This is a genomic window from Catalinimonas alkaloidigena (assembly GCF_029504655.1).
Lineage (GTDB): Bacteria > Bacteroidota > Bacteroidia > Cytophagales > Cyclobacteriaceae > Catalinimonas > Catalinimonas alkaloidigena.
Window position 1 is genome coordinate 7,270,687 of sequence record NZ_JAQFIL010000001.1, and the last position, 57,671, is coordinate 7,328,357.

Consider the following 57,671-nt stretch of genomic DNA (forward strand, 5'->3'; position numbering starts at 1 on the left):
TGGGAGCGATGCGGAAGTGTATATTAACGGGATGTCAGGAAAACAGCAAATACTTTTTTCGGTCAAAGCGATCGGCGAAGCCTGAGGAGATCAGTGCCGAGATACCGGCACTAAATGCGTAAACGGATGCCACTAAGCCAAACCGGGCGGTGCTGAGGGAAAAAGCATTGAGCAGGGTACTGCTCAGGGCAGACAATAGCATAAAATCCGGCACTACCGTAAATAATAGGCCACCCAGTCCCAGCAGCACCAGGCGCTGATATGCAGTAAAGGGTACTATAGCGGTGGTACTCATGCTTGACTATACTTTTGCCTGTGCCTTCACCCAGGCACGGGGAGTGAGGCCGGTGGATTTTTTGAAATAATCATTAAACACCGATTTTGAATTGAAGCCGCTCTCGTAGGCCAGTCCCAGCAGGGTCAGGTGGTGGTTATCAGGGGCCAGGGCTTTCTGCTTGAAGATCTCCAGGCGGTACTGGTTGATAAACTCATTAAAGTTTTTGCCCACATGCCGGTTGAGCAGCCAGCTTAGCTTGTTAGGATGAAGGTTCACGGCTTCGGCCAGGGACCGTAGACTCAGGCTTTGATCGGTGACATTAGCTTCATCCATGAGTAGCTGACTGATCGCCTCGGTGACCTCCACAATTTCTTCGGACGATAATTTGGCGGCTCCACCTTCCTGCAACTGGTGGGAGCGCGGGTCAGCTTTGAGGGCTCTCTGCTCGTGGAAATGCATGCTTTTGTAAATCCGCTGAAAAGCGGCATCCTGCCGTATGTTGTTCCATATCCAGAAGTGCTTCAAAGAAACCATCATCACCGATCGGGCTTCCAACCCTTTTTCCAGCCACGCCACTGCTTTTTCGGGCATGTTGAGCAGGCTGTACAGGGCAGCCGGGTCACAGGGATCAAGGTGCTGCATCTGTTCAATTTCCTCCACCACACCTGCATGTTCCTGCTGCAAAATCTTCACGGTCAGCCGGTCCAGCAAGGCCAGTCCTTCGCCCCGGGTGATGGTGAGCGCCTGCTCAATTGCGGTAAGGGCCTCCTCAAAACGACCCAGGTATCCCAGCACTACACCTTTCCATCGCAGAGATTCGCTAAAATTGCTGTCCTGCTGCAGGCTCTGCTCAAAAGCATGCAAGGCTTCCTCAAAGCGACCGGCAAAATAATAACAAAGCCCCAACTGCCAGTGGCTAATGACATGCAGCGGGTCTTTCACCACATTTTCCTTGGCAATCCGTATCGCCTGATCGTAGTCTTTCTGGATGAAAATGTAGTAGTAGGTAATGAACTCGTTTTCGTTGGTGAGTCCGCTTTCAATTGCGCGGTTATAAGAGGCGATGGCGCCATCCCAGTCCCAGTCGTAAAAGAGATGAATGTAGGCCAGCACCTTATGTGCCCGGGCTTCGTTTTCGTTTATTTGCAGGGCTTTTTCTGCGGCCTCACGCGCCTCGCTGTGCCCTTTTTCGGCAGTGATCAGGTTAAAGCCTGCGTAGTGCAGATAGGTCTCTCCGATGAAGGCATGAGCCTCGGCATAGTCAGGATCTAACTGTAAGGCATCCTGAAAGTAGGCAAGTGCTTTTTGGATGTCCTCCAGGTCTTTGCGCTTGAAGTGAAAGCTACCTTTGAGCAGCAATTGGTAAGCCTCAGCATTACTGGTTTTGGATGTTACCAAATGGTCACTGATTTCCATGTGGTCGAAGTTTTCCCGGATTTTATCCGCCACTAGCAGGCTGATTTCATCCTGCAATGCAAATATATCCGAGAGTTTGCGGTCAAAATTTTCTGACCAGAGGTGGAAGCCATTATCCGTACGGATGAGCTGTATGGTGATACGCACACGTTTCCCGGCTTTTCGGACACTTCCTTCAATGACCGAGGCCACGCCCAGCTTATTGCCAATGATACGAACGTCTTCTTTTAATCCTTTGAAGGCGAAGGAAGAAGTGCGGGCGGTTACTTTGAGTCCATTGATTCGGCTGAGGGCGTTGATGATCTCCTCGCTCATGCCATCGCTGAAGTACTCGTTCTCCGGGTCGGAGCTTAGATTTTCAAGGGGAAGTACGGCGATGGAGTTCTTAACTATTTCAGGGCTATCATACTCAGATTAGCTACAAGATAATCTTATTATACCCCCGAAAATAAGCAGAAAAGTTGAATCACGCAGAGACTTCTACTTCATAATTAAACCTTAGAAAGCGTTTAGGATGTTTTTCAAAACTATATGTTACGATGGCAAGAGTAATGAAAAGTAAAAATGTTACAATTGCCATCAAGAAATGTTTGCCAACTACTCTAACAAACTGAAAAATACTCGTACAGTTCAGTTTTTGTTCTTCGGGAAAATTTTCATTCTGGTAAATGTCTGCCCATTCAATCTTACCTTGATGTATTATCGCAAGAGATAATGCCGGAATATTATACGCTGACATTTTATTTGGTATGGTGCTGAAATTTTCCGGCTCTCCCCAAAACTTCACTTGCCCACGAACTCCGCTCTCTAATTGCGCTTTTCTTTCAACTGATTCTTCTAGGCTAATGCAACCTGTGTTAACGTTGTGGGTGCTGGAATCGTTGGAATCTGTGGGCAGGAAGGAACAAGAACCTATAAAAAACCAAGACCAAAGATTGAAAAATTAATTTTTTCACAAGTAGCTTCCTATGCTTAATCTCGACCATATTTTTTTATCTAATTTTTTTCAGATTCCATTTTAGGGATTCTGTTGTTCTAGCCATTTTAAAATTGCTTGATTTGTTTCTTTTGGCTTTTCTTGCTGAATCCAATGACCACAATCTAAGCTAACCACATCCAAATTTGGTACGAAACCTTTCAAGCTTTGAGCCTTCGGAATCAAATCTCGATCACCATATATCATCAATGTCGGTTGTAGAATCATTGGCTTCACGTCTGCCAATAAATGCCAATTGCGGTCAAGGTTTCTGTACCAATTTATACTCCCTGTAAACCCTGATGACTCGAAAGCGGAGACAAAAACGGACAGTTCGTTGTCATCCATTATGGGCTCACCAAGTGGTTTATCTGCTCTAGCAAGATTAATCATTAACATTCCTGGCTCTGGCGGTGCGGGAGGTACATTCTTGCGAAACAGGTTACGAAGAAAACGATATGTATTCTCTTTCAATATAGCATCTGCCACCCCCGGTTGTCTATTGAAGTGGACAAAATAGAAGTCCTCTCCAAAAACCTCTTCCATAAACTCAATCCAAGGCTTTTCTCCTCTCTCTTGATAAGGTAAGGCCAAATTTATCACTTTATTTACCTTCTCAGGATGTAATATTGCAAGATTCCAAACCACATTTGCACCCCAATCATGACCAACAAAAGTAGCATCTTGATATCTATAATAATTGAGTAATGCAACCAGGTCTCCTGTTAAGTGTTCTATGTCATATTCTGTTACTTTGGTCGGACAAGATGAGTTTCCATAACCTCTTTGGTTGGGAACAATAACATGGTAACCAGCTTTGACAAGTGCTGGGATTTGATAACGCCAAGAAAACGCATGCTCTGGAAAGCCATGGCAAAGCACAATAGGTTTGCCTACATTTTGTTTCCCTGCTTCAAATACTTCAAGCTCAACATCATTGACTGGAATCATTGTTGGCTCTGGAAACTCGATTGCATTAAGACTAGTGTTTGTTACGTTTGTCATTTTTTTTATTGTTTAAAACGTTTTGGCTAAACTGCGTTTTAATGCCTTTTGTGCATTGCTATGAGCTTTTCTGCCTTTTCAGTATTTTGACAATTCTATTATTGATGATTTCTGACAAATTCCAATTGTACAGTTTAGGGTCGGTGGTACTGTAAAACTCAATAATAACAGCATCAAGGTCTTTGTGATATTTTGCGAAACTCTGATATCCCGGAACCCAACCGGCATGCTCATACTCGTAAACGGAGGAATAGATTTCTTGCTCTCCTTCATCAAATACAGATCCATCGTTTAATGCCCTTAGGAATGTCCCCACGTCTTCTGCGGTGGCATGCATGCCATAATCGTTTGTCTTTAAATCATGAGGATATCCTACATGATAGCCACTCATTACATTGTCTATATTTACTTCACTTAGCGAAGCGAAGGTATGGTTAAGATTTAGCGGTATTAGAATTTCTTCCTGAATGAATTGAAAGTTCTCATAACCCAGAATGTCATCCATTATCTTATTAATTAACAGGTAATTCGTATTACAATATTCGTAGTCTTCACCGGGTTCAAAGTTGGCCGGCTTGCCCTGAATCAATGCAAGACTTTCTTCATAGGTCTCGGTTGGAGTTGCCCAAAAGTTCGGCGCGTCCGTAAAATTGGGAATGCCACTTCTATGCTGAATCATCAACCTCAAGGTAATATTCTCAGCGTTTTCAATTCTTCCTACAAGCTCCGGTAAATAATCTGCGATGGTTTTATCCAAAGAAAGACGTTCATCACTTACCAATTTGGTGACAGCCACAGCGTCGTATAGCTTGCTGATGCTGGCAATCTTAAATAGTGCGTCAGGTTTGGCAGGTATCTCAGATTCTCTATTATGCCATCCGGAAGCAAAATACTGAGGTGGTTTACCAGTCTGGTCTATATAGACAACCATTCCTTCAAATCCATGACCAATGGCCTCATCTAACTGTTCTTGAACCGTATCCGGTAGCGGAAGTATCCACGCCTTTACCAAAAGCCATGGTACAAAGAACAGGGAGATGATTGTGCCTACGAGCAGTACAGCCTGGGTGATTCGTTTTGATCTTTGCCTGGTCATCGTATCATATTTTTTCGCGACTATGCACTTGTATGAGTTCCTTCTTGACAGAATGGAATTGTGGCGATGCTACATTCCTGCTGCGTATCAATAACCAAAGGGCAAAAGCCAACTCTCCCACTGCCATCGGTAGGCTGAGCAAGGTTTCCAATTGATCAATAAGCCGTGCTCCCGGAAATAGCCATTTGCCTGTATGGACAAATAAATAGCTGAATCCAGCAAATAGTAGTAGCCAGCCAAAGATACGCGGAATATTTTGAGATAGTAGTGACAAATAAGCCAATGCTAGCAAATGCAGTCCAAAGACGATCAGCCCTGCCGACCAGATTTCCTCAAAAGACGCAAACTGCTGCATCACCTGAAGTGCCGCTGCTTGATCAGGATTATTGAGTAACGGAAGCAGGTAGACAAGTTGGGCGATAGCCACTGCCAGCCAACCGCTATACACCAGCCGCAGGCCGGAAGAGAGCAAAGATAGTGAGCGGTGAACGTGCTTAAAGTAATGATACAACGCCCAGCAAACGACCAGGTCGCAGACTAGCACTACTACCCAGGCAAGTATGCCTGCTTTGAGCAGTCCAGGTGAATTTTGGACATTTTGCACAGTTGTTTGTGCGTCATCTGCCAAAAGGCTGCTCTGCACATAACCGTAGGCAAAGCCTGCTGCTACCGCCATGAGAAGGATGGCGATGGCGGCGATAAGTCCGAAGGGTTTGCGATTTTCAGTCATTATGTTTTGATTTAATGGGTTATTACCGCTCATCCTGCTTATTGTCATTGTGAGTTGCCTACTTCGGTCAGTGTATGTGTAGTGGCAGATTTCGGAGCCACTCGCTATCAACAAACCGAAATGAGGCTGCTGCGAGCTACAAATCTTGAGGTTTGCTACTACGCTCGCTATTAGGTATGACACATTGTTAGCATTTTTTTGGATCTTTCTAGTCTAGTTTTCTATGCTAAAAATATTGACCTAAATAGCAGGTAAAATTAACTGCTTTATACAGCTTTATTTGGGTTTTGAATAGTCGATTAATTCCTCTGCGTACGAGAACTCACCTTGATTCTGAGTGAGTTTTATGAAATTTTTTATAGCAGGTGCATACAACCAAACTTCCTCTTCATTTGCGCTATACCCTCTGGAATTCGAGGTTTTACCTGTGTATTTAATCGTATAGGCCATGAACGTTCCAGCTGCTACCGTTTCTTCCTGGTAGGATAATACTTCAGCATCTTGACTTTGGTTTCCCGTTGTTCCATCTTGACTTGTCCAGTTGTTCTCATATTTCCACTTTTTGCCCACTTCCAAAGGCCAGTCGTACTTAGGTGTTTCGCTTTCATCCGGCTTCACAATGTCAGTAACGGGAATGGTGTCATTTCCGATTGTCATACCTAAAACTCCATTAACACTGACTATTTCTCTTGTCTCTTCTCCATCAGAGCGTACTTCTCCTTCCGTCGTTACGCCCTTATATTTCCAAACCCATTTTTCACCAACTTGATAATCAGCTAAAGTTGGTTGTTGCGTGATACCAGAATTTGCAGGGCCGCTGCAAGCACCAAGCATTACTAGCGCAATAAATATTACAATTTGACTTTTCATGATAAAATATATTTTAAATGTGCTTACTTTTCTTTAGTTTCTTTTTCCAGCTTGTTCAGTCAGTTCTTTGATAAATGCTGAAGGATTGAATATGCGTAGTGTAGGATTTCAGTGTACTTTAATAGCAAACAGCTACGTTGTTTATTAAATGTTATAAAATTCAAATTAGCTAAACCGCTTGCATTACGCATATTTATTATGTGCGCCTTGAATGGTGGATATAGCGCATGAAGTGGAGCGTTCCAAAGGGTGAAAGCCGCCGGGGCCCGGCCGCCGGGGCCCGGTCCCGTAGGCAGGGGAGTCGTTACCCCAAGCCAAGCAAGTGGCAAAGTGTCTCGTTCTGAATAAAGCTTAAACTTTTTGTGTGATAATCCTTCAATAGGTTTACAAACATAATTAAATCCTGAATTTAGTTTACATTTACTTTGCAGTCTAAAGTGGAAGCAGACGCTGCCGCATGGCGTCCACTGAGGAGCAACCTGCTAGGAATAAGACTGTCAACCGTCTACACGATTGGGCATGGTTTCTAGCTTATATAGTTAATTTCTTTGTGATGGGTATAACCATAAACTATGACTTCGTGTCCTGCTTCCAAGTGACTGCTAGATAAATAATTATTAAACCGGTACTTATCTCAAAGAAGCTAAAGAACATATAGTGAAGTGTACCCCCCATAGTCACCGTAAAGGCTTGAATTGAAGTCGTAATGATGCCTGCAACAATATTGAAATATTTGTTTAGTCTGAAAGTTAAGTACCTAGACAGGACAATCATGATCATAGGAATTTGCATCACAACGGAGAAAGCTAATAAAAACTCTTCAGTTATCTTCATGCCACCTACGTCACCAGATAAAAATGCTTCTAAGTAACTGGAAAGGTGTAAAGTAAACACATCACAATAGATATAATTTAGTGTTAGGTAAATCCAAAGCAGAGATAATAGATTCTTACGTTTTCCATCCCATTCAAAAATTTTCATAGCATTGTTTTTATAATTAATGATGCCCAACATAACGACAGCGTAATATTGCAGCTATGTTCTATAAATTAGAATTATATGTAACATACGGTAGATTCAAAATGAATATTCATGATCCTTATTTTTAGGCAGTGACGATGACAACATTTCCTTTCTTGTGCCCCAGTTCAATATACCGGTGGGCTTCGGCAAGCTTTTCTAAGGGAAACTGCCGGTCTATCACCGGTTTCAGCTTCCCGTCCCGGTAGATACTAAGCAGTTCGGAAAGCATGTCCCTCAGTTCATCAACCGACTTCAGACCAGTGGCAGCAAATTTGGCTTTCTTTTTTCCGAATAGCGAAGTACGTATCATTTCTAGCAGTAGCGGGAACTTCAGGACCGGCGAAAGGTACATGCCATAAGGTTTGAGCACCTGTTTGCTTTTGCTGAAGGTGCTTTTGCCTACTGTGTCGTAGATAAAATCGTATTTTTCATCCAATTGGGTAAAATCCTGCTGCCGGTAGTCAATGACATGGTCGGCACCCAGAGATTTGACCAAGCCTACATTGCCGGTGCTGCATACGCCGGTGACTTCCGCGCCGAAGTATTTGGCTAATTGGACCGCAGCACTGCCCAGGCTACCGGCCGCTCCGTTGATCAGCACTTTTTCACCGGCTTGTATCTGCGCGATTTCTTTTAGAAAGTTGATGGAGGTAAGAGGGCCATCGCAGAAACTGGCTGCCTCTTCATAGCGCATATTGTCGGGCATGGGCAGGATGACGCCCTGCTCGGCTATGGCGACATACTCGGCATTGGTGCTGAAGCTCAGGGTGGTTTCTCCGAATACCCTTTCTCCAATTTTGAAAGACTTCACCGCTTCACCGACCGATTCCACCACTCCCGCAAAGCCGGTCCCGGGAATTGGATTCTTGGGCTTTTTCAGTCCGTTAAAGAGGCGGCCGATATAGGGCTTGCCACTGAGCATCATGCTGTCGGCTCGGGTGGCTGAACTGGCGTAGACTTTCACCAGTATTTCATCGGGCTTGGGTTCAGGTCTGCTTACCCGGCTGAGTTGTAGTACTTCGGCACTTCCGTAACCGGTGGCGAGAACGGCTTTCATCTGTATAGTTTTCATCCTGATGGTTTTTTTGGTTTGACTTCTGTTTGATGATGTTTCAAAGTAAGTCAAAGCTGCTGAGCGGGCTGTTCTGAAAAGCAGGGAAAGGGTTCCGGATTATAAATACGAACCAGAAAAGATCAGGATTTGCTTTTGACGAAGGCGCTGGGCGTCATGCCGGTTTCTTTTTTGAAGAAAGTATTGAAAACCGTTTTGGAGTTGAAGCCGCTTTCATAAGCCAGGCCCAGCAGGGAGATGTGGTGATTGGCATCATCCAATGCCAGCTGTTTAAAATGTGCTACCCGGTAGTGGTTGACAAACTCATTGAAGTTTTTGCCCATTTTTTCGTTTAACAGCCAGGATAGCTGGTTAGGGTGGATTTCCACCTGCTCGGCCAATAGCCGCAGGCTCAGGCTGGGGTTGAGGTAAGGGCGTTCATTTTCTACAAAATCCAGCAGATTTTCCTGGTAAGCATTCGCGGTCGCTTGATCCAGCAGTGGATCTTTCTTTTCATCTGCTTCAGTTTCTTGTCCAATGGCCGGATAGAGCTGTTGATGAAAGCTGGTGTAACGGGCATCCTGCTTTAGCGCCTGAGCCAGCGGATCAGAGAAGCTCAACAGAAAAATGGATGATTTCAGCTTCAGGGCTTTTTTCAGCCAGTCAAAGGCTTCATCAAAGCGGTTTTGCTGTACATAGGCCAGAAAAAGGTAAGTATGGGCCTGGAAAGAGGTATTGTGCTCTGCACCTGACTTCAGCTTAGGCAGGTAGGCCTCCGTTTTCGCCTGATCTCCCCGCATGATGCTGGCCAGACAGTTAATCCCCAGCTTTTCGTCGGGTATGGTGATTTCCGGAGGCATACTTTCCAGGAGGGAAGTGGCTTTATCAAATTCCTTCAGCATCAGCAGGCAGTAAGCTTTGACAATCAGGGCCGGTAGGTTTTTAGGGTTTTTGTCCAGAAGAGCCTCCAACTGTTGCCGGGCTGAGGCGAATTCCTTAGCACGGTACGCATAGTAAGCTTTGTAAAAAAGCGTCTCCTGGTTGAGCGGATCTATCGCAAGCGCAAGTTGGAGGTGGTGCAGGGCTTTATCCATATTTCCACAAAGCATGTAGAGAAAGGACATATACTGCTGGGCTTCCGGATAGTTGGGCTTCAGTTTCACCGCCCGGAAGGTATGTCGGGCAGCTTCCGCAAAATTACAGTCGGTGAAGAATGCCAGGTTGGCCAGTTGATAATGTACACCGGCATTCTCCGGATCCAGTTCGTATGCTTTATGCGTATAAGTCACCGCCTGCTGCCAGGCTTCCTGCCGGGGCATAAATTCGGTAGTAGCCATAAAGCCGTAGGCATCGGCCAGCCCCACGTAAGACTCGGTATGCTGCGGATCCATCTGAATCACCTGCTCAAAAAGGCCGATAGCTGTCCGTACGTCCTGGGGGTTCCACTTGTTGAAATAGTACTTCGCTTTGAGTGAAAGGGCATAGGCATCCAGCCTATCGGTCTGCCGGTTGACCAGGTGGTCGGCGATCTCAAAGTGCCCGAACTGCTCCCGCAGTTTTTCGGCGATCAGCAGGCTGATCTCATCCTGCACCTCAAAAATATTTTCCAGCTTACGGTCCCAGGACTCCGACCAGAAGTGAAAATCTTCTGCCGCCTCTATTAGCTGGGCGGTGATACGCACCATTCCGTGTGCTACCCTGACGCTGCCCTCCAGCACGATGGCCACTTTTAGCTGCGCGGCAATTTCCTTCAGGGGAACGTCTTTGTTTTTGAAAAAGAAAGAAGAAGTGCGGGAGATGACTTTCAGCTGTTCAATCTTGGCCAGCGCATTGATGATCTCTTCGGTGATGCCATCGCTGAAGTACTCGTTCTCCGGGTCAGAGCTAAAGTTTTTGAAGGGTAGTACGGCGATAGAATTTCCGGTCATATTATCGGATAACATTGTGGCTTATCAGATTAGACGACAGAATGTCGTCAGTTCTTGCAGTAGATCCTGATGACGATAACCAAAAATACGCAGAAAAAAGGAAATTTTTAGGTTTGGTTAGATTCTTAAAGAACAAATATTCGCAGCTCTACACCTTAGCGCAACTCTGTGGATGAGTATTTTTTAAGCCTCCTTCAAAATCACTATCATCAATTTGACCTAGATAGCTTAGTGCTTTGTCTACCTGGCTACCGCTTCCGGTAAGCAGCCATTGCATCCACTTTTTGTTGATATTATTTAGACGGATTGCTTTCAGTATTACTAGAGAGATTATTTCTAGTATAATGGTTATAAGGCCGAAAGCGGCAACGAAGTCCATGCTTACGATAGTAGTTAAGTCAAAATCAAATATCGCTCTGGTAGCAAATACCCCAACAAAGGGCGCAAAAGGAAGTAGCCAGGCGGCCAGTCGCAAATTATCCACTGCCAAAGATTTTGCTTGAGCGAGCGATCGCTGAATCTTGGCCACCGGAGCATCGTAATCCATAAACAGTATCTTGCTTAGTAGCCGAATGGATAGTAGTGTATATAACACCGAAAAGATGGTTACAACACTTCCGGAAAAAGCGAAGTACCATGTTTCCCGGTGCTCTACGACAAAGTATGCCCCGTAGGAAGATACTACAAGAAAAAATACTAGGGTGCTAACTGGCAGAAAAAGTAGCTTCTTCAGAGCCAACTCAGCCTGGTGTAGCTTTACTTCTTTCTGAAGAGTCTGATACAGCTCTTGGCTTTTAGCCGATTGGTTTTCCTTCAGGTCTGAGGTTTTTTGAGTTTCTGAGGTTTTCATTTTATTGTTCGTTAAAAGTTCGTATTTCTTAAGTTTTAATGTTCGTTTGATAGTCGTCTACTCTATGATTCGCGCTACCTTTCAGAAAATCACACCTGGCTACTTAATTTTTTCCCATCAAAAACCGGCGCTTAGAAAAATAGGCTAAACAACATGCATAGTAAAACACTGAAGGCTGCTCCCATCATTAAGCCTTTCAGGCTGGTTTTTCCTGTAAGGGCTATCTGTGGGAACCCTGGTGAGAAAACCAGGAAGAAGACTATTAGCGATAGCAATCCGAGAATAACCAGAGCGTAAGCAGGAAAAATAGTCGTGCTTAAGCCTAACATGACCATAGCGACTTCTTCCAGCATCATAAACACCACAATCAGTAGATAGATAGCGGATTTGCCAGGAAAGAATAACACTAACAAGCCACCGGGAAGTAAGGCTGCGTAGTACAACAGCGGAATCAGCCTTGTCCACGTCTGCTCATCAGTATAAGTCTCAATCTCGTTCCACTGAGTATCCAGCTGAGATAAAGTAACCATTTGGTAGACGATCAGACCCAGCGTTATTGCCAATAGTAGGGTGGCGATAATACCTTCTTTTTTCATAGCTCAAGTGTTTATTGAGTTCAAAGGAAAAGTATTACTGCCTCGAAATCGTACGAAAATGTAAATCCATACCTATTGCTTACCAATAGGAAAGAAGGCTGTCTTATGGCAACTATGGCAGAGATTTGAGCAAAAACGTCCGCAATTTCATTTCAGGACGATTGCGCCACCTTTCCACCCCACCTTTGACACCTCATCAAAACAAAATATGTAATCACCGGATGAATATTCTTTTCTCTAAAGGAGTGCTCAGTATGAATTTCTATAACTATTTATTTCACCACTAAAAATTTTCAAAAATGAAAAGTTTATTAATTGTCATTCTAACGCTTATTACGTTTAGTGCTTTTGCTCAGAGCAACCAAAAACTAGGTAAAGAAACCGAAGTGGCTCACAAGTATAGAGTTAGTTTCCCTGTGATTATTTTACCTCAGTTAGCAGAAAAAGCCTGGGACGATAGGACACATACGCAGCACATAGAACTTCATGTTAAACGTAACCTGGATAACAAGAACATCATTGGGGTAAAGTTTGCCACCTGGCGATTATTTCAACCCATGGGGATCACCTGGTGGGATGGTGTTGTGGATAAAATAGAATCTGGAACTGAATATTACGATGGATATTTAAGGGAAACAGGAATTGGCGTCACATACCAACGCATGCTTTGGAAAGGACTTTTTGCCTCTATTGAAGTGCTGCCACAAATTCAAACCTATACCGATCTAGACGGTAATAAAATTAAAAATGGATTTAAACTTTACAACTCGCTTCATTTGGGATATCATTTTGCTTTTGGTAAGAACAAACGCTTTTTCATAGAACCTCAAGTTCATTCTCAATTTTGGGTTTTTGATACCAATACACCAGAAGGGTTTAAACAGCTAGATGATCAATGGAGAAACTACTTTCTCTTTGAACCCAATCTTTATTTTGGGATAAATTTCTAATTCCTTATTGTTCGCAGTTTTTACACCAACTCATGAGCAGATTAGATTCTTATTCTTGAATCTTAATTTTAAACAGATGAAAAGTTACCTATTACTGCTTCTCACTATCGCCCTCACCACTGCGTAACCGCTCCAGTGGGGCAATCGTAATGGTCGTATTTGTTAATTTAACCCGAGGTCTTTAATAATCAGATTATCTATCAATCCATAACCGTTCTGGGGGCGCGTCCCCCGGGAGGAGTGAAAACTGAACCTGTTGTCTTATACTAATTGAATTCAACTACCTTCCATTTCAGGAACAAATTCAGAAAGCATTAACCACAATCATATGTCAGCATTATTTGATTCACCCAAAACAAGAAACATCATAGAAGCACTCTACTACCAAAAGTTAGATGAGTTGAACCTTTCCTACGAAAGTATAAAAGTAGAAACAAGCTTCGGAGATACCCATGTGCTTCTAATAGGGAAGAAAGATAATCCGCCGCTAGTCTTACTACACGGCTCCAACGGATGTGCGCCCATCGCCCTTGAGGCAATGAGGGGTTTAGAAAAGAACTTCCGTATGTATGCTATCGATTTGATTGGTCAACCTAACCTGAGTGAAGGCCTTCGCCCCTCTATGAAAGATCACTCTTACGGCCAGTGGTTGTACGAGCTACTGTCTCGGTTCAGTATCCGCGATGCCGTATTGGTCGGTATTTCGCTGGGTGGTTTCATTGGCTGGAAAGCGTTGGTGTACGACGAAAAACGAATTGCCCAGGCCTACCTTGTTGTACCGGCTGGCATTGTCAGTGGCCATCCACTACAAGCACTACAAAAAGTATTTTTACCGATAAAACTGTACCAGTGGCGAAGAAAACTATCTTACGTCCGTGATTTTCTACGTGAGCTGTTTACTGAAGAGGATGATTTTGCACGGGAGTTTCTCTCAGAAGTACTTCTTCATTTTGATCAGGATTTCTCACCCATCCCGCTGATTAGTCGGAAAGAAGCTCGAAAGATTAAAACCCCACTACATATCGTTGGGGCCGACGGGGATATACTTTTTCCGGGGGAAAAAATGCTACGAAGAGCGCATCAGATTTTTCCATCGCTAAAAAACACGATCTTGCTAGAAAACTCTCGCCACGTTCCGTCGGCGGCCGGTAATACTCAGATTGTAAACTTAATTAACCAACAATATCATGGAATCGCTATTCAACCCTAAGCTCGCTGGTAACACCCTACTCATCTTACTGGGATTGTTGATTGTCTTTCATGTGCTGGTTATGGTCGGTATTATTCCCTACGGCATCGTTTGGGCCGGTAAAATCCAAAACCGGCAGCAGATGCTCCGAATGGAATCTATTTCTTTGGTAATACTAGCACTGGCTATCCTTTTGGTAACATTACGAATGGGATATTTAACTTTTCTTAATTATCCGGCAGTGGTCAACGGAGGGGTGTGGGTACTATTCGCCTTCTTCTTACTCAACACATTAGGAAATTTAACGGCAAAAAGCCCCATTGAGAAATATGGCTTTGGTACGCTGACGTTGCTAATGTCGCTATGCTGTTTAGTGTTAGCTATTGGTTGAGTCGATCAACTGTAGGTTACAATGTTTACTCCTTGTTGTTGGTGAACCTAAAAACCAGATAAATGAAGCAAACAGTAACCATCTTTTTCCTTCTTCTGTTCACCGCCTACCTTTTAATTCCAAAAGAATCATTTGCTCAACGTACAGAAGAGACTGTTTCTATCACGGAGTTCTCTAAAGCAGTAGACTCAATCGTGATGTGTAAAATGCGCCAGTACACTTTTCGCTAAGCTTTGACCATACTTCTCAACAGCCAACAGATGACAATAATATAAACTGATGAATGAAAGTAATACACAATGGGCATCATCCTAAAACTAAACGTTCCTGCTAGCCACATTTCTCACTCATAAGATATATCGCTCTACTTACCTGGGTAAGTAAATTCATCACTTGGTTAGAATGTCACAATTAATCATAAGTATTTTTACGCGAAATATTATTCTTTCTTTCCCTGAAAATCACTTATGAAAAGATCATTCTTCACATTGGTATTAGCGTCTTTTATCAGTATATCTTCTCTTGCACAAACCAGCAAGCTTGATTTCGCTGTAGATAAAAAAGATGAACTGCTTGGCCACCTCAACTTAGGCAAGGCGGGCTTTGTAATTAAAACGGGTGTAAAAAAGACTTACTCTAAAGAACTCAACTGGATGCTTAGCTATTATACCAACGATAAGCAGCAACGCTGGCAGGTACCCATTGCTACCCACCAGGCTGAGAAAGGCCTGGGCCAGAATATTGTAGCCACTCCTGATGGGTCATATGTATATCATATAGAAAATATGGGGTGGAACGTAAGCAAAGGTACTAGTGAATCTGTCATCACCCAGATCAAAAGCTCGGGGGAGAGCAAAACTTTTGAGGTAGAAAAAGATACTTATGAGAAGATGGAGGGGGACTTCCAGGTACAGTTTGTAGATGATCAATACTTGTACATGCTCAATACCGAAGAAAACAAAAAAACCACCACCCTAAAGATCAACACTTTTTCCCATGATGACTTTACCTTCAAGCAGTTAAGTACTCAACTGCCCATTACAGACGAAGAGTGGAGATACATTACCCATAATGACAAGCACATCTGGCTGGCTACCAAAATCTTTGACGAGGATGGCACGAACGCCTTTACCAAAATCATCGCTGTAGACTTTGAGGGGACAAAGCAAAGGGAACAAACTCTGTTGATCAAACTTGAAGAGGATTATTTTAGTGGGTTTATACGCTTTGGCTATAACAAAGGAGCTAAACAAAACCAGGGCAGCGAAGAGCAATTCTACTCCTCCCGTTCTCATACCAGTTCAAACGGTAAGGCCCTCTCAAATCTTTTAGAGAATGGTTATACGCATGGGCACCTGATGATAGACGAAGCCAGAAACCTTATCATATGGTATGGTTTGTATGATCATAAAAACTCCAAGGCTAGCAATGCCGATATTGAGGGCTACTATCTGCAAGCCTATACATTGGACGGTAAACTTCTATGGCAATACAAGAGTGGTGAAAACGACCTGTTCCGCCAAGACAAGCGACTGATAAAGCAGTGTTTTGGTGTTGAAAGGAAAGCATTGGCTTATATCGCTGAAGATGGTAACTTCACCTTCCAGTTGGCTTCCCCTGAGATGGTACATACCGTGAGATTTGATCTTCATGGAAAGAAAATAGCAGAGCATTCTAACCCTCTTTACGATAAGATATTTGCTTACGATGATTTCTTTAGCTCATTCTCCGATAAGAAAATCAATGCTTACCTGGATGAGCATGCCTCTAAAAGGAAGGTATCTTATTTAGGCAATAATACTTGCAATGAAGATTTACTGATTGAGTTTGTAGAGGGAGAGCGTATGAGCCTGCTCAGCTGGTAAAGCATTTGTGCTCCATGTCTCCTTACTCAATGTGGTGAGGAGACATAGAACCTTTACGCAGCTATCTTTTCTTGAGATTGTCGCTAAGATTACCCAGGTTCCGGAGGGTTCTTTGGATTAGCTGGTTAGGCTTACTTCTCAGCAGCTCAAAGACCGCAGGCTTCTGCAACCCCTGGATGATCTGCGCCAGTTAGACGAAGATAAGCAGCGTACGCTCTTTGACCCTATGGATACCTATATCCGGGACTATTAAACTTGACAGGCTTTTGTTTCTTGAGTTTGGAGAATAAAAAGGCACGCATTACGCCGCCGGGCCACGATGGCTATAGCTAAACGCGCGCCAGAGGGGGCTATAATTTTTTCAATCTAATTATCAACTGTTTTAATACCATGTTCTTCTAGAAGTTGAAAGTATTTAAGCTTTTTATCTTTTGTGTTAAATCCACTAAGTATAATACTCTTATTAAAATCATCACCTTTAAATTTAAAGGTGACTACTAAACTTGGTGAATCTCTAGCTCCACCTTGATTATAAGCTACAGAATTAATTATTATTGGATAATAAACTTTTCTTCTTCTGATTAACCGTATTGGATATAAATATATAAGCTTATCTGAATATAATTTTACTCTATAAATAAAGTATCCTGCAATAATATACACTGTTATAAAACTTAGTATTAAGGATATTACAGCATGAATGTGCATTGCATTTAGGAGAAAGTATTCTGAAAAACCTATTACTAATAAAGTTGCAGTGCTAGTAATTAAAGAAAAACTTTCTTCAAAGATAGGTCCAATATCTTTAGGGTTATTTTTTTTCATCACTGTTTTGGGTTTCTAGTTTGTCTGAACTATAGTCATATACTCCATTGAGATCATTAAAAAAGTTTAATGAATTAATTCCATCAAATGGATTTCCATCATAAAAAATAGACTTAAAGTTATTTCCTATTCCCAGGAAATTAACTCCTAATTTAAATGTAGAATAATCATTCTGATCAAAATTCTCAGTAGCAAAATTTCCAAAAATATCATCAACACTAATAGCAATATTTGCGAAATCTAGCCCTACAGAAAAACTATTTGCAAGAGTTACACCACCAGAGGCATAAAGAGAAGATCCAAAGGAAGCTAATGCCCCCTCTATAATTGCTAAATTGGTTATTAACTTCAGGTTAAATTCTCTTTCATCTATATCTTGACTAATCCCATCATACATTTTAAATACAGCCTTTTCATAAGCTGCTTGTCTTTTCTGTAGTTCTCCTTGTCTTATTTCCTCAAGTTTATCTGTAGCATGGTGAATACTTGCGACATTGTCTCCTGGAGCAAAAACTCTGAATGGCCCTCCATTATTTCTGGTAATTGCCATGTTATATTCACTATCTGCCCCCCAACCCTTTTCCATAGATTGAAGTTTATCTTCTTTGTTAATCCAGTCATTTACACCATAGTACATGTTAGACGCAATAGCCATAACTTCAGACTCAGATTTACCCTCGATCATTGACGTAAATTTGGTGTACATTCCCAAACTATGAAAATGATAAGCCTCCAACCCATCTAAATCTACAGCTTGGATTGGTGTATTACTTGCAAACTGATAAGGCGTCAGCATGGGATAACTCTTCGTCAACGGGTCCACGCTCAAGAACTTCCCGATCTTCGGCGAGTATATTCTAAACCCGTAATCATAATTCGTGCTGCCAAAAGAATTATCCTTCATTTTGCCATTGAAGCCGAAACGGTAGTTTTCATCATCTACATCAGCGATATAGCTTCTACCTTCCATTTCCATACCGAACGGGTAGTAGTCGTGGAGGCTGGTAACAGTGGCCCAGGTAGAGTCAGCGTCCATATTGATGTTGTCGGTAATCACAGCCAGTACATTGCCCAGATGATTGTATAACTCATACTGGCGTTTGCCTAGTGTCTCATGGCCAGCTGCTGTTCCTCCCTTGTACATACCCAATCGGCTACTGCCATAAATAGGCTGCTCCGCCAAAGTAGAGTCCTGGTAGATGGCCAGCACATTGCCGGAGGCATCGCGTACATAAGTGGTGGTATGGGTAAAGCCTGCTCTATCCACTGCCTTCAGAATTCGGTTACCCGCACCATCATAGCGGTAAGTAACTTGAGTGCTATCATTATGCTTCACCTGCCGTACTTTGCCATAGGGGGTCCAGCTAATCTTTACTCCATCACTACTATCAGAGATCAGATTGCCTATCTCATCATATTGGTAGGTAGCATTGTCATCATCAATCTCATAGTTAGCTTCATCTACCCACTTGGCATGGAAACCACTGCCTGCAGTAGCATGGAAATCTGGTTTCAATGTAATGACCTCATTGGCTCTGAGTTGAGCGTTATATCTTCCATCAGCTGTTGTATTACCTTCTACCGTAATTTCTCGGTACACTTTGCCATCAGATTTTATGACTCCGCTATCATAAGTCTTACTATCATACCAAATCGTATCGGCAGGTATAGAGTCTCCCAGACTCGTTAGTTTATTGGTTCCTGCAGCATAGTTGTAGGTGTAATCATCCCTCAAGCTAGCCTGCTGGTTGTACCGTTGCAAGTTGAGCAGGTTTCCGTTAGCATCATAGCTGTAGTCAGTATCAAAAGCTTCAGCGCCACTGGTATTACGACTAGCAAAGCCAGTGCCTTCGCTATAATTGCTAAGGCTGCGGGAGAGTACCAAACGGTTGAGCTGGTCGTACTGATAAAGCATAGCCTGCATACCTGAGTTGTTGTTTTCTCCTTCCTCTCCGGCCATTCCTGCCAGATGGGTTTGCATCCAGGCAATGTTGCCATTATGCAATCCACTGTAATTATACTGCTCATTGAGTCGGGCCCACAGTTGATTATCTTCCTGCGTAGCGCCAATGCCATTAAAGTCGTCTTCATGATAGCCCAAAGCAAAGGCAATGGCGTCTTTACCGACCCGGCTGCCATTGATACCATCCTGGGCAGGGTCATTGGTTTCGGTACTGCCATTTACGCCTTTCAGCCAACCTTGTAGAGTGTAGTAGTAATCTAGCCCCTGTGACGAACGCTCACCCAGCTCTACCCGGGCTAAGGGGCCATGTGGATAGTAGAAGTATATCGCTTCGCTATTCCAGATAAAACCATCAAAAGAGCTTTTTACTTCTTAACCTATTCTTCTTCTTAAGAATAGATCATCTATGATATGAGCAAAACACAGAAAAACGAATAGATTTTTAACAAAAAACCCCTCAAATCTTAAAGATATGAAGGGTTTTGATGTTGCTTGAATCAAATTTGTGGAGCCGGAGGGATTCGAACCCTCGTCCAGTGAAGGCAACTATCGTGGATTCTACATGCTTATCCTTTTTTAGATTGTCGGGTAGTGAATGGTAAAAGGCAACCGAACACTACCTTAACTGCGATTAAATTTCGCATGGGCATCACAGTCCTGCCCACACTAGTTCTTCATTTCGACACCCTGGACCCAGCGCTTAAAGAACAGAAGCACTGCAGGATGTGGCCCGGGAGCGTTGTCGCTCAACCGCGAAGCCCAAATTTTAACCTAGAGGGTTAAAATTAGGCAGCCATGGCGTAATTAGATTCGCCAATTATAGTGTTAGAGCTATTGATCAAGGCACTCACTCTATGTGCCTGCATGCTTACACACGTAACCACACATCCTGTCAAAACCGGTCGGCCCCGTGTATGCAATATATAGACAAGCAAATTGCCCCCAAAGTTCATAAATTATTCACAATAAATCTAAAAATTGAAGTAATTTACTGGATGATCTGCTGAAAATATTCGCTACACTTTCAGCTTTAAACCTAGTATCTCTAAAGGCTAATCATTAATTTTGCCCCGTTTTGCTTTTTTTGGTCAAAACGTACCTATTACAAAATTCAAATACACTATGGAGCAACTATCCGACAGAATTAAGGCTATGGAAGAGTCGGCCACCATTGCCATGGCTCAAAAAGCACGTGAACTAAAATCAAAAGGGGCAGATGTCATTAGCCTGAGCCTGGGAGAACCGGACTTTAAAACACCTGCACATATCTGCGAAGCGGCCAAAGCAGCCATTGATGAAGGTAAATATTTTTCTTATTCTCCTGTACCCGGTTATCTGGACCTGCGTCAGGCCATCGCCGATAAGCTAAAGAATGAAAACCAACTCTCTTACACACCTGAACAGATAGTTGTCTCTACTGGTGCCAAGCAGTCTATTGCCAACACCTTTATGTGCCTGCTCAACCCTGGCGATGAGGTGATTGTCTATGCCCCCTACTGGGTAAGCTATGCGGAGATTATCAAACTGGCCGAAGGTGTACCCGTGCTTATCAACGGGACTATTGAAAATAATTTTAAGGCGACTGCCGACCAACTGAAAGCTGCAATCACCCCCAAGACCAAAGCAGTAATTTTCTCCTCTCCCTGCAACCCTACCGGAGCGGTATTCAGCCGTGAGGAACTGGAGGCTATGGCCAAAGCATTGGCTGACCGTCCGGATATCATCGTAGTAGCCGATGAAATTTATGAGCATATCAACTTCAGTGGTGAGCATGTAAGTATTGCTTCTATGCCCGGCATGATGGAGCGCACAGTTACTGTAAACGGTTTCTCCAAAGGCTTTGCCATGACCGGCTGGCGTCTGGGTTATATCGCTGCCCCACTACCCATCGCGAAAGCCTGTGGTAAGATACAGGGCCAGTTCACTTCCGGTACCAATGGTATCGCACAACGCGCTGCCATCGCGGCCCTCAAAGGAGATATGACGCCTACCAAAGACATGGCCAAAGCTTATCTTCGCCGCAGAGAGCTGGTATTGGAAAAACTACAGGAAGTGCCGGGGATCAAAACTTATGTGCCTAACGGAGCTTTCTATATTTTCCCCGATGTAAGCGCGTACTTTGGGAAGTCTGATGGAGAAACTACCATTAACAACGCCAGCGACCTCTGCATGTATGTGTTGAATACTGCTCACGTATCTCTGGTAACCGGAGAAGCTTTTGGTGCGCCTGACTGCGTGCGCCTGTCCTATGCCGCTTCTGACGAAGATTTGGTAGAAGCTATTCAGCGTATTAAAGATGCTCTAAGTAAACTGAAGTAAATAAAAAAAGAGAGTTCCTTCAGCCCGGAGGAACTCTTTCCTACCAATGGGAAAATCTTTGGATGAGATTTTTAATGCCTTCCGCCAGCTTAAGGTGCTGATTGTAGGGGATGTAATGCTAGACGCCTACATCTGGGGAAAGGCAGAGCGCATCTCTCCCGAAGCTCCCGTACCTATTGTACATGTCCGCAAGCGGGAAAAGAGACTGGGAGGCGCTGCCAATGTGGCTCTCAATGTTCAGGCTATGGGTGCCACACCTCTGCTCTGCGCAGTGATAGGTGATGATCATGCCGGTGAGGATTTTATCAACCTTCTGCATGCACAGAACATCACCGCTCAGGGGATCATCAAAAGCAAAAAGCGCCTCACCACTGTAAAAGAGAGAGTGATCGCCGGCTCACAACAAATGCTAAGAGTAGATTCTGAAGATGATGAGTTGCTCTGTGAAGATGACAGGCTTTCTTTGCTAAAAAGAATCAAAACTTTGATTCCTGAGACCGATGTCATCATTTTTCAGGATTACGACAAAGGCGTACTGAGCAAAGAGCTGATACAGGAGGTGATTGCCCTGGCTCAGAAACATAAGGTTCCTACAGCTGTAGACCCTAAGCGGCGTAATTTTCTGCATTACCGCAAGGCTACATTGTTCAAGCCAAACCTGAAAGAACTAAGAGAAGGCTTACAAGCCGAAAATTTAGCGATACATAAAGAAAAGCATGAAACCGCTTTAACCTTTGAACAGGCAATAGTACAGGCTTCTGATCGTCTCAAAGCGCTATTAGAAGTACAAAGCACTTTTATCACTATGTCTGAAAGGGGCGTTTACATAGATACTACATTCCAAGAACAGGAGGACAAACATATTATCCCTGCGCATATCCGGCAAATCTCGGATGTTTCCGGGGCAGGTGATACTGTCATCAGTATTGCCGCTCTTTGTCTCGCCTTGAACCTGGCTCCGCGATTACTGGCCGAACTTGCTAATCTGGGGGGAGGAATTGTATGTGAATATACAGGTGTAGTCTCCATTCAGCGGGACCGCCTTCTGGAAGAAGCCCTGAAAGTGCTTGGTCCAAATGCTTCTTCCTCATGAAGCTGAATAAAGATATCATCATAAAAAGGGTTAACAACCTTCTATACGACAGTCGCCCTAAAGTATTACGCATTGCCAGCATTATCAACCTGATCAGTTCTATACTGGGACTGGCCGTGTTGCTTTACAATTACGGATTCAATCTTACGCTTAAGGAGACAGCCAATGTATATCTGAGTATACATATTATTTTATGGATTTTTTTGCTCTCCTTCCTGCTCAGGTGGCTCTATGCCTTCCGGCGTATTGACTTCATTAGGAGGTCTCCGGTAGAGTCTTCAGTGATGGCCCTGCTGCTGATCAGGCAAGTCGTGAGGCTCTGGAGTGGGCCTGACTACCTGATGCATCAGTGGATTGATAGTATGAATGGTGGAGGCTTTTTTCATTACTTCACCACCGCTCTGCTTTTTCTCCTGCTCATACTGGAAGCTTCCAAGGCAAGTGTGCATTTAAGCAATATCAGGATTCGCCCCAATGCCGCATTTGTCCTTAGCTTTTTGCTCCTTATCCTGCTGGGAACAGGACTGCTGATGCTTCCTGCTATGACTACCCAGCCGGGTGGTATGAGCTTTATAGACGCGCTTTTTACTTCAGTAAGTGCGAGTTGTGTAACCGGGCTCATCGTAGTGGATACAGCCACTTTTTTTACTATGCGTGGCCAGACGGTGATCATGATACTTATCCAGCTGGGTGGTCTGGGCATGCTATCTTTTGCCACCTTCTTTGCTTCTTTTTTGAGCGGAGGTCTGGGTTTTCGTCAGAAAACGTTGATTCCGGATTATCTGGATACTGAAGCCCTTTCTTCTTCCGGCAAATTATTGCGCGAAATTGTCTTTATTACCTTTTTCATAGAGCTGGGGACCTGCGTACTTCTCTTTTTTACCTGGACCATTCCTTTTGACAGCCTGAGTGAGAAAATTTTCTTCTCCGCTTTTCATGCTATTTCTGCTTTCTGTAATGCAGGGTTCAGCATCTTTACCAATGGACTATATGAAGAGGTCGTCCGCAACAACTACATTCTGCATATGATCATTGCCGTTTCTCTCATTTTGGGCTCCATTGGCTTTACTCCTATCAAAGATATATTCTCTCCCGATCGCCTGCGTGACCGCCTGCAACACCCCTGGAAAGACTGGCTCCTGAGTACCAAGATTGCGGTCAATGTAGCCATCATATTATTACTTGCAGGCACTGTACTATTCTACTGGTTAGAAGAAGATAATGTACTGGCGGATATGAATCTTACTGAAGCTGTTCTAAGCAGTTTTTTCCAGTCGGCCACTACCCGAACCGCTGGCTTCAATACGGTAGACTTTTCTCAGTTATCCAATCCCTCACTTGTATTGTGTATGTTGCTTATGTTTATCGGAGGATCGTCTGCTTCTACTGCCGGAGGTATCAAGACCTCTACTTTTTATCTAATCCTTATGTCGGTCATCGCCATCAGCAGGGGGCAGTCACGTATTTATATCAGTAATCGCTATGTGCCTGCTGATATCCTGTACAAGGCTCTATCTATCTTTTTTTACGGCATCGCGATCAACGCCATTATGGTTTTTTTACTAAGCATGACAGAGGAAGGTATGGATATGATGGCCTTACTCTTTGAACAGGTTTCGGCTTTTGGCACTGTTGGACTAAGTACGGGTATCACAGCAGATCTGTCTACTGCCGGCAAATCTCTGATTATTGTCTCTATGTTTCTGGGCAGGATAGGAATCCTCACCTTTGCCGTTGCGCTCAGTACCCGGGTTACTACTGAAAACTTCAAATATCCTGCGGCTAACTTGATGGTGGGGTAGGACGTCAACAGGCAAAATCTTTAACAGACTTACAATAATTTTGAGCTATGTACATGGTAATCCTTTTAACCGGACTTATTTCACTTAAATGAATAGGGGGAATTTATGCAGTGTACTGGCTTGGTGGCTATGTGCATTGTCGCGTATAAATATTGATTCCCATGAATGATATATGGAGATTACTATTGCGCATTAAGGGCTGAGAATAAAAGTGGCCTTTTAAGAAATATTAATTATTGTTTAAGAACTCTTCCTCACAGAGTTTATTATTTACTGCGGCGCCGGCAGTAGTGCCGGTGGACACAGCGACCGAAACAGCACGCATGCTGGAATTATCGCCGCAGGCATAGACGCCTTCTACGCTGGTTTTTTGGAGGTTATCTACTTTAAGCAGCCCCAGCTCATTAAGTTGACAACCCAGTTTTTCCGGAATATCAGAGCTTTGGATAAAAGCCGGCCGGGCATACATCGTCTCTAGCGGAATTTGAGAACCATCATGAAAAGTCACTCCCTGAATTTGTTTATCCTGATGTTCTATACTTATCAGTGCTTTGTCTATGATCTCAATATTATTCTTTCGGATGATTTGTGTTTGCTCCGCATTCAGGGTAGGTTTTCCGTTGGTAAAAAGCATGAGGTTTTTTGTCCAGTTGGAGATTAATTGCACAAAATGAAATCCCATGTCTCCATTCGCCAGGATTCCGGTTTTCTTATGTCTTACCTCGTAGCCGTGACAGTACGGACAATGCAAAATAGAAACGCCCCAACACTCAGCAAATCCGGAAATATCTGGTATGATATCTTTTAGGCCGGTAGCAAATATTAATTTCTTTGCAGTAAAGCTTTCTCCAGAATGTGTCCTAATCTCAAAACCCTCATCAGTCTTCTGGGCACTGACCGCCTGCCCTTCATAAAAGTTGACAGTATCATACGCTTGTACCTGCACCCTGGCTACTCTTGCTATTTCTGTAGGTGTTTTTCCATCCTGAGTAATGAAATTATGCGAATGAGGCGTTTGCCGGTTGCAAGGCATATCACTGTCAATTATTAATACTTTTCTTAAGGCACGTCCCAGGCTCATTCCTGCTGAAAGCCCTGAATAGCTACCTCCTATGATGATGACTTCAAAATCCTTATTTTCCTTCATTTTCTGTTTTGGTTTTGATAAATGTAGGTATAATAGAATATTAAATGCAACAATGTTGCATAAATATATTTTAAACCGCAAAAGAATGAAGTATTGTCTGGCTGATAGCTAACAAAAAAGGGTATAGGTGGTATATAAAAAAAGGAATGAATACATTCCAATCCTAATAGACAGCTAACACAAAAGAACAGCAGGCATGGATGAGGCTATGAAAGCGATAGTGCAGGACAGTGCTTTCCTTCGTATTGTGTAGGTTGTGAAAAATTAGTTTTGATCTTTAGCGAATGCGAACTTTTAAACTCGTGAACCCTTAAACCCTAAACTCTTCTATGCATATTGGCCTGTTTGTTCCTTGTTATGTAGATCAGTTTTATCCCCAGGTAGCCATCGCTACGCTGGAGCTTCTTGAAAAGTTGGGTTATCAGGTGAGTGTGCCACCTGACCAGACTTGCTGCGGGGCAGCCTATGGCTAATTCGGGCTACGAAAGATACAGTACAAAGACGATGGAACTCTTCGTTAATAATTTTTCAGAATATGATTATGTAGTAGCGCCTTCCGGCAGTTGCGTATATCATATCCGTAAGCACTATGATATTTTAAAGCAGACACCTGAGGTACAGAAGATCAGAGAAAAAACATTAGATATTTGTGAGTTTCTGGTAAACCATGCTACAACTGATGCTCTCAAGAGCAGCTTTCCTTATAAAGTAGGCTTGCATCAAAGTTGTCATGGACAGCGCGGGTTGCGTTTTGCCAAATCTTCGGAAGTAGTAGGAGAGCCTTTTTCTATTGTGAGTCAACTTCTGGAAAAGGTAGAGGGGATAGAACTAATTGACCTGCAAAGGGCTGATGAGTGTTGTGGCTTTGGAGGTACTTTCGCCGTAGCCGAGGAAGCGGTATCTGTTAAGATGGGCAAAGACCGTATTCAGGATCATATCCTGAATGGCGCGCAAGTCATCACAGGCACAGATATGTCTTGCCTGATGCACATGGAAGGGATCATCAGAAGAAGGAAACTGCCTTTGCGAATTATGCACATAAGCGAAATTTTAAATCATACCGAGCAACATGAGCCATCCGTCTGAAGCAAAGAAGTTTGTAAAAAACGAAAACCGGGTCAACTGGCATGACCAGTCGCTCTGGCATGTGAGAGAAAAGCGGGACAAGGCAGTAAACCTCTTTCCGGAGTGGGAGCAACTGCGAGAAAAAGCTTCCCAGATCAAGTCTCACTCGCTTTCCAACCTGGATTATTACCTGGAAGAGTTTGAGAAAAACGCGACTGCCAATGGTATTAAGGTGCACTGGGCGAGTGATGCGATAGAGCACAATGAGATTGTGTTCAATATTTTCAGAGAACATGGCGTCAGGCGCATCGTCAAGAGTAAATCTATGCTAACCGAAGAGTGTCATCTCAACCCTTTTCTGGAAAAACATGGCGTAGAAGTGATTGACTCTGATCTGGGAGAAAGAATCGTGCAACTGGCTAAGGAAACACCTTCGCACATCGTAATGCCTGCCATCCATAAAAAAAAGATAGAAATAGATGAGCTTTTTCAGAAGCATTTGCATACCCGGCCAAGCAACGGAGACGAAAATTACCTGACTGCTGCTGCCCGTGAGCACCTGCGACAAAAATTTATGAAAGCTGATGCGGCACTTACCGGCGTCAATTTTGGCATCGCTGAAACAGGAGAGTTCGTAGTCTGCACCAACGAAGGAAATGCTGATATGGGTGTGCATCTGACTCCACTGCACATTGCCAGCATGGGTATAGAAAAGATAATCCCTCGCTATGAAGATTTAGGCGTTTTTATCCGGCTGCTGGCACGTAGTGCTACCGGGCAACACGTGACCACATATACTTCCCAGTTTCGTAAGCCGCGCGAGGGGGCGGAGCTCCATATCATTCTGGTAGATAATGGCAGGACCGTACAATTGGGAAGAGAAAAGTACCGGAGGTCATTACACTGTATCCGATGTGGCGCCTGCATGAACACCTGCCCGGTCTATCGCCGTAGCGGTGGACATTCTTATCAGTCAGTAGTTCCTGGCCCGATTGGTTCAATTCTCTCTCCCGGCATTGATATGAAAAAACATGCGTCTCTGCCTTTTGCATCATCCCTTTGCGGCTCCTGCTCAGATGTATGCCCGGTGAAGATTGATATCCATAAGCAGCTTTATTCCTGGCGGCAGGATATCACCAGAGAAGCCAATGAAGAGCCTGCCAAGAAATTTTCCATGAGATTTGCCGGATGGCTGTTCACCCATCCCAATCTTTATAAGAAGGCAGGAAAGTTTGGAAGAAAGGCACTGAAAATACTACCCCGTTGGATGATATATAACTCGCTCAATGCCTGGGGCAAGCAGCGCGAAATTCCAGAACCGCCAAAGCAAAGTTTTCAGGAATGGTATCAGCAAAACAGACAAAAAAATGGGTAAAGCAGAGATTCTTAAAGCCATAAAAAAGAATAAACCTGAAAAACTCCCCATACCGTCTCTGGACTTTCCGTCATCTAACGGACAAGACTTAAAAACCCTTTATGAGGAAAGACTAACTGCCGGAGGCGGTGAAGTAATCTCCGCAAAGGATAAAGCAGAGGCAGAAGCGATCGTCAAAGAACGTATGGGGGATTACAAGTTTGTGGCCGGTGCATTTGAAGCTCTCAATACGATTGATTTATCGGCCATCCGTGATCCGCATGAACTGGAACTGCTAGACCTGGCTGTTTTTGAGGGAGTATTGGGCGTAGCTGAGAATGGTGCCATCTGGGTCAATGAAGAAGTTTTAGTTCATAGAGCGGCACCCTTTATTACACAGCATCTTGTGCTGTTCATCCGAGAAGACCAGCTGGTAGATAAGATGCACGAAGCTTACAAAAGGCTACGCGCACATGATTACGGGCATGGTGTGTTTATTGCCGGACCTTCCAAAACAGCTGATATTGAACAATCACTTGTCATTGGTGCCCACGGCCCCAAAAGCCTACTGGTCATTATGCTACCACCCGCATAAAAAAAGCCTACCATTATCAGGCAGGCCTTTTTGCGCACTTATGAGAATTCGTAATGTCAGTTATGAAGTAGTCCCATTCTTATCAAGCCTAATAACATGGGCGGGAGAATCATCAGAAAGCTGAAACGTATGGCGATTATTCGCTGCTCCCTCCTTTTTTTTATGATAAATGTCCGCGATAACCGCTTTGACACTAAAAGCCTGAGGACTGCCGATATCGGTTCGGAGTATCCAAGGGGCATAGCGCTCCATCAGCTCATGCCAGTGAGCATCGATATCTTCAGTGTACTCCTCTATAGCTTCAGTAGGCATGTCCGTTCCCTTTGCCCGGCTCGGAACAGCATATAAATCCCAGTGAATGAATATGTCCAGCTTTGCATCCTGATACCATGCCGGTAAAGGGTGTTGAGAGGTAGAGGTTTCAGTTGGTGGGAATGAAATGCTTGTAGATACAAAAGATTCTTCCTCCTTATTTTGTTGTGGAGTAGAGCTGGTATGGCTTAGACAGCTAACTACAAAAGGTAAAATTAATCCAGGCATGGCAGGGTTTAGCTTAGAATGCTTGAGTACACTCAAAGGCTTAATTAAAGCCATAATAACCAATAAAAAACAAATCTATACTATTGGGTGAAAATTTGTAAAGAAATAATCAAAATAGTATAAATATCGTTTATTAATAAAAAAAGAGTCTGCTTTAGTTATAATATTAAAAATTTTAAAAAATAAAGCCAAAGAAAGTGCGTAATCATAAACTACCAGAAATGTTGTTTTTTTAATAACATTGGTACTGCCAGCCTTGAGCGAATAAGGCTGTATTTTGGATAAGTATTTACTTTTTAAACTTTCAACATAAACCTAAGGAGTATATGCATACGGAATCCTCTTTATCTGAAAAAATTACTGCCGAAAAAGATATTTTACCCATACAAGGGACTTACTATGTGGAGTTTTATGTGGGTAATGCCCGGCAGGCTGCTTATTACTATCATTATGTGTTTGGTTTTAACATTACTGCTTACCGTGGTCCGGAAACCGGGCACAAAGAGTCGGCCAGCTATCTTTTGGCTCAGAACAAACTTCGTTTTATCCTGACTTCTCCCCTTACTCCGGACAGTCCGACCGCCGATCATATTCACCGACATGGAGACGGGATTAGAGACATTGCCCTCTGGGTAGAAGATGCTCGCAAATCTTTTCGAGAAACAGTAAGCCGTGGAGCCCAGGCGGTACATGAACCTTATACGCTCAAAGATGATGATGGAGAAGTGGTGATGGCTTCTATCGCTACTTATGGAGACACTATTCACACATTTGTAGAAAACCGTAAGTATAAGGGTTTATTTCTCCCGGGCTTCCGCCCCTGGAAAAATGAAAACCTGACAAATCGCTCAGTAGGACTAAAGTATGTGGATCATATGGTCGGTAATGTAAATCTGGGCGAAATGAACAAGTATGTGCAGTTCTATGCCGATGTGATGGGCTTCAAGCAGCTGGTCTCTTTTGACGACAAAGATATTTCTACCAAGTATACCGCCCTGATGTCTAAGGTGATGTCTAATGGCAATGAGCGCATCAAATTCCCGATCAACGAACCGGCGCCCGGCCTGAAAAAGAGCCAGATTGATGAGTACCTGGAATTTTACAGAGGCCCGGGCGTGCAGCATATCGCTATTGCTACCGACAACATTATTCAGACAGTCAGCCAGCTAAGAAATAACGGGCTGGAGTTTCTCAGAGTACCTGATAATTATTACGACACATTAAAGGAAAGAGTAGGCGACATTGAAGAGCCGATAGAAGAACTCCGAAAGCTGGGCGTGCTGGTAGACCGGGATGATGAAGGCTATCTGCTGCAAATTTTCACCAAACCAGTGCAGGACCGACCCACCCTATTCTATGAAATCATCGAACGTAAAGGTGCTCGCTCATTCGGCAAAGGTAACTTCAAAGCCCTGTTTGAGGCGATTGAAAGAGAGCAGGAACTTCGTGGCAACTTATAACAATGAACAATTAGCAATGTGCAATTGACTTTTGACAGCAATGAGAGAAAAAATCCTGTGCAGGAGAAGTCATTTGCTTTTGCTATGCGCATTGTTCGTGTATATCAACATTTAGTTAAAGAACAAAAGGAACTTGTGCCCTCCAAGCAGTTGATAAGCTGTGGAACAAGTGTGGGAGCTAAGGTAGAAGAAGGAATCGGAGGAATATCTAAAAAGATTTCCGGGCTAAGTAATCCATTGCCTATAAAGAAGCACGGAAGGCCAAGTACTGGTTAAAGGTATTAAAAGCTACTGATTACATTGATGAAAAAGCCTATGAGTCTTTAATGAAAGACTGTGAAGAATTGCTCAAACTACTATTTGTCATTATCAAAAACTCAAAAGAGTAAGAACAAAAGACTTTAACTATCTCCCGGAAATTGTTAATCGTTCACTGCACATTGAAAATTGAAAAGAAATGGCTTACTACATACAGCGCGGAAAGGTTCCGCCCAAACGACATACCCAATTCAGAAAAGAAGACGATTCGCTCTATTATGAGGAGGTGATCGGAGCGGAAGGCTTTAGCGGCATTTCTTCTATTGCCTACCACATTCATCCCCCGACCTCTATTGAAAAAGTAGGTGAGACAAAGGAATATGCGATACAATTTGCCGACAGCAAAAATATGCAGCACCGTCACCTGAAAGGTGCCAGCCTTTCTTCAGGAGGTGATTGGCTGAGCGGACGTAAGTACATCATGGGCAATGAGGATGTAAAACTGGCCATCTGTCAGCCTACGGAAAATATGAATTACTACCTCCGCAATGCTTCCGCCGACGAACTGGTGTATGTACATGATGGAGAAGGTGAATTGTGGAGCCCCCTGGGAAAAGTAAAATTTACGGCTGGCGACTATGTGCATGTTCCCCGGACCATTACCCACCAGTGGAAAATTAATCTGGACAAGCCCAGCCGCTTTCTGGTGATAGAGAGTAATTCTGAAGTACGTTTTCCCAAAAAGTACCGCAATCAGTTTGGACAGCTTTTGGAGCATAGTCCTTACTGCGAGCGGGATATTAAAGCACCACAGGCCATTGAGCCTATAGATGAAAAGGGTGAGTTTGAGGTCAAAATCCTGAAGCATGGACAATTGCATAGCTTCCTCTACTCCTACCATCCTTTTGATGTGGTGGGTTGGGATGGTTATATGTATCCTTATGCCATCTCCATTCATGACTTTGAGCCTATCACCGGGCGTATCCATCAGCCGCCTCCGGTACACCAGATGTTTGAAGCGCGTAACTTTGTGGTCTGCTCCTTTGTCCCTCGTCTGTTTGACTACCACCCTAAGTCTATTCCTGCGCCATACAGCCATTCCAACATAGATTCCGATGAGGTGCTGTTTTATGCGGAAGGAGATTTTATGAGTCGCAAAGGGGTAGAGCGGGCTTCTTTTACCCTGCATCCCGGCGGCATGCCGCATGGACCACATCCGGGAACGGCAGAAGCCTCTATCGGCAAGAAAGGAACCGAAGAACTGGCGGTGATGGTAGATACTTTTCGACCGCTAAAGCTCACGCAACAGGCATTAGAGATAGAAGATCAGGCATACATTTATTCATGGAAAATTTAACTAGTCAATCGTCCCTGGTCATTTGCGTTGATTTTTAGAGAAAAGGCATGACAAATTACCGGAGACTACTGACTACAGACAAAAAATATGAAGAAGCTATTAAAAGAGTTTGAAGAGCGGAAACCTGAGATCGTATTTGAATGGAATGATCCTGAGACAGAAGCCGAAGGTTGGGTAGTCATTAACTCATTAAGAGGAGGGGCTGCCGGTGGAGGTACGCGCATGCGCAAAGGTCTGAACCGCCATGAAGTAGAATCGCTGGCCAAAACCATGGAAATCAAATTCACCATCTCCGGCCCTGCAATTGGAGGTGCTAAATCAGGCATCAACTTTGACCCGGATGATCCCCGCAAAGATGGGGTGCTGCGCCGCTGGTACCGTGCTGTGACTCCGCTGCTGAAAAATTATTACGGGACCGGAGGTGATCTGAACGTAAATGAAGTAGAGGAAGTCATTCCCATCACCGAAAGCTACGGGCTGTGGCATCCGCAGGAGGGCATCGTCACCGGACACTATCTGTCTTCCGATCCGCAAAAGATCAAACAACTGGGACAACTCCGACAGGGTGTTTCCAAAAAGCTGGAAGACTCACATTTTACACCTTGCCTGGCTCATAAATATACAGTCGCGGATATGGCTACCGGCTATGGTGTGGCACAGTCCGTCATCCATTACTATGATTTGTGGGAAGAAAAAATAAGCGGCAAAAGAGCCATTATACAGGGTTGGGGAAATGTAGGGGGGGCTGCTGCCTATCATCTGGCAAAATATGGCATACAGATCGTAGGTATCATTGACCGCAATGGCGGACTGATCAAAACTGAAGGCTTTCACTTTGAGGAGATACGGGACTTGCTGCTGAACAGAGTGCAGAATACTCTGACCGCAAAGAGCCTGTTATCTTTTGAAGAGGTCAATGAAAAAATCTGGCAGGTAGGTGCGGAAGTGTTTATCCCTGCCGCTTCCTCCCGTCTGGTGACGCAGGAACAGCTCAACAGTATGATTGAGTGTGGGCTGGAAGTTATTGCGCCAGGCGCTAACGTCCCTTTTAAAGATCAGGAAATCTTCTTTGGTCCTATCGCAGAATATGCCGATCAGCACATTGCCCTTATTCCTGATTTTGTTGCCAACTGTGGGATGGCAAGAGTATTTGCCTACCTGATGGAAAGCGAAATTGAAATCACCGATGAGGCTATCTTCAGGGATGTGTCACAAACCATCCGCGAAGCGCTGGAAAAAATTCACCAGCAGAATCCCCAGTCTGTGAATATCGCCAAAACCGCTTTTGAAATCGCCCTGAAAGAGCTGCTGCAGAAAGATCAACATGACGAAAAAGAAATATTGATGAGGTAAGTGCCGGGATATTTTGAAAAGCTAGAGTTGTCAATAAGTATTTGCATTTCAGTGCGTTGGCCGGAATATCCGGCGGGCGAGTGGTAGCATGTACGTTGAAGCGTTCGGAGATTTCCAGCCTGGAGGGCTAGACTTTTTTGACGGTCCGCCGCTGCGGTTACTTTTTGTGGCAATGACAAAAAGTAACAAAGCGATTAACTTAAGGGTAAAATAAAAGTTCGTAAGTAGCAATTATCAAAACCATACCCTTAATAATGCTCTAGTAAAAAACATTATTAGCAATATAATTAGGAATATGACTTTATATGAAGAGTATGTTTCTGGCTGGAAAGAGTTTGAGGCGAGACTATATACCTTTAATGAAAATACAAGGAAAAAGGTTGTAAATAGACTTAGAAAAGAAACGGATAGAATGAACTTTCTATCCCTAATTACCGAAGTTAATTTCAGTTTATTATGTACTCAAAATGCCGTGTCTATTGAATATGAAAAAAATATAAAACAGGGAATAAAGAACAGGCGCCAGACTGGACGTTTGATTTAAATGGGTAAATAATCATTAGTGAAGTTTTAAGGCTTAATCCTTCACAAAAAGATCAAGATAGAAATGACTTTGAAAAACAACTTATTGATCAAATTAAACAGATAGAGGGTAATTACTATTTGGCGATAGATTATAAAAATGAATATTTCCAACCAACTGATTATGATCTGGAGCAGATAATTAAAGAATTGATGTTATGGTTTTCAGAAAAAAAGAGTTTGTTAGATCATATTACCTTGCTTGATAATTTTACTTTCACAGTTGTAAAGGTTAATACCAGTCATAAAAAAATTCTTGCAGTAGGTAATTTTAACTCGATAAACATTGATAATCGAAGAATAGAATCCAGTAATAGCGAGTTTTATAAAAAAATTGATAAATATGCTGAATTGATTGAATATACGAGAATGCCATCTATCATCAGCCAAAATTTAGATCCTGATAATGGAATGGATACAGATAATGTTTACTCATTCTTATATGGGAAAAGTGTATATAATAATATAATTAACTCTGAGTATACTGATCACATATCTGGGCTATTTTATGACAATATAAACGCTAAGAAGTATCTTAGTGGAGTGATGTTAAAACACCATAAAGCTTATACATTCTTTTATAACTACTCTAAAGAAAACAAACTAAATATTGCCAATCGATACTTTTTTGAAAAATTTAAGTACAAATAGTTCTAGTAACATTCAGCAAATATCTCTGTTAGAAAGCCACTACATTGCTTGCCTTTGTTGTAAAAGCCGCAGAAGAATCTTTTTAGCCTTTTAAAAAATCATTTTTATGCCTCAATCCCCCTGGCTCAACATTACTGACAACAGTGATTTCAGCATTTACAATTTGCCCTACGGCGTGTTTTCCACAGCTACTCGTCGGCCCAGAGTGGGCGTAGCCATTGGAGAGTATATTATAGACATGGCGGCAGTGGCGGGCAGAGGTAAATTTCATGACCTTAAGGTTCCTCTGGAAGTGTTTGAAGCATCCAGCCTCAACGCTTTTATGCACCTGGGTAGAGCAAGGTGGAAGGCAGTACGGCAGCGATTAATTCAGTGGGTGAGTCAGGAAAATTCTCCTCTGGAACAGCTTAAAGGTGAATGCCTAATACGGCAGTCTGAGGCCCGTATGCATCTGCCTGTACAGATCGGTGATTATACCGATTTTTATGCCAGCGAGGAGCATGCTACCAATGTAGGCACAATGTTCAGGGGCAAAGAGAATGCCCTGGTGTCCAACTGGAAACATATGCCTATCGCCTATCATGGCAGGGCTTCATCCATTGTAATTTCCGCTACGGATATTCATCGGCCCAAAGGGCAGATTATGCCTAAAGATGCGGAAACTCCTGCCTTTGCGGCGAGTCAAAAGCTGGACTTTGAGCTGGAAATGGCCGCCGTGATTGGCAAAGACTCTGAGCTAGGACATCCTGTCTTAACCGAAGAAGCTGAAGATCATATTTTTGGTTTTGTCCTCTTCAACGACTGGTCGGCACGAGATATTCAGCGATGGGAGTATGTGCCCCTAGGGCCTTTTTTGGGTAAAAATTTTGCCTCTTCCATCTCCCCCTGGATTGTGCCGCTGGAAGCCTTACAAGCCTTTCAGACAGATGGCCCGGAACAGCATCCGGTGCCCCTGCCTTATCTGCAAAAAAATAACCCGCGAAACTTTGACATCCAACTGGAAGTAAGCCTTCAGCCCGAGCAGGGCGAGAAGCAAATCATCAGCCGAACTAATTTTAAGCACATGTATTGGAGTATCCATCAGCAGATCGCACACCATACCGTTAATGGATGTAACCTCAGAGTAGGCGACCTGCTGGCTTCAGGCACCATCAGTGGCAAGGCTACCGGTAGCCAGGGAAGCATGCTGGAACTGAGCTGGAACGGTGAACAGCCTCTTCAAATGAACAGTGGTATCCACAGATCGTTTGTAGAAGATGGAGACACCATTTGTATGACAGGCTTCGCCCGGAAAGAAAACATACACATAGGTTTCGGTGAAGTCAAAACCAAAATATTGCCTGCCTTATGAAATCCATTCGTCCTGCTGACGTAAGCGCCCGTGATTTTTACAGCTACATGGTGGGGGCAGTTGTCCCACGCCCGATTGCCTTCGTCAGTTCTATCAGTGCGGAAGGAAGGGTAAACCTTAGTCCTTATAGTTTTTTCAATGCAGTAAGCGCAAAACCACCCATCCTCATTTTTGCTCCGGTGAATAGCATGCGGGACGGTAGCACTAAAAACACGCTGGATTATGTGCTAGAGCATGACGAGGTAGTCATCAATATCGTGAATCATACCATGCTGGAACAGATGTCTCTGGCCAGTACAGCTTATCCCAAAGGGGTGAATGAGTTTGCCAAATCCGGATTAACGGAAGCTGCTTCTCAATTGGTCAAACCCCCACGTGTCGCTGAATCTCCGGTGGCCTTTGAGTGTAAAGTAAAGCAGGTAATTCCACTGGGAGATGAGGGAGGAGCAGGTAACCTGGTGATTTGTGAGGTGCTGCTGGTGCATATCCATGAAGAAGTGCTGGATGAGAAAGGGAATATCCATCCGCAAAAGCTAAATGCTATCGGCCGTATGGGCGGAAGCTTTTACTGCCGCGCCAGTGGTGATGCTGTTTTTGAAGTGATACGCCCGATCAAAGAGCATGGGATAGGTGTAGATCAGTTGCCGGAAGCTATTCGGAAGAGTAGCATTCTGACAGGCAGCAATCTGGCCAAATTAGCCACTGTTGCAGCTATTCCTGATCTTGATCATGTTCAGCGCTATGCCGAAGATTCCGAAATACAACGAACATTAAAACAGTACTCAACCGATTCCAGGCAGTTGACAGAAGCTATACACAGGCTTGCTCAGCAGTATCTGGATAAAGGAGATACCGATAAAGCCTGGGGAGCGTTAATCCTTGCCTTAGAGCATACCAAATAATTTTATGAGATAACAAGAAGTAATAGCTACTGATTTTTTTGGTAGTTGACCAGTCCGTTTATCAAAATCAGCACAGCTTGAATATTAAAAGTTCAAAAAAAATAAATGTTATAAAACAGTAAAAATTACTAAATTATTAAGGTTTAGTCAAAATAGTATTGATTTATGTAAAATGAAGAGTAGCTAGATGGCGGGTAGAAAGGGTACATTTAATAGTATAGCACCAGCATCAGTTTTTTTAACGACAACTCTCGCTATTTATGAGCTACTACTACAACTGCTTTTCAAAATTACTACTGGGCATACTGATACTGTTATTTATTGGTACACAAGCTCAGGCCCAGGAGCATACCGTCAGCGGAACAGTGAATTCTGAAGAAGAAGGGGTCCTTCCCGGAGTAAACGTACTGGTAAAAGGCACTACGATAGGAACCGTTACGGACATCAATGGAAACTATAGTATTTCTGTACCTGGAGATGAAAGCGTCCTGGTCTTTTCTTCTATTGGCTATACTACCGAAGAGGTGAATGTCTCCGGTCGTACTACGATAAATGTCACATTAGTACCGGACATCCAATCATTGAGCGAAGTGGTAGTGGTGGGATATGGTACACAGAAGAGGGCTGATGTGACGGGAGCAGTATCTTCTATCAAAGCTGAAGACATCAACAATATCGTGACTGGAAACCCTACCCAGGTATTGCAGGGACGTACCTCGGGCGTAAGGGTAGAAGTAAATGGAGGTTCACCCGGTGCCAGCGCGAATGTCATTATCCGCGGAACAGGTACACTTTCCAGTGTAGATCCGCTTTACGTAATTGATGGAGTGTTTTCAGAAAGTATGGATTTTTTGAACCCGGCAGATATTGAGTCTATAGAAGTGTTGAAAGATGCTTCGGCGGCGGCCATCTATGGTGCACGTGCCGGGCAGGGCGTAGTGATTATTTCTACCAAAAGAGGTGAAAAAAATCAGGCGGTAAATATAGACCTCAACGCTAGCTACGGATGGCAAAACGTATACCGCCAGATACCTTATACAAATGCCCGTCAATATGCAGACTTCAGAAATATCGCCAATGATAATGATGGGGTGCCCCGGGCGCCCGCTAACGATGCCCAGTTTGACCCCAGCATTGATTCAGATGTGCAGGACTTATCACTAAATACTGCTCCTGTACAGAATTATGGGATAAGAATATCGGGAGGAGGAGAGAACACAACCTATAGTGTTTCTGCCAATCGTCTGGATCAGGAAGGTATTGTGGTGGCTTCCCGCTTTCAGCGAAATTCACTCAGCGTCAATACAGGGATAGAAAAAGGCAGGTTTAAGTTAAGTGAGTCGCTTTTCTTATCCAACACCATTAACAACCCCAATACTGATTTCGGAAGTGAATTTGGACATATTCCTACGGCTCCTATTTTTGATGATACCAGAGATGGAGGTTATGCGGCGGGTAATACGATATTTCATGGTATCTCCCGCTCTACTAACTATTATGGAATCGCCCGCCTCAAGGATGCAGTCAATACCCGGGATAATGTTTTAGGAAGCCTGAATGCTGAATATGAATTTCTGGAAGGGCTTACCTATAATCTACGCCTTTCGGTAGACTATGAAAATGGGCGCAACTATCTCTTTACGCCTACCTATAATATCAGTAATTCTGATGTAGGCCAAAACCCGGTAGCTGACCTGACTGACTCTCGCTACCGGGATGTATCTACCATCATAGAGAATATTCTGACCTATGAAAGAATTTTTGGAGGGCATAGCATCAATTTGCTGGCGGCTTACTCCCAGCAGAAAGATAACTATGAGTCGCTAACAGTGACCGGACAGGGATTTCCTAACAACAACCTGAGAGTGATTTCTGCCGCCAATGATATAGCCGGTAGAAGCGGGGTAAGCTTGCCCCGAAGAATACAGTCTATTTTTGGTAGAGTCAATTACTCTTACAAAAGTAAGTATCTGCTTTCCGCTACTGTTCGTAGGGATGGCTCTTCTAACTTTGGCCCTGAGAACCGCTACGGTGTATTTCCCTCCGTATCACTAGGTTGGAACCTTGCCCAGGAAGAATTCTTTGATGTAAGCTGGATTGACAACCTTAAGCTCAGAGGTAGCTATGGCGTATTAGGATCAGATAACCTTCAGCCTTTTCAGTTTTCTCCGGTACTCAACATCAATAGCTCCTACACCTTTGGCCTAAGCCAGACCAGGGTAACAGGAGTATCCCAGACTGCTTTTGCTAACCCTGATGTAAAGTGGGAAAAGACAAAAACCACAGACATAGGGATGGATGTTGATCTGTTTGAAGGCAAAGTTAGTTTAACAGTGGACTACTTTAAAAAGACCTCAGAAGATATTTTGGTCGCCCTGGATATTAACCCGACCTCCGGTACCAACCAGTCTGTCATCAGAAACGCGGCTACGATAGACAACACCGGATTTGAATTCCTGGGTACTTACCGTAAGTCTTTTGGTGACTTTAAGTATTCCATCAGTGGAAACTTTACTGTGCTCAATAATGAAGTGGTAGATTTGGGTGAAGGAGTTAATCCTATACGTTCGGGTTTCTTCACGGATGAAACATTTGCCGCCACGCGTACCGAAGCAGGACGCCCGGTAGCCAGCTTTTATGGGTTTTTGGTAGATGGCATTTACCAGACCCAGGAAGAGATAGATGCCGAAGGGTTGGAAGGGCGAGACATCAATCCGGGAGATCTTAAATTTATAGATCGGGATGGTGACGGAGAGCTGACTACCAACGACCAGACCTTTATCGGAAGCCCAATACCTGATTTTGAATATGGCTTGAATATGAATGGTTCTTACAAAGGTTTTGACCTGACACTTTTCTTTCAGGGTGTTTCCGGTAATGAAATATGGAACGGCAGAAAGTTTGAAGGCGTATTTGCCCAGAATGGTAACAAACTGTCTATCGTCAACAATGCCTGGACACCAAACAATACTGACACCAACATTCCCCGCCCGACCAGCGTAGACCCCGGAGTGAACAGAAGAGAGTCAGAATTTTACGTAGAAGATGGCTCTTATTTCCGCCTTCGTAATGCGTCGCTGGGCTATACCTTACCTACCTTGCTTATAGAAAACATAGGGTTGAGCAAAGCCAGGGTATATATGAATGTAGAAAATGCATTTGTCATAGATAATTATTCCGGATATTTTCCTGAGATAGGCAGAAATACCAGTCGGGGTAATAATCTTTTTAACCGCGGGGTAGACGAAAATACCTATCCTATTCCTCGTACCCTTATCCTGGGTGTGCAGGTAAGTTTCTAGTATCCGCTACGACCTGATGAACAATCAAAAAACGAATTCCATGAAAATACATAGCCTGATTTCAAAGATATTTTTCACCATACTGGTGCTGGCCCTGACCACCAGTAGCTGCGACGATTCCTTTCTGGAGCCGGTTAATGAGAACCAGCTTTCACCCGATACCTTCTGGCAGTCGGCTGACGATGCCCGCAAAGCAATTATTGGGGCTTACAGTCCGCTTTCTACCGTATTTGGATGGGGCAGAATGATGATTTTGCATACCGTATACCGTTCAGATGTGGTAGACCCTTTTGCCTTTCAGGGTGTGACTACTGATGCGAGTAACTTTTCTGTAAACCCAAACTTCGGACGCTTAAACGAGATCTGGGGAGAGTTTTGGAAAACCATTTTCAGAACGAACCTGATCTTTGAAAACCTGGACAATATAGAAGACCCTAACTTCAGCCAAGAGGAACAGAGTACTATCCGGGGAGAGGCCCACTTCTTGAGGGCGTTTCAGTATTTCTATCTCATCACCATGTTCAGAAATGTACCACTGCTTACTACGCCACCCGCCGGGCTGGAAGAGGTAGCTGCCGAGCCTGCAGACCCTGCTCAGGTCTGGGAGCAGATTATTTCCGATTTGCAGCAAGCTCAGCAATTATTACCTCCTAGCTGGGAGGCCGACAATGTGGGGCGCGCTACTTCCTGGGCGGCTACTGCCCTACTGGGTAAAACCTATCTTTATCGTGCCGGTATTGAAGGCTCAGCGGGAGATTATGCACTGGCAGCGGCTGAACTAAAAAAAGTAATAGACTCCGGACTTTTTGACCTGGTAGATGACTATGCTGATAACTTTAATGCTGCCGGTGAAAACAATGTAGAGTCCGTGTTTGAAATCCAATTTGATAACAACGGACTAGCCTGGGGCGCTGATAATCCTGAGACGCTAAGGGCTGCGGCCTGGGAGCCTGATATGGCCCCCCCGCCTTTCACTAGTCAGAATGGTTTTGAAATTAACGATTGGGCTTTTGAGCGTTTTCTGGATACGCCGGACAATGATGGTAATATTGACATAAGAACCTATTCTACCTTCATCTGGAATTATCCTGATGCCCAAATCTACCAGGAAGCATTTGCTGATGCTTACGCGACCAACCTGGATTTTGTAGGCGGGCGTAAGTATTTGGATTTTGAAACACCCGACAAGCCACAATCAGATTTCGGCTTTGCCGGTTTTCCTTCGGTAATCAACTGGAGAGTGATTCGTTTCGCCGATGTCTTATTGATGTATGCCGAAGCAGAAAATGAGGCTAATGGGGCCTCTGCTGCGGTGCTGGATGCCCTGAACAGGGTACGTCAGCGTGCCAATATGCCGGAGTTTACACTGCAGGACCAGGCGACAATGCGGCAAATTACCAGGGACGAAAGGGTGCTGGAACTTTCTCTGGAAGGTAGCCGCTACTATGACCTGCTGCGTTGGGGACTGATTCCTGAAAGATTTGTTGATAATCCGGAGTTTCGTGAGAATACTGGAGGGGTCTTTTACCAGCCGGGGCGAGAGTATTTGCCCATACCTCAGAGTGAAATTGCTACCAACCCACTCTACCCTCAAAATCCCGGATACATATAGCAAGCATAAAAAAGTCAGCAGGTTCTTGATCTGCTGACTTCATTTTTTGATAAGATGACTTTTAGCTGAAAATGCTTTAGGTTTATACCTGCGCTTTGGTTCAGAGGAATTCATCATTTTTTCTGTGTTGTATGGCTGTTCCAAAGAGTATTGCGGGAATTTAAAGATATGTATTTTGATGAGAACCTGCCTATATGTTTCACTTTCGTTTATCTGCCTGGTATTCCTGTTCAGCAATTGTAAACAAGATTCGCTTGGTGAAGCATCCCCCCAGCCTGGGTTCAAAATACTTTCTCCCGAAGAGACCAACATCACCTTTAATAATCAGATAGAGGACTCAGACACCTTTAACCTGATGACCTACTACTATCTGTATAATGGTGGTGGTGTAGCTGCCGGTGACCTTAACCGGGATGGTCTGGATGACCTGGTCTTTGCGGGAAACATGGTGCCTTCAAAGCTATATCTCAATCAGGGTAACATGCGGTTTGAGGATATTACAGTATCCTCAGAATTTGACGTAAGCGCATGGGTGATGGGAGTGAGTTTGGCAGATATCAATGCTGATGGCTGGCTGGATATTTATCTTTCTGTAGGCGGGCCTGACTGCCCGCAGGCTTGCCGTAACCAGCTCTATATTAATCAGGGAATTTGTGAAGATGGGCAGCTTTGCTTTGAAGAAGCTGCTGAAGCTTACGGTCTGGCAGACCCTTCGTACAGCGTGCAGGCTTCTTTTTTAGATTATGATCTGGATGGTGACCTGGATATGTTTCTGCTGACCAATATTGTTAACGAGGTCAATAAGTCTATAGTCATAGACAAAAGCATTAAAGTTAACAAGGGTAAAAATATTGATAAGCTGTACGAAAATCGCTTTGATACAGAAAAGGGGCATCCGGTTTTTGCCGATGTATCAGCGCAGGCAGGCATCATTCATGAAGGCTATGGCCTCGGACTGGCAGTAGATGACATCAACCGGGATGGATGGCCGGATATCTATGTTGCTAATGATTTTATGGACAACGATTATCTCTACATCAATCAGCAGAATGGCCCGGACGGATACCTTACTTTTGAAGATGAGGCTGCTAAATATTTACGTCACCAGAGTTATAACAGCATGGGCGTGGATATCGCTGACATCAACAACGACCTGTTGCCGGATATTGCTACGCTGGACATGTTGCCCCCTGATAATTATCGTCAGAAAATGATGCTGACGGCCATCAATGAAGATAATGAAATGAAACGTCTGCAAAGCGGCTACGCAAAACAATATATCAGGAACTCCTTACAGCTTCATCAGGGAGGAAACGGCTTTAGCGAGATTGGACAACTGGCCGATATAGATGCTACCGACTGGAGCTGGGCGGTACTGATGGCAGATTTCAACCAGGATGGTCATAAAGATATGTTTGTGTCCAATGGCATCGTCAAAGATATGACCGACCTGGACTTTGTGACTTATCGCAGTGGACAAAGCTTCTTTGGCAGCAATGAAAGTAAAGAAGAAAAGATCCGTCAGCTGGCCAAGCAGATGAAAGGAGCCAAAACCTCAAATTATCTTTTTCTAAATAATAAAAACCTGACTTTTGACGACCTTACTAAAGCATGGGGCATCAAAACACCTTCCTTTTCCAATGGCGCGGCTTACAGTGACCTGGACAATGATGGTGATCTGGATCTGATAGTCAATAACATCAATGACCCGGCATTTGTATTGAGGAACAACACTACTGAGCAAACCAGAGCGCCTTATCTTAAGCTTAACCTTAAAGGAAAAACTGACAATCCTCAGGCGATTGGCAGCCGCGTTTACCTTTATCAGGGTGCATCAAGCCAATATGCCTATCAGTCACCTCAGAAGGGCTATCTTTCTTCCGTCACTCCTACCCTTCATTTTGGTCTGGCAGATAGCAGTCGGATAGATTCACTGCTGATCGTATGGCCTGATCAAAAAGTGCAACTGCTGAAAAATATAAAACCGTATCAAACTTTGGATATTACCTATAATCCAAATTACGGGGTAACTCCCTTTCCAGCAGAGCCAGATTTACCTATGCGGGATGCCACTGAGCAGTACAGCCTGGCTTATCAGCAGCAGGAAAACCGCTATAATGATTTTAAAAGCTCTCCGCTACTGCTCCGCAAGTACTCCTCACTGGGGCCGGGCATAGCAGTAGGTGATGTGAATACTGATGGGCGGGAAGACTTTTTTATGGGTGGTGCTTTCGGGCAAGCCGCTTCCCTCTTTATTCAGCAAGCGGATCAGACATTCAGCCGAAAAGCCTTTTCCTTTGACTCCCTCTACGAAGACACTGGCTGTCTGCTGTTTGATATGGAGGGAGATGGGGACCTGGATTTATATGTAGTCAGTGGTGGTGTAGAGTGGGGGCATCAGCAGGAGATGTACCAGGACCGGCTCTACCAGAATGATGGAAAAGGAAACTTTATCAAGCTGGAATATGCACTACCGGAGATACGAAGCAGTGGCTCCTGTGTTGTCGCTGCTGACTATGACCAGGATGGCGATCTGGACTTATTTGTAGGAGGCCGAGTGGATCCTGCACGCTATCCGAATGCTCCTAAGAGCTATCTGCTACGCAATGAAGGTGGTAGGTTTAAAGATGTAACAGAGGAAGCGCTGCAAGCTTCAGATGAATTGGGCATGGTAAGCGCGGCCCTGTGGACAGACCATAATCAGGACGGTAGAGCAGATTTGCTGATCGCATCTGAATGGCAGCCGCTTCAGCTTTACCTGAATGAAGGGCAACGTTTTAATAAAATATCTGAAGAAGCATTTTCCACAGCCTCCGGTTGGTGGAGCAGCCTCTACGGCAGTGATCTGGATCAGGATGGTGATATTGACTATGTATTAGGTAATCATGGGCTTAATAGCCGATACAAAGCCAGCGAGGCAGCGCCGATGAAGCTGTATGCCAAAGATTTTGACCGGAATAATGAAATAGACCCAATCGTCACTTATACAGAAGATGGGACAGAATATCCTTATCCACCACGAGATGCATTGTTCAGTCAGATTGTAGCCATGCGCAAACGCTTTGGTAGCTATGAGTCTTATGCCCAAGCCCCCTTCAGTCAGGTGTTTACCCCCCAGGAACTGGATGATGCCGGGGTATGGGAGGTGAATGAGTTACGCAACGCGCTGCTTATCAATCAGGGAGAGGAGAATATGGAACTTCGGGCACTTCCCAATGCCCTGCAGCTTTCACCCATTGCAGGCATACAGCAGCTTCCTTCAGCACAGGGTACCAGCTTGATGGTGACGGGGAATTTCTATGGAGCGGAAACTGCGCTTGGCCCGTACGATGCTTTTAACGGAGCAGTAATTGAGTTTGAAGAAAAAGGTGGAGAACTCAGAGTACAGACCGAAAGCCTGAGCATACTAGGCGATAATAGAGCATTGGCGGCTGTCAGGATAGGTAATCAAAAGGAAGGTTACCTTGTGGTCAGAAACCAGGCTACGTTAATGTTATGCGAAGTTACCAAAGAGGAAAAAGGAACTTTCTTTCCATTACAGGCAGATGATTTTTATGCAGAGGTCAGATTGATTAATGGAAAAAGATATCGCCAGGAATTTTATTATGGTGCAGGCTACCTTTCCCAGTCTTCGCGTAGCTTTTGGGTACCAGAACAGGCAGAAGAAGTAATCATTCATAATTTTCAGAGAAAAAGTCGGAAGTTGAATACCGAGTTATTGTTTCTTTCCAAGCATGCGAAATGATTAATCTGAAAAGAAAAGAGCAGTCATGCTGTCTCCATGATCTGCTCTTTATCAAACCTATTCACCTACTATTTCCCTACATCTTCATAGTTTACTTTGTAAATGGCTCCATTGCCATCATCTGAAATAAAAAGTGAACCATCTTCAGCCAGCGCCAAACCACATACTCGTCCGATATACTCCTGGTCTCCATTGACCAGAAAACCGGTGATAAAATCTTCATATCCGGTTGGGTCTCCATTTTCATCAAAGTTGATCATTACTACTTTGTAGCCGCTAGGTTCGGCACGGTTCCAGGAACCATGCAGGGTAGCAATCGCCTGTCCATGGTAGTTTTCCGGAAACTGCTCCTTATCATAAAAAATAAGGTCCATAGGTGCCGAGTGTGCAGCTAAGGTCAAAACCGGAAAAGCAGTCTGCTCAGCATAAGCCTGGTAACTCATACCGTTGGGTGGCTGGTCGGCAGGATTAGGCTTGCCATCTTCGTACACATAGGGCCAGCCGTAATCATTCCCTTCTTCCAGGCGGTTCAGTTCTTCCTTCTGTGTGGTATCGCCCAGCCAGTCTATACCATGATCCAGCCCATACAATGCATTGGTTTCGGGATGCCAGTCAAAACCGATGGTATTACGCAAGCCTTTGGCATAAATTTCACGTCCACTTCCGTCAGCATTTGCTATAATCATCGTAGCATTTTCCTTGCTGGTTTCACCGCAGGCGTTGCAGGTGCTGCCTACTGAAATGTACATCTTTCCATCAGGGCCAAACTCTAGGGTACGGTTAGGGTGCTGTCCCCCTTCCGGCAGGTTTTCCATCAGCAGCTGAGGCTTGCCCAACTTTCCGTCTTCCTGAATTTGAGCTTTGTATACTTCAGTGACAGTGATCATGTATAGCTGGTCATCCTTTAGAGCAAGGCCATGCACCTGATCCAGCGTAAGTACGGTTTCATTGATGTCGGCCTGTCCGTCATCATTGGTATCCTTCAGCATACGCACATCTCCCTGCCGCCGAGTGACATAGACAGTGCCATCTTCAGTGACAACCATCATGCGGGGTTTTTCCAAACCTTCGGCAAATTTCTGGATAGTAAAACCATTGGGCGTTTGCAGGGCGGATACATCAGCGGGTTTTGCCAGCTTAGGCTTAAATATATGTCCATCTACACTTGCTGTGATAGTAGTATCTCTTTCCTGCGCCAATACGTCTTTTTCGTCAAATACTATGAAGACAATAATGAGTAAAAAAATGAGTCTCTTCATGGTTTAAAAAATTTAGAATATAATATTGTGTCAACTCAGTTTTGGGAGAATAGTTATCAACAATTGGTAGGTAAAAAATTATAATAATTATGCGAGCTTATTCTCAGCATTATTTGATACATGAAAAATTTGGTGAAATGAAAGGCATAATGACAAGTATGTAACTTATAGGTTATGATAAAAAATCTCATTTTTGGAGCCTGAGTTGCAGGTGTAAAATGCTTTATTGAAGTCAATTTGTTATCTTACTACAAGTGATGACATATGTCAGGCATTGATACCTTTGAGAACGAATGGTTCAAATGAGAAGAATTCTTTTACTTATTTTTTCTGTATCTGTTTTTTCTTCCTGTACACAGCATGAGATACAGGACATGTATGGTACCTGGCAGATAGACAAGCTACTGCTGGATGCTATGGACAGAACGGGAGAGTATAGAGAAGAATTACCCTGGGGAACAGGCATAGAACTCAAACCGGACGGAAGCTTCAAAACTAATTTTGTGCGCCAGGATGAGGCAGAAGGCCGCTGGAAGATAAGCCCTGATGCGGACCGACTGTTTCTACGTTTTCCCTCAAAAAAGATAGACTTCAAGGTTACAATGAGCCAGCGACATCTCGTTCTCAAGTCTGTCCGTTGGCAGGTCTTTTTGTCAAGAACGGATGTCCTGCCTCAACCTGTTGAAAGAGAAGTAAAGTTGGCGAACGTGCTTCCCGGCACATGGTATTTTTACAAAATGACTACCCGGGATAGTGTGATTCGTTACCCCTCTACCCGAAAGCAGGCACACTGGCTAAAGATCGGTTGGGGTGGCAATTTTCTCAGTGGAGAAGGCAAGCATGAGTCTTTTAAGGGGAAATGGCTGCTCCAAAAAGACACTCTTATGCTTAGTGAGAGAGACCGTGAATGGCATGAACAATGGCAGGTGCGCATAGAAGACAATATACTTTATTTTGAACCCATAAACCCTGCTGAGAATGACTGGTATGAGGTGAGCCTGGTGCACGAGGCTCATCTTAATCATTATGAATAACATTTTTTTGAAAAGTGTTGATAGCTTTGCTGGGCATAAGCAGAATTGTCTATGAAATTCAAAATACAACATATTATTGCTATGGTAGTAGCTGTGATGGCAGCTTGGTTCGTATGGGAAGCCTCTACCCAGCCAGGTGTAAGCGATCTGGCAGGAGAACCAGTGGAGATCGCTTTTGTCCGCAATGAAAACAATACCGGGCCTGTCAAAAGAGTATATGTGGTAGCGATAGAGGATACGCTCTGGCAGGAGATGCAAAGGTATGGAAGCTATATGCCCCATAACAAATATGGCAACACGCAGGTATATTTTTTCCTCAAAGCTCAGCCTGCTCCTACAGCGCTAACATTGGAAAGCCCCATAGAAACTCAGTTTCAGCAGTATTGTATGGGCCGCTATGAAAAGGATGCCATGGGTAATGAAAGCTTTACAAAATATCCTTTTTCAGCGAACTAACGTTCCATTTCATCGATATGCGGTAAGCCGGGCTTCGGAAAAACACTGCGGGTTTTTTGATCAATGATCTCCCGCGCATCCTGTCTTTCTGCCTCTACCAGATTGTATAAGTTTTCGTAGTAGCTGTCTGGCTCGTAGCTCAGCCTGACGTAGAGGGGAAAATGGTCGGAATGAATGTGTCTCTCCCTGCGCATTTCTACCAGACGGAAATGCCCGGTAAAATTGATAAAGTCTAATGGATAGCGGAAAAGCGGAAATTTAGCATTGAAAGTATTATAGAACCCTCTGCCCCTCCTGGGGTCCAGCATATTACTCAGGTTACGAAAGAGGATCAGTGCTTTTGACCAGGGCACATCATTCAGGTCCCCTGCCATGATTGAGGGAGCGTCATTTTCGCCTATCAGTTTACCCACATACACAATTTCTGTATCCCGATCATGCGTATGTGAGCCAATTTCAGGCGGCTTGGGATGGATGGCGTGCAGGTTTACGTTTTCACCATTCCGCAGTTGAAGTTGGATGTGTATGGAAGGAACCCCCTCATCACATAAGTTCGCCACTTCTTTTTCCTCAATCCTGAGACGAGCGTACAAGAGCATGCCATAGGTGTTTTCCTGCGGCACTAAAATATGATAAGGATAGTCGGCTTTTAGATAGGCCATCTGTTCATTCCAACGGTGGTTGGTCTCATGCATGATGATGATGTCTGGCTGTATTTCTTCAATGAGTGACTGGAGCCGCTCTGGCTTACGGTTTTTTTGCCTGACATTCGCGTTCAGGATACTTAGCTCGCGTTTGGGATCATTTTTCAGAGGCGGTAAAGTGGATTTTGCTACAAAAGGAAAGTAACGATATAGCTTAAAGGCAGCAGCAATCAATGCGATCATAGCTCCGATGATCATTGCCAGTCGCCAGCCCTGAAAGGCATTTTCTGCCAAAAAAATATAGCTAGCGCTCAGGAGTAAGAGCAAAATGCTATTGCTCAGTAAAGGGAAGTCAAACACCCGTACAAACCAGTAAGGCTTGTTGATGTAAGATAAAAAAGCGCCGGCAGAAAAAAAGATGATCAAGCCCGTAAGGACTGTGCTGACGATCTCCATTGCTAAATAATTATAGTTAAAAAATCTGAAGCTTTTCTTAAAAACCAAAAGTGCCTGTATTGGATTAATTTCTAAAAACGCCTCTTGTTTTTCCTGCCCTGAAAAAATTTTACCTTTAGCCCCTCTAAAATAATCACTATGAGAAAGTTGCAAGATTTTATTTGCTTGAGCAGTGTCTTATGGATAATGGCTTGCTCAGGCACTGAAAATAAAGAAAATATGAATCTACATTACCCTCCTACACAGAAAGTAGAACAGACCGATACCTACTTCGGTACCGAAGTTGCCGACCCTTATCGCTGGCTGGAAGATGATCGCTCCGAGGAAACAGCTCAGTGGGTAGAAGCCCAGAATGAGGTGACATTTAATTACCTGGAAAATATTCCTTTTCGCAAAGACATTGAAGACCGCCTGACCGAACTCTGGAATTATGAAAAGTATTCGGCCCCTTCCAAAAAAGGAGGTAAATATTATTTCTTTAAAAATGATGGTCTGCAAAACCAGAGTGTAATGTACGTGCAGGAAAGCCTGGAGGCTGAACCTGAAGTTTTTATGGACCCTAATAAATTTTCTGAAGATGGCACAGTAGCCCTGAGCGGCACCAGCTTCACCGAAGATGGTTCTCTGCTAGCCTATTCAATTTCCGAATCCGGCTCCGACTGGCGTAAAGTTATGGTGATGGATGTGGAAAGTCGTGAACTGGTGGGCGACACGCTGAAAGACGTTAAGTTCAGCGGTGTCTCCTGGAAAGGGAAGGAAGGCTTTTACTACAGCAGTTATGACAAACCGGAGGAAGGCAGCGCGCTCTCCGGGGTAAATATGAACCACAAGCTGTATTACCATCAGTTAGGCACCCCACAGAGCGAGGACACATTAATTTTTGGTGGTGAACAGACTCCCCGCCGCTATGTAGGGGGTAGTGTATCCGAGGATGATCGTTTTCTGGCGATTACGGCAGCCAATGGCACCAGTGGCAATGAGCTTTATGTCAAAGATTTGAGCAAAGATGGTGAGATCATCCAAATCGTAGATGACTTTGAGCATGACAACTACATCGTGCATAACGAAGGCGATCAGCTTTATATTCTGACCAATCTGGGCGCGCCTAACAAACGCATTGTGAGGGTGGGTGCTGATAACCCACAGCCGGAAAACTGGACCGCCCTGATCCCTGAAAAGGAAGAAGTGCTGGAAAGTGTCTCCTTTGCCGGAGGCAAAATGTTTGTCAACTACCTGAAAGATGCCTCTACGCACATTGAGCAATATGATTTACAGGGCAATTTTGAGAAAGAGGTAGCACTGCCTGCCATTGGCACTGCCGGTGGATTTGATGGTAAAAAAGAAGACGAAACCGTATTTTACTACTTCACTTCCTTTACTTATCCGACGACTATTTACTCCTACCACATTCCTAGTGGTGAGTCAAAAATATTTCGCCAACCCGAAGTAGATTTTGATCCTGACGCTTACGAAACCAGGCAGGTGTTTTACAAGAGTAAGGATGGTACGGCAGTCCCTATGTTTATCGTGCATCGCAAAGGCTTGGAGATGAATGGGCAGAATCCTACTTACCTTTATGGCTATGGTGGGTTTAATGTCAGCCTGACGCCCGGATTTAGTGTAGCCCGTTTGTACTGGCTGGAAAACGGGGGCGTATTTGCCATGCCCAATCTGCGTGGTGGCGGAGAATATGGAAAAGCCTGGCACGAGGCGGGCACGCAGATGAACAAACAAAATGTTTTTGATGACTTCATTGCCGCCGGAGAATATCTCAAGCAGGAAGGTTATACCTCTACTGAGAAACTGGCCATCGCCGGAGGATCTAACGGAGGTCTGTTGGTTGGGGCTACCATGACCCAGCGCCCTGATTTGTGTAAAGTCGCTTTGCCTGCTGTAGGTGTGCTGGATATGCTGCGTTACCATAAGTTTACCGCCGGAGCAGGCTGGGCTCCCGATTACGGCATCGCCGACAGCAGCCAGGCCATGTTTGAGTATCTGTATGCTTATTCTCCCCTGCATAATATTGAGCAAGGCGTGGAATACCCTGCCACGCTGGTAACTACCGCCGATCATGATGACCGGGTAGTACCGGCTCATTCATTTAAGTTCGCTGCCACCCTACAGGAAAAGCATGAAGGAGAGAATCAGGAGAGGCAACTCCCTGTGCTGATTCGCATAGAGACCAAAGCCGGACATGGAGCAGGCAAACCCACTTCCAAACAGATAGAAGAGTGGGCGGATAAATATGCTTTTACCTTCTACAACATGAACGAAATTCCTGAAAACTTAAGATAGACTTATCCAGATCTGGTAAAGCTCGGAGATTTGCCATATCTGCTGAATTCCAATTTCCAAAATCCAATCATTCAACATCTAAATATTATGAGCATCATCATCCGTCAAGGCGTCAAAGCAGACCTGCCGCAGGTCATGGAATTAATACAGGAACTGGCTGAATACGAAAAAGAACCGCATGAAGTGGAAAACAGTGTTGCCCAACTGGAAGAGGATGGCTTTGGGGAGCAGCCGGTCTTTGAGTTTTTTGTGGCCGAAGAGGACGAAACAAAAAATATTATAGGATTAGCGCTTTACTTCTACAGCTACTCCACCTGGAAGGGCAAATGTCTTTATCTGGAAGATCTGGTGGTTACCCAATCCGAAAGAGGGAAGGGTATTGGCAAGAAACTGCTGGATCGCATCATCGTTAAGGCCAAAGAAGCCAACTGCTATCGGGTCGTCTGGCAGGTGCTGGACTGGAACGAACCGGCTATTAAGTTTTATAAATCGCTGGGAGCGGATATTCCCAAAGAATGGCTCTCCTGCCGCCTCGTCAAAGAGCAGATAGATAACTACATGCCGATGGATGGGGAATGAGGAGGTATTGCAAATGTAAATACTGGATAATCGCTTGTCAAAAACTTATATTCTATTACACACGTATAACGTTATTAAGCACACCTAATTTTGTTATTTGGATTTGAGGGGGTAAGGATGCGGAGAATTAACAAAAGTTTTCTTAAAAATGGCATCAATGAATAGACGTAGTTGGAGGAGGAAGAGGTATGTCCGAAGAGCACTGGTTAACAGAAAGACTACAAAAAAACAGTAAATTCAACTCAAAAAAATGGCAACAGCAATATTATTGGTTTGGTAAACTTGTGTATGAATATCATTAGGGCTGTTAATGATTTTATACTAGAGGATTTTAATTTATTTGATGATTGGAACTTGTAATGTAGTGCTTTTAGAAGCTTAATATATTATAAACTTTTAAATTCCACCTTAGAAATGAAGATGTGGAAAATAGTTGGAACAAATAAGGGGAAATGAAAGTCGAGATTAAAGCCACTCCAACTTTTCAGAAAGAACTAAAAAAGCTTGCCAAAAAGTATCCTTCCATGAAAGAAGATTACAGAGGACTGCTTTCTTTCTTGACCAAAAATCCTACACCTAAAGAATATAGCATTGGAGCAGGACTGTATAAAATAAGGCTAAAAATTAGCAGTCTCGGTAAAGGGAAATCCGGTGGGGATAGGGTAATTACAGCGGTTGAAACTGAAGTAAGTGAAGAGAGCGTAAAAATATATCTCGCACGTATCTACGAAAAATCAGAAAAGGAAGATTTGACACCAAAAGAGTATGCTGTGATCAAAAAAATGTATCTGAAGGGAAAAGATTAAAGCTCATCCAGTAAGTCATAGGCATTTTTTTCTCTGAGTTTCCCCTCTTTCATATCTTTAATTTCCTTGAAGGCCTGAGCGGTTTTTTCCATATGCTCGAGTTTGGATAGCCTCTTCTGAATTTCATGGAAGGTTTTTTCCTTCATGACAACTATCCGTTCTCCTTTGTCGTCTGTGCTATATTTTACTTTTGTTGTCATAGTATCTCTCTCGTTTTTGTAGCTGAAACCGCATTTATACCAATAAATAACGTCAAATTCTGGCTGCAGTTCAACTCTTTGTAATTTCTCACAAAGATTTTATCACTTACACCTCCTTCATCATGGTGCGGAAGCTAACAGCTTTGCCACCGTAGCGGCTTTCATGCCCCTGATCCAAAGCAGGCTCGTATTTGAGTTGATAAATATCCAGGTGCTCTTTAGTTTCAGCATGCAGTTGTAGTGCGTAAGTAGCGGTGCCTTCCGATTCTTCCACATCCAGCAGACGGAAGATACGAGCATTAATAAACATACCGGTGGCCAGTATGTCAGGAACCTGCTCCTCTTTCATCCACTGTAGCCAATCGGCTTCTATGCTACTCTCTATATTAATGGTCTGATTGTATTGTATCATTGTATAAAATTAAAAAAAAGACACGTAGTAATCGGCTACGTGTCTTTTAAATTAACCAAAACCAAACATTTAGCTATTACAGCCTCTGTCTGCTTATAGAACTGCTAAGCTCGTCTGAGGTTTTTTTATTAGGTATTTTTTCTTCTGAAATCTTAGTGTTGGCATCATTTTTTAATACCAAATCTTCTAAACATGCAATCCAGGTGGAGTGGTCGTTTAAGCTTTCCACCAGATCCCAGACTTCACCTCCGGCATCAAGAAAATCATGTTTATACTCTTCTCCTACTTCCAGCGTAGTCTCCAGACAATCTGCCACGAAGGCAGGGGAGAGTGCAAGTACTTTCTTCTTGCCTTCTTTAGCAAGTTCTTCTAAGACCTCATCAGTATAAGGCCTGATCCAGGGTACGGGCCCCAGGCGAGACTGAAAAGAAACCGTATATTTTTCTTCAGGTATACCCAGTTTCTTAGCGAGGACTCTGGAAGTCTGGAAACACTGAGCACGGTAGCAGTACTGATTCTTCTTACCGTACTTATTACAGCAGGAACCTACCTGGCAGTAATCTTCATACGAGGCTTTCTTGATCTGGCTTACCGGCACACCATGGTAACTGAACACATAATGATCATACTCCTGCTTATCCATAAGCTTACGAGCCTGCTGGGCATGAGCCTCAATGAAGAGAGGATGGTCAGGAAACTGGCTGATAAACTTGAGTTCGGGAATTACCTGCCAGTTGCGGGTAATCTCCATCACCTTGTCAATCACTGAACCACTGGTAGCCGATGCATACTGAGGAAAGAGGGGAATACAGATAATGCTGCTCACCATTTCTTTCTGTAGCTCTTCCAATACGCTTTTAATGCTGGGCTTCTGATAACGCATGGCAAGCTTAACCACATAACGGTCTCCCAGGCTGTCCTGCAGAAGCTGAGTGACATCTTCTCCATAAAACTTAAGTGGTGAACCCCGTTCCTGCCATAGCTTTTGGTATTCTTTGGCGGATTTAGGGGCTCTGAATGGAGCGATGATCAGATTCACCAGCATCCAGCGAGGTATCAGCGGATAATCTACCACCCGCCAGTCCATCAAAAACTCGCGCAGGTATCTTCTTACATCTCCGGTCTTAGGGCTATCGGGGGTTCCCAGGTTTACAAGTAGTACTCCAACTTTATCATGAGGTTTTTTCATAGTATGCTGCTATTCAAAATGGATAACAGTAGAACGTGAGCTAGGATTATATTGTTCTCTTAAATTAACTTCACGTAGCTGCCCAGCCACTTAACCTCAGATTTGTACTGTTTCACTACCCGCTGTACTTTCTCATCATGAAAATGGCCTTCAAAATCAATGAAAAACCAATATTTGAAGCTGCGCCCTTTTTTGGCCGGCCGGCTTTCAATCTTGGTCATGTTGATTTTCTCATTATCAAAAGCCTGTAAAAAATTAACCAGGCTGCCCGGTTCGTCAGAATGGGCGAGCTTGACAAAAATGGATGTTTTATCATTGCCGCTAGGCTGGTTGACAAAATCTTTGCTGAGAATAAAGAAACGGGTTTGGTTATCGCCGGAGTCTTCAATATTTTCAAATAATATGGGCACCTGATGATCCTGGGCAGCGATATGAGAACATATGGCAGCACTTTCCGGGTCAGTCGCTGCCATACGGGCTGCTTTGGAAGTGGACTCCACAGGAATCAGCTCTACATCAGGGTTACTCACCACATTATCTATAAAATTACGGCACTGCCGGAAGGCAATGTCTTTGGAATAAATCTTCTTAATATGGTGCAACTGATCGGTTTTGCTGGCAAAAGCAAAGTGGATAGCCATAGGCACTTCAGCCACAATGTGCAGATCATATTTGGCCAGGCAATCGGCGGTTTCAGGCACCATCCCTTCCTGATTGTTCTCGATGGGCACTACACCAAAGCGAGCCATACCGGTGTTGACAGTCTCGAAAATAGCTTTAATGCTACCGATAGCCATATACTCACTCATAGCACCAAAGCGGCTTTCGGCTGCCTGATGTGAAAAGCTGCCACTTGGCCCGAGGTATGCGATCCGTTCGGGAAGCTCAATATTACGACTGACTGCGAATACCTCTAAGAAAATTGCCTCTATGGCCTGGGCATTCAGCATTCCGTTGTTCAGCTTATTCAGGCGGTCCAATATTGCTTTTTCGCGTTCCGGACGGTAGATGATAGCATTGGTAGAGCGCTTGAGCTCTCCCACCTGCTTTACTACGTCCATACGTTCGTTGAGGAGTTCCAGCAAATGATTGTCAATGCTATCAATTTTTTTTCTCAGATCATCTAAAGTAATCTTGCTCATGGCGATAAATCGGTAAGAAGGCTGATAAAAGCCAAAACTACGCTTAATCCAAATCAAACCAAAAAGAAAGCAGCGCACATCTTCTTTGCTTTTCGTTAAAAGCTGTATTTTTGGTGTGCAGATACTTTCCGGAACTTATCCCGTACTATCTTCATTAAGCATTGTGATTGTCTGTCGCTTCATGTAATTTTGACGAATTAAGCCTCAATGCCCCAGGCCAAGGGCTTTTATAAAGGTTGTAAAAGCTGATGATTAGTTTTAATAGCTAAGAAATCTATATTACTTAAGCACTAAATTTTATGCAGAGAGACCAGGAAATCTTCGATTTAATTCAGCAAGAGAAAGAAAGACAACAGCGCGGCATAGAGCTGATTGCCTCAGAGAATTTTACCTCACCTCAGGTAATGGAAGCCATGGGCAGTGTACTCACCAATAAGTATGCTGAAGGATTACCCGGAAAGCGCTACTATGGAGGATGTGAAGTAGTAGATCAGGTGGAGCAGCTGGCTATTGACCGTGCAAAAGAGCTGTTTGGAGCAAGCTGGGCTAACGTACAGCCCCATTCCGGTGCCCAGGCTAATGCAGCGGTAATGCTGGCGATCCTTAAGCCCGGAGATAAAATTTTAGGCTTTGACCTGTCTCACGGAGGTCACCTGACGCATGGTTCTCCGGTGAACTTCTCCGGTAAACTATACCAGCCTTTTTTCTATGGCGTAGAAAAAGAGAGTGGTCTGATTGACTGGGACAAAGTAGAAGCTACTGCCCTACAGGAGAAACCAAAACTGATCATATGCGGTGCCTCCGCCTATAGCCGTGACTGGGACTATGAACGCCTCAGAGCTATTGCGGATAAAATTGATGCTTTCCTGCTGGCAGACATTTCGCATCCTGCGGCTTTGATTGCCCGAGGCATGCTGAATGACCCCCTACCCCATTGCCATTTTGTAACCACCACCACGCATAAAACACTGAGAGGCCCTCGCGGAGGATTAATTATGATGGGTGAAGACTTTGATAATCCTTTTGGCGTTACACTAAAAGGTAACATCCGGCCTATGTCGGCTTTGATGGACATGGCTGTTTTCCCCGGAACACAGGGAGGGCCCCTAGAGCATGTGATCGCAGCTAAGGCAATAGCTTTTAAAGAAGCGCTATCCGATGAGTTTATGGAATATGTGGTGCAGGTAGCCAAGAACGCCAAAGTGATGGCAAAGGAGTTTATGGATAAAGGTTATCATGTGATTTCCGGCGGTACGGATAATCATGAAATGCTGATAGACCTGCGCTCTAAAGATATTACCGGAAAGTTGGCAGAAAAAGTGCTTGGGCTGGCAGACATTACCGTCAACAAAAATATGGTTCCTTTTGATGATAAATCACCTTTTGTTACTTCCGGAATCCGCACAGGAACTGCTGCTGTAACTACCAGGGGGATGAAAGAATCAGAAATGGAATCCATCGTAGCGTTTATGGACGTAGTATTAAGTAAGCCTGATAATGAAAGCCAAATAGCGGAAGTGAAGCAGGCAGTAAATGACTTAATGAAGCGTTTTCCTTTGTACAGTAGTTTAGAAAAAGTAAGTGGATAATACAGAAGATCAAAATCCGGAAAATAATAAGCTGGATCAGCAACATCATGATAATGGCTTAGAAGAAAGAAGAGAAGATGCCGTAACTCCCTATGATCCTTATGAAAAAGACGCCTCACAG

The 57,671-nt window shown here is 44.0% G+C and carries 52 protein-coding genes and 1 other RNA gene (1 of these 53 running past the window's edge); 30 read left to right on the plus strand and 23 right to left on the minus strand.

The features are described from left to right. On the plus strand, positions 1-85 hold the 3' end of the coding sequence (locus tag OKW21_RS29515) for a carboxypeptidase-like regulatory domain-containing protein (RefSeq protein ID WP_277486817.1). The gene continues 470 nt to the left of window position 1, outside the view; the window shows 85 of its 555 coding nt (coding positions 471-555); its start codon lies beyond the left edge, outside the window; the stop codon is at positions 83-85. Here the strand turns inward: OKW21_RS29515 and OKW21_RS29520 are convergent. The 12 genes from OKW21_RS29520 to OKW21_RS29575 all read right to left on the minus strand — a co-directional run bounded on the left by OKW21_RS29520 (position 35) and on the right by OKW21_RS29575 (position 11,818). Further along, on the minus strand, positions 35-295 hold the full coding sequence (locus OKW21_RS29520; protein ID WP_277486818.1) for a hypothetical protein: 261 nt from the start codon (positions 293-295) through the stop codon (positions 35-37). The genes OKW21_RS29515 and OKW21_RS29520 overlap by 51 nt on opposite strands. Positions 296-301: 6 nt before the next feature. After that, entirely contained in the window at positions 302-2,008 is a 1,707-nt protein-coding gene (locus OKW21_RS29525; protein ID WP_277486819.1) for a tetratricopeptide repeat protein, read from the minus strand. Positions 2,009-2,159: 151 nt separating this feature from the next. After that, positions 2,160-2,432, minus strand: a complete 273-nt coding sequence (locus tag OKW21_RS29530; protein WP_277486820.1) for a hypothetical protein — start codon at positions 2,430-2,432, stop codon at positions 2,160-2,162. Positions 2,433-2,711: 279 nt separating this feature from the next. After that, positions 2,712-3,674 (minus strand): alpha/beta fold hydrolase, encoded by a 963-nt coding sequence (locus OKW21_RS29535; RefSeq protein WP_277486821.1) that lies wholly within the window; start codon positions 3,672-3,674, stop codon positions 2,712-2,714. Between the two features lie 58 nt (positions 3,675-3,732). Further along, a complete protein-coding gene (locus OKW21_RS29540) occupies positions 3,733-4,770 on the minus strand; it encodes a serine hydrolase domain-containing protein (RefSeq protein ID WP_277486822.1) in 1,038 nt (345 codons plus the stop codon). 4 nt (positions 4,771-4,774) lie between these two features. After that, complete coding sequence (locus OKW21_RS29545; RefSeq protein ID WP_277486823.1) at positions 4,775-5,500, minus strand: DUF4386 domain-containing protein; 726 nt, start codon at positions 5,498-5,500, stop codon at positions 4,775-4,777. 276 nt (positions 5,501-5,776) lie between these two features. After that, positions 5,777-6,370, minus strand: coding sequence for a hypothetical protein (locus OKW21_RS29550; RefSeq protein ID WP_277486824.1), 594 nt, complete (start codon positions 6,368-6,370; stop codon positions 5,777-5,779). 570 nt (positions 6,371-6,940) lie between these two features. After that, positions 6,941-7,351, minus strand: a complete 411-nt coding sequence (locus OKW21_RS29555; RefSeq protein WP_277486825.1) for a DUF6326 family protein — start codon at positions 7,349-7,351, stop codon at positions 6,941-6,943. Between the two features lie 124 nt (positions 7,352-7,475). Continuing rightward, positions 7,476-8,465, minus strand: coding sequence for an NAD(P)-dependent alcohol dehydrogenase (locus OKW21_RS29560; protein ID WP_277486826.1), 990 nt, complete (start codon positions 8,463-8,465; stop codon positions 7,476-7,478). Positions 8,466-8,587: 122 nt separating this feature from the next. Next, entirely contained in the window at positions 8,588-10,387 is a 1,800-nt protein-coding gene (locus OKW21_RS29565; protein ID WP_277486827.1) for a tetratricopeptide repeat protein, read from the minus strand. Between the two features lie 133 nt (positions 10,388-10,520). Next, positions 10,521-11,222, minus strand: a complete 702-nt coding sequence (locus OKW21_RS29570; protein ID WP_277486828.1) for a hypothetical protein — start codon at positions 11,220-11,222, stop codon at positions 10,521-10,523. Between the two features lie 131 nt (positions 11,223-11,353). Further along, complete coding sequence (locus tag OKW21_RS29575; RefSeq protein WP_277486829.1) at positions 11,354-11,818, minus strand: hypothetical protein; 465 nt, start codon at positions 11,816-11,818, stop codon at positions 11,354-11,356. A gap of 299 nt (positions 11,819-12,117) precedes the next feature. Between OKW21_RS29575 and OKW21_RS29580 the strand changes: the two genes are divergently transcribed. From OKW21_RS29580 to OKW21_RS29600, 5 genes are all read left to right on the plus strand, one after another. Beyond that, entirely contained in the window at positions 12,118-12,768 is a 651-nt protein-coding gene (locus OKW21_RS29580) for a hypothetical protein (protein ID WP_277486830.1), read from the plus strand. 328 nt (positions 12,769-13,096) lie between these two features. Beyond that, positions 13,097-13,978: an alpha/beta fold hydrolase gene (locus tag OKW21_RS29585; RefSeq protein WP_277486831.1), complete on the plus strand. Its 882-nt coding sequence runs from the start codon at positions 13,097-13,099 to the stop codon at positions 13,976-13,978. Beyond that, the gene (locus OKW21_RS29590; protein WP_277486832.1) at positions 13,956-14,348 is read left to right on the plus strand and encodes a hypothetical protein; all 393 of its coding nucleotides are present in this window, start codon (positions 13,956-13,958) and stop codon (positions 14,346-14,348) included. The genes OKW21_RS29585 and OKW21_RS29590 overlap by 23 nt, the downstream gene beginning before the upstream one ends. A 62-nt stretch (positions 14,349-14,410) precedes the next feature. Continuing rightward, a complete protein-coding gene (locus OKW21_RS29595) occupies positions 14,411-14,578 on the plus strand; it encodes a hypothetical protein (protein WP_277486833.1) in 168 nt (55 codons plus the stop codon). 237 nt (positions 14,579-14,815) lie between these two features. Beyond that, positions 14,816-16,213 carry a hypothetical protein gene (locus tag OKW21_RS29600; RefSeq protein WP_277486834.1) on the plus strand — a complete coding sequence of 466 codons (1,398 nt, stop codon included), beginning with the start codon at positions 14,816-14,818 and terminating at the stop codon, positions 16,211-16,213. Positions 16,214-16,579: 366 nt separating this feature from the next. On the opposite strand, the gene OKW21_RS29605 is transcribed toward OKW21_RS29600, so the two are convergent. The 3 genes from OKW21_RS29605 to ssrA form a co-directional block, all read right to left on the minus strand. Then, complete coding sequence (locus OKW21_RS29605; protein WP_277486835.1) at positions 16,580-17,038, minus strand: hypothetical protein; 459 nt, start codon at positions 17,036-17,038, stop codon at positions 16,580-16,582. Then, positions 17,025-19,139, minus strand: coding sequence for an RHS repeat domain-containing protein (locus OKW21_RS29610; RefSeq protein WP_277486836.1), 2,115 nt, complete (start codon positions 19,137-19,139; stop codon positions 17,025-17,027). Before OKW21_RS29610 ends, OKW21_RS29605 begins: the two co-directional genes overlap by 14 nt. Positions 19,140-19,504: 365 nt before the next feature. Then, positions 19,505-19,911: a transfer-messenger RNA gene (gene ssrA, locus OKW21_RS29615) on the minus strand. Between the two features lie 212 nt (positions 19,912-20,123). On the opposite strand from ssrA, the gene OKW21_RS29620 reads away from it, so the two are divergent. Genes OKW21_RS29620 through OKW21_RS29630 form a run of 3 tightly spaced genes read left to right on the plus strand, consistent with a single transcriptional unit; the run spans position 20,124 to position 24,215 of the window. Continuing rightward, on the plus strand, positions 20,124-21,320 hold the full coding sequence (locus tag OKW21_RS29620) for a pyridoxal phosphate-dependent aminotransferase (protein ID WP_277486837.1): 1,197 nt from the start codon (positions 20,124-20,126) through the stop codon (positions 21,318-21,320). A 46-nt stretch (positions 21,321-21,366) separates the two neighbouring features. Continuing rightward, positions 21,367-22,413, plus strand: a complete 1,047-nt coding sequence (locus tag OKW21_RS29625) for a bifunctional heptose 7-phosphate kinase/heptose 1-phosphate adenyltransferase (protein WP_277486838.1) — start codon at positions 21,367-21,369, stop codon at positions 22,411-22,413. Continuing rightward, complete coding sequence (locus OKW21_RS29630; RefSeq protein ID WP_277486839.1) at positions 22,410-24,215, plus strand: TrkH family potassium uptake protein; 1,806 nt, start codon at positions 22,410-22,412, stop codon at positions 24,213-24,215. Before OKW21_RS29625 ends, OKW21_RS29630 begins: the two co-directional genes overlap by 4 nt. A 229-nt stretch (positions 24,216-24,444) precedes the next feature. Here the strand turns inward: OKW21_RS29630 and OKW21_RS29635 are convergent, their stop codons facing one another. Further along, the gene (locus OKW21_RS29635; protein WP_277486842.1) at positions 24,445-25,362 is read right to left on the minus strand and encodes an NAD(P)/FAD-dependent oxidoreductase; all 918 of its coding nucleotides are present in this window, start codon (positions 25,360-25,362) and stop codon (positions 24,445-24,447) included. Between the two features lie 329 nt (positions 25,363-25,691). Here OKW21_RS29635 and OKW21_RS32640 point away from each other — a divergent pair, with 329 nt between their 5' ends. The 4 genes from OKW21_RS32640 to OKW21_RS29650 are packed head-to-tail and all read left to right on the plus strand — an operon-like array spanning position 25,692 to position 28,376. Beyond that, a complete protein-coding gene (locus OKW21_RS32640; protein ID WP_338130097.1) occupies positions 25,692-25,835 on the plus strand; it encodes a heterodisulfide reductase-related iron-sulfur binding cluster in 144 nt (47 codons plus the stop codon). After that, on the plus strand, positions 25,828-26,448 hold the full coding sequence (locus tag OKW21_RS29640; protein WP_338130098.1) for a heterodisulfide reductase-related iron-sulfur binding cluster: 621 nt from the start codon (positions 25,828-25,830) through the stop codon (positions 26,446-26,448). Before OKW21_RS32640 ends, OKW21_RS29640 begins: the two co-directional genes overlap by 8 nt. Then, entirely contained in the window at positions 26,432-27,802 is a 1,371-nt protein-coding gene (locus OKW21_RS29645; protein WP_277486844.1) for a lactate utilization protein B, read from the plus strand. The genes OKW21_RS29640 and OKW21_RS29645 overlap by 17 nt, the downstream gene beginning before the upstream one ends. Beyond that, on the plus strand, positions 27,795-28,376 hold the full coding sequence (locus tag OKW21_RS29650) for a LutC/YkgG family protein (protein ID WP_277486846.1): 582 nt from the start codon (positions 27,795-27,797) through the stop codon (positions 28,374-28,376). Before OKW21_RS29645 ends, OKW21_RS29650 begins: the two co-directional genes overlap by 8 nt. A 60-nt stretch (positions 28,377-28,436) precedes the next feature. Here the strand turns inward: OKW21_RS29650 and OKW21_RS29655 are convergent, their stop codons facing one another. Beyond that, positions 28,437-28,916, minus strand: coding sequence for an alpha-L-fucosidase (locus tag OKW21_RS29655; protein ID WP_277486848.1), 480 nt, complete (start codon positions 28,914-28,916; stop codon positions 28,437-28,439). A 326-nt stretch (positions 28,917-29,242) separates the two neighbouring features. Here OKW21_RS29655 and hppD point away from each other — a divergent pair, with 326 nt between their 5' ends. The 11 genes from hppD (at position 29,243) to OKW21_RS29710 (ending at position 45,489) form a co-directional block, all read left to right on the plus strand. Further along, complete coding sequence (gene hppD / locus OKW21_RS29660; RefSeq protein WP_277486849.1) at positions 29,243-30,376, plus strand: 4-hydroxyphenylpyruvate dioxygenase; 1,134 nt, start codon at positions 29,243-29,245, stop codon at positions 30,374-30,376. Between the two features lie 18 nt (positions 30,377-30,394). After that, on the plus strand, positions 30,395-30,652 hold the full coding sequence (locus tag OKW21_RS29665) for a four helix bundle protein (RefSeq protein ID WP_277486851.1): 258 nt from the start codon (positions 30,395-30,397) through the stop codon (positions 30,650-30,652). After that, complete coding sequence (locus OKW21_RS29670) at positions 30,613-30,765, plus strand: four helix bundle protein (RefSeq protein WP_277487829.1); 153 nt, start codon at positions 30,613-30,615, stop codon at positions 30,763-30,765. The genes OKW21_RS29665 and OKW21_RS29670 overlap by 40 nt, the downstream gene beginning before the upstream one ends. 68 nt (positions 30,766-30,833) lie before the next feature. Then, the gene (locus tag OKW21_RS29675) at positions 30,834-31,991 is read left to right on the plus strand and encodes a homogentisate 1,2-dioxygenase (RefSeq protein WP_277486852.1); all 1,158 of its coding nucleotides are present in this window, start codon (positions 30,834-30,836) and stop codon (positions 31,989-31,991) included. Positions 31,992-32,078: 87 nt separating this feature from the next. Beyond that, a complete protein-coding gene (locus OKW21_RS29680; protein ID WP_277486855.1) occupies positions 32,079-33,344 on the plus strand; it encodes a Glu/Leu/Phe/Val dehydrogenase dimerization domain-containing protein in 1,266 nt (421 codons plus the stop codon). Between the two features lie 663 nt (positions 33,345-34,007). Then, the gene (locus tag OKW21_RS29685; protein WP_277486859.1) at positions 34,008-34,577 is read left to right on the plus strand and encodes a hypothetical protein; all 570 of its coding nucleotides are present in this window, start codon (positions 34,008-34,010) and stop codon (positions 34,575-34,577) included. A gap of 106 nt (positions 34,578-34,683) precedes the next feature. Then, a complete protein-coding gene (gene fahA, locus OKW21_RS29690; protein ID WP_277486860.1) occupies positions 34,684-35,928 on the plus strand; it encodes a fumarylacetoacetase in 1,245 nt (414 codons plus the stop codon). Further along, a complete protein-coding gene (locus OKW21_RS29695) occupies positions 35,925-36,830 on the plus strand; it encodes a flavin reductase family protein (protein WP_277486862.1) in 906 nt (301 codons plus the stop codon). Before fahA ends, OKW21_RS29695 begins: the two co-directional genes overlap by 4 nt. A gap of 260 nt (positions 36,831-37,090) precedes the next feature. Then, a complete protein-coding gene (locus OKW21_RS29700; RefSeq protein ID WP_277486864.1) occupies positions 37,091-40,132 on the plus strand; it encodes a SusC/RagA family TonB-linked outer membrane protein in 3,042 nt (1,013 codons plus the stop codon). A gap of 40 nt (positions 40,133-40,172) precedes the next feature. After that, positions 40,173-41,744: a RagB/SusD family nutrient uptake outer membrane protein gene (locus tag OKW21_RS29705; protein ID WP_277486866.1), complete on the plus strand. Its 1,572-nt coding sequence runs from the start codon at positions 40,173-40,175 to the stop codon at positions 41,742-41,744. Between the two features lie 178 nt (positions 41,745-41,922). Further along, positions 41,923-45,489, plus strand: coding sequence for a VCBS repeat-containing protein (locus OKW21_RS29710; protein WP_277486868.1), 3,567 nt, complete (start codon positions 41,923-41,925; stop codon positions 45,487-45,489). Between the two features lie 68 nt (positions 45,490-45,557). Here the strand turns inward: OKW21_RS29710 and OKW21_RS29715 are convergent, their stop codons facing one another. Beyond that, positions 45,558-46,748 carry a PQQ-dependent sugar dehydrogenase gene (locus tag OKW21_RS29715; RefSeq protein ID WP_277486870.1) on the minus strand — a complete coding sequence of 397 codons (1,191 nt, stop codon included), beginning with the start codon at positions 46,746-46,748 and terminating at the stop codon, positions 45,558-45,560. A 302-nt stretch (positions 46,749-47,050) separates the two neighbouring features. Here OKW21_RS29715 and OKW21_RS29720 point away from each other — a divergent pair, with 302 nt between their 5' ends. Continuing rightward, a complete protein-coding gene (locus tag OKW21_RS29720; RefSeq protein WP_277486872.1) occupies positions 47,051-47,782 on the plus strand; it encodes a hypothetical protein in 732 nt (243 codons plus the stop codon). A 51-nt stretch (positions 47,783-47,833) separates the two neighbouring features. Next, on the plus strand, positions 47,834-48,238 hold the full coding sequence (locus OKW21_RS29725) for a hypothetical protein (protein ID WP_277486874.1): 405 nt from the start codon (positions 47,834-47,836) through the stop codon (positions 48,236-48,238). On the opposite strand, the gene OKW21_RS29730 is transcribed toward OKW21_RS29725, so the two are convergent. Further along, complete coding sequence (locus OKW21_RS29730) at positions 48,235-49,491, minus strand: endonuclease/exonuclease/phosphatase family protein (RefSeq protein WP_277486875.1); 1,257 nt, start codon at positions 49,489-49,491, stop codon at positions 48,235-48,237. The genes OKW21_RS29725 and OKW21_RS29730 overlap by 4 nt on opposite strands. Here OKW21_RS29730 and OKW21_RS29735 point away from each other — a divergent pair. The 3 genes from OKW21_RS29735 to OKW21_RS29745 all read left to right on the plus strand — a co-directional run bounded on the left by OKW21_RS29735 (position 49,477) and on the right by OKW21_RS29745 (position 53,018). Then, positions 49,477-51,633 carry a prolyl oligopeptidase family serine peptidase gene (locus OKW21_RS29735; RefSeq protein ID WP_420870130.1) on the plus strand — a complete coding sequence of 719 codons (2,157 nt, stop codon included), beginning with the start codon at positions 49,477-49,479 and terminating at the stop codon, positions 51,631-51,633. The two genes, OKW21_RS29730 and OKW21_RS29735, sit on opposite strands and share 15 nt — an antisense overlap. 87 nt (positions 51,634-51,720) lie before the next feature. Beyond that, positions 51,721-52,212 (plus strand): GNAT family N-acetyltransferase, encoded by a 492-nt coding sequence (locus OKW21_RS29740; protein ID WP_277486876.1) that lies wholly within the window; start codon positions 51,721-51,723, stop codon positions 52,210-52,212. 452 nt (positions 52,213-52,664) lie between these two features. Further along, positions 52,665-53,018 carry a type II toxin-antitoxin system RelE/ParE family toxin gene (locus OKW21_RS29745; RefSeq protein ID WP_277486877.1) on the plus strand — a complete coding sequence of 118 codons (354 nt, stop codon included), beginning with the start codon at positions 52,665-52,667 and terminating at the stop codon, positions 53,016-53,018. Here OKW21_RS29745 and OKW21_RS29750 read toward each other — a convergent pair. The 4 genes from OKW21_RS29750 to pheA all read right to left on the minus strand — a co-directional run bounded on the left by OKW21_RS29750 (position 53,015) and on the right by pheA (position 55,952). Next, positions 53,015-53,218 carry a hypothetical protein gene (locus OKW21_RS29750; protein ID WP_277486878.1) on the minus strand — a complete coding sequence of 68 codons (204 nt, stop codon included), beginning with the start codon at positions 53,216-53,218 and terminating at the stop codon, positions 53,015-53,017. The two genes, OKW21_RS29745 and OKW21_RS29750, sit on opposite strands and share 4 nt — an antisense overlap. A 106-nt stretch (positions 53,219-53,324) precedes the next feature. Continuing rightward, the gene (locus tag OKW21_RS29755; RefSeq protein WP_277486879.1) at positions 53,325-53,630 is read right to left on the minus strand and encodes a DUF4286 family protein; all 306 of its coding nucleotides are present in this window, start codon (positions 53,628-53,630) and stop codon (positions 53,325-53,327) included. Positions 53,631-53,706: 76 nt separating this feature from the next. Beyond that, positions 53,707-54,819 carry a ferrochelatase gene (gene hemH / locus OKW21_RS29760; protein WP_277486883.1) on the minus strand — a complete coding sequence of 371 codons (1,113 nt, stop codon included), beginning with the start codon at positions 54,817-54,819 and terminating at the stop codon, positions 53,707-53,709. A 59-nt stretch (positions 54,820-54,878) separates the two neighbouring features. Continuing rightward, a complete protein-coding gene (pheA, locus tag OKW21_RS29765; protein WP_277487835.1) occupies positions 54,879-55,952 on the minus strand; it encodes a prephenate dehydratase in 1,074 nt (357 codons plus the stop codon). Between the two features lie 308 nt (positions 55,953-56,260). On the opposite strand from pheA, the gene OKW21_RS29770 reads away from it, so the two are divergent. Further along, positions 56,261-57,550: a serine hydroxymethyltransferase gene (locus tag OKW21_RS29770; protein ID WP_277486885.1), complete on the plus strand. Its 1,290-nt coding sequence runs from the start codon at positions 56,261-56,263 to the stop codon at positions 57,548-57,550. Positions 57,551-57,671: the final 121 nt, after the last annotated feature.

Excerpts from the sequence above, each read along its gene's own strand:
- OKW21_RS29545 (WP_277486823.1), bottom strand. The coding sequence starts at position 5,500 with ATGACTGAAAATCGCAAACCCTTCGGACTTATCGCCGCCATCGCCATC.
- OKW21_RS29635 (WP_277486842.1), bottom strand. The coding sequence starts at position 25,362 with ATGAAGGAAAATAAGGATTTTGAAGTCATCATCATAGGAGGTAGCTAT.
- OKW21_RS29640 (WP_338130098.1), top strand. The coding sequence starts at position 25,828 with ATGGCTAATTCGGGCTACGAAAGATACAGTACAAAGACGATGGAACTC.
- OKW21_RS29700 (WP_277486864.1), top strand. The coding sequence starts at position 37,091 with ATGAGCTACTACTACAACTGCTTTTCAAAATTACTACTGGGCATACTG.
- OKW21_RS29525 (WP_277486819.1), bottom strand. The coding sequence starts at position 2,008 with ATGAGCGAGGAGATCATCAACGCCCTCAGCCGAATCAATGGACTCAAA.
- OKW21_RS29605 (WP_277486835.1), bottom strand. The coding sequence starts at position 17,038 with ATGAAAAAAAATAACCCTAAAGATATTGGACCTATCTTTGAAGAAAGT.
- OKW21_RS29565 (WP_277486827.1), bottom strand. The coding sequence starts at position 10,387 with ATGTTATCCGATAATATGACCGGAAATTCTATCGCCGTACTACCCTTC.
- OKW21_RS29720 (WP_277486872.1), top strand. The coding sequence starts at position 47,051 with ATGAGAAGAATTCTTTTACTTATTTTTTCTGTATCTGTTTTTTCTTCC.
- OKW21_RS29710 (WP_277486868.1), top strand. The coding sequence starts at position 41,923 with ATGAGAACCTGCCTATATGTTTCACTTTCGTTTATCTGCCTGGTATTC.
- OKW21_RS29750 (WP_277486878.1), bottom strand. The coding sequence starts at position 53,218 with ATGACAACAAAAGTAAAATATAGCACAGACGACAAAGGAGAACGGATA.
- OKW21_RS29585 (WP_277486831.1), top strand. The coding sequence starts at position 13,097 with ATGTCAGCATTATTTGATTCACCCAAAACAAGAAACATCATAGAAGCA.
- OKW21_RS29645 (WP_277486844.1), top strand. The coding sequence starts at position 26,432 with ATGAGCCATCCGTCTGAAGCAAAGAAGTTTGTAAAAAACGAAAACCGG.
- OKW21_RS29570 (WP_277486828.1), bottom strand. The coding sequence starts at position 11,222 with ATGAAAACCTCAGAAACTCAAAAAACCTCAGACCTGAAGGAAAACCAA.
- OKW21_RS29535 (WP_277486821.1), bottom strand. The coding sequence starts at position 3,674 with ATGACAAACGTAACAAACACTAGTCTTAATGCAATCGAGTTTCCAGAG.
- OKW21_RS29725 (WP_277486874.1), top strand. The coding sequence starts at position 47,834 with ATGAAATTCAAAATACAACATATTATTGCTATGGTAGTAGCTGTGATG.
- OKW21_RS29550 (WP_277486824.1), bottom strand. The coding sequence starts at position 6,370 with ATGAAAAGTCAAATTGTAATATTTATTGCGCTAGTAATGCTTGGTGCT.
- OKW21_RS29745 (WP_277486877.1), top strand. The coding sequence starts at position 52,665 with ATGAAAGTCGAGATTAAAGCCACTCCAACTTTTCAGAAAGAACTAAAA.
- OKW21_RS29590 (WP_277486832.1), top strand. The coding sequence starts at position 13,956 with ATGGAATCGCTATTCAACCCTAAGCTCGCTGGTAACACCCTACTCATC.
- OKW21_RS29620 (WP_277486837.1), top strand. The coding sequence starts at position 20,124 with ATGGAGCAACTATCCGACAGAATTAAGGCTATGGAAGAGTCGGCCACC.
- OKW21_RS29705 (WP_277486866.1), top strand. The coding sequence starts at position 40,173 with ATGAAAATACATAGCCTGATTTCAAAGATATTTTTCACCATACTGGTG.
- OKW21_RS29625 (WP_277486838.1), top strand. The coding sequence starts at position 21,367 with ATGGGAAAATCTTTGGATGAGATTTTTAATGCCTTCCGCCAGCTTAAG.
- OKW21_RS29675 (WP_277486852.1), top strand. The coding sequence starts at position 30,834 with ATGGCTTACTACATACAGCGCGGAAAGGTTCCGCCCAAACGACATACC.
- OKW21_RS29655 (WP_277486848.1), bottom strand. The coding sequence starts at position 28,916 with ATGCCTGGATTAATTTTACCTTTTGTAGTTAGCTGTCTAAGCCATACC.
- OKW21_RS29595 (WP_277486833.1), top strand. The coding sequence starts at position 14,411 with ATGAAGCAAACAGTAACCATCTTTTTCCTTCTTCTGTTCACCGCCTAC.
- OKW21_RS29740 (WP_277486876.1), top strand. The coding sequence starts at position 51,721 with ATGAGCATCATCATCCGTCAAGGCGTCAAAGCAGACCTGCCGCAGGTC.
- OKW21_RS29735 (WP_420870130.1), top strand. The coding sequence starts at position 49,477 with ATGAGAAAGTTGCAAGATTTTATTTGCTTGAGCAGTGTCTTATGGATA.
- hemH (WP_277486883.1), bottom strand. The coding sequence starts at position 54,819 with ATGAAAAAACCTCATGATAAAGTTGGAGTACTACTTGTAAACCTGGGA.
- fahA (WP_277486860.1), top strand. The coding sequence starts at position 34,684 with ATGCCTCAATCCCCCTGGCTCAACATTACTGACAACAGTGATTTCAGC.
- OKW21_RS29575 (WP_277486829.1), bottom strand. The coding sequence starts at position 11,818 with ATGAAAAAAGAAGGTATTATCGCCACCCTACTATTGGCAATAACGCTG.
- OKW21_RS29755 (WP_277486879.1), bottom strand. The coding sequence starts at position 53,630 with ATGATACAATACAATCAGACCATTAATATAGAGAGTAGCATAGAAGCC.
- OKW21_RS29770 (WP_277486885.1), top strand. The coding sequence starts at position 56,261 with ATGCAGAGAGACCAGGAAATCTTCGATTTAATTCAGCAAGAGAAAGAA.
- OKW21_RS29520 (WP_277486818.1), bottom strand. The coding sequence starts at position 295 with ATGAGTACCACCGCTATAGTACCCTTTACTGCATATCAGCGCCTGGTG.
- OKW21_RS29650 (WP_277486846.1), top strand. The coding sequence starts at position 27,795 with ATGGGTAAAGCAGAGATTCTTAAAGCCATAAAAAAGAATAAACCTGAA.
- OKW21_RS29695 (WP_277486862.1), top strand. The coding sequence starts at position 35,925 with ATGAAATCCATTCGTCCTGCTGACGTAAGCGCCCGTGATTTTTACAGC.
- OKW21_RS29630 (WP_277486839.1), top strand. The coding sequence starts at position 22,410 with ATGAAGCTGAATAAAGATATCATCATAAAAAGGGTTAACAACCTTCTA.
- OKW21_RS29680 (WP_277486855.1), top strand. The coding sequence starts at position 32,079 with ATGAAGAAGCTATTAAAAGAGTTTGAAGAGCGGAAACCTGAGATCGTA.
- OKW21_RS29540 (WP_277486822.1), bottom strand. The coding sequence starts at position 4,770 with ATGACCAGGCAAAGATCAAAACGAATCACCCAGGCTGTACTGCTCGTA.
- hppD (WP_277486849.1), top strand. The coding sequence starts at position 29,243 with ATGCATACGGAATCCTCTTTATCTGAAAAAATTACTGCCGAAAAAGAT.
- OKW21_RS29600 (WP_277486834.1), top strand. The coding sequence starts at position 14,816 with ATGAAAAGATCATTCTTCACATTGGTATTAGCGTCTTTTATCAGTATA.
- OKW21_RS32640 (WP_338130097.1), top strand. The coding sequence starts at position 25,692 with ATGCATATTGGCCTGTTTGTTCCTTGTTATGTAGATCAGTTTTATCCC.
- OKW21_RS29555 (WP_277486825.1), bottom strand. The coding sequence starts at position 7,351 with ATGAAAATTTTTGAATGGGATGGAAAACGTAAGAATCTATTATCTCTG.
- OKW21_RS29715 (WP_277486870.1), bottom strand. The coding sequence starts at position 46,748 with ATGAAGAGACTCATTTTTTTACTCATTATTGTCTTCATAGTATTTGAC.
- OKW21_RS29530 (WP_277486820.1), bottom strand. The coding sequence starts at position 2,432 with ATGTCAGCGTATAATATTCCGGCATTATCTCTTGCGATAATACATCAA.
- OKW21_RS29580 (WP_277486830.1), top strand. The coding sequence starts at position 12,118 with ATGAAAAGTTTATTAATTGTCATTCTAACGCTTATTACGTTTAGTGCT.
- OKW21_RS29560 (WP_277486826.1), bottom strand. The coding sequence starts at position 8,465 with ATGAAAACTATACAGATGAAAGCCGTTCTCGCCACCGGTTACGGAAGT.